Annotated in this window: 60 protein-coding genes and 1 pseudogene (2 of these 61 only partly in view); 19 read left to right on the plus strand and 42 right to left on the minus strand. The window is 70.8% G+C overall.

All coding sequences use genetic code 11. The features are described from left to right. Positions 1-84 carry the 3' end of a Fur family transcriptional regulator gene (locus AC0L5F_RS07685; protein ID WP_473316023.1) on the plus strand. It extends 330 nt beyond the left edge of the window, so only the last 84 of its 414 coding nucleotides appear in the window; the start codon falls outside the window, past its left edge; the stop codon is at positions 82-84. Here the strand turns inward: AC0L5F_RS07685 and AC0L5F_RS07690 are convergent, their stop codons facing one another. From AC0L5F_RS07690 to AC0L5F_RS07715, 6 genes are all read right to left on the minus strand, one after another. Beyond that, positions 85-933, minus strand: coding sequence for a metal ABC transporter permease (locus tag AC0L5F_RS07690; protein WP_473316024.1), 849 nt, complete (start codon positions 931-933; stop codon positions 85-87). Continuing rightward, positions 930-1,751: a metal ABC transporter ATP-binding protein gene (locus AC0L5F_RS07695; RefSeq protein ID WP_473316025.1), complete on the minus strand. Its 822-nt coding sequence runs from the start codon at positions 1,749-1,751 to the stop codon at positions 930-932. Before AC0L5F_RS07695 ends, AC0L5F_RS07690 begins: the two co-directional genes overlap by 4 nt. Next, positions 1,748-2,734, minus strand: a complete 987-nt coding sequence (locus AC0L5F_RS07700; protein ID WP_473316026.1) for a metal ABC transporter solute-binding protein, Zn/Mn family — start codon at positions 2,732-2,734, stop codon at positions 1,748-1,750. The genes AC0L5F_RS07695 and AC0L5F_RS07700 overlap by 4 nt, the downstream gene beginning before the upstream one ends. Before the next feature lie 71 nt (positions 2,735-2,805). After that, a complete protein-coding gene (locus tag AC0L5F_RS07705) occupies positions 2,806-3,924 on the minus strand; it encodes a CobW family GTP-binding protein (protein ID WP_473316027.1) in 1,119 nt (372 codons plus the stop codon). Further along, positions 3,921-4,043: a type B 50S ribosomal protein L36 gene (gene ykgO, locus AC0L5F_RS07710; protein ID WP_473316028.1), complete on the minus strand. Its 123-nt coding sequence runs from the start codon at positions 4,041-4,043 to the stop codon at positions 3,921-3,923. Before ykgO ends, AC0L5F_RS07705 begins: the two co-directional genes overlap by 4 nt. Next, positions 4,040-4,306, minus strand: a complete 267-nt coding sequence (locus AC0L5F_RS07715; protein WP_473316029.1) for a type B 50S ribosomal protein L31 — start codon at positions 4,304-4,306, stop codon at positions 4,040-4,042. The genes ykgO and AC0L5F_RS07715 overlap by 4 nt, the downstream gene beginning before the upstream one ends. A gap of 65 nt (positions 4,307-4,371) precedes the next feature. On the opposite strand from AC0L5F_RS07715, the gene rpmB reads away from it, so the two are divergent. Both rpmB and rpmG read left to right on the plus strand, forming a co-directional pair. Continuing rightward, positions 4,372-4,608 carry a 50S ribosomal protein L28 gene (gene rpmB, locus AC0L5F_RS07720; protein WP_473316030.1) on the plus strand — a complete coding sequence of 79 codons (237 nt, stop codon included), beginning with the start codon at positions 4,372-4,374 and terminating at the stop codon, positions 4,606-4,608. Continuing rightward, positions 4,608-4,778: a 50S ribosomal protein L33 gene (gene rpmG / locus AC0L5F_RS07725; RefSeq protein ID WP_473316031.1), complete on the plus strand. Its 171-nt coding sequence runs from the start codon at positions 4,608-4,610 to the stop codon at positions 4,776-4,778. Before rpmB ends, rpmG begins: the two co-directional genes overlap by 1 nt. An 8-nt stretch (positions 4,779-4,786) precedes the next feature. On the opposite strand, the gene AC0L5F_RS07730 is transcribed toward rpmG, so the two are convergent. Next, entirely contained in the window at positions 4,787-5,338 is a 552-nt protein-coding gene (locus AC0L5F_RS07730) for a helix-turn-helix domain-containing protein (protein WP_473316032.1), read from the minus strand. Between the two features lie 75 nt (positions 5,339-5,413). On the opposite strand from AC0L5F_RS07730, the gene AC0L5F_RS07735 reads away from it, so the two are divergent. Next, positions 5,414-7,009 carry an FAD-dependent oxidoreductase gene (locus AC0L5F_RS07735; protein WP_473316033.1) on the plus strand — a complete coding sequence of 532 codons (1,596 nt, stop codon included), beginning with the start codon at positions 5,414-5,416 and terminating at the stop codon, positions 7,007-7,009. Positions 7,010-7,022: 13 nt separating this feature from the next. Here the strand turns inward: AC0L5F_RS07735 and AC0L5F_RS07740 are convergent, their stop codons facing one another. The 4 genes from AC0L5F_RS07740 to AC0L5F_RS07755 all read right to left on the minus strand — a co-directional run bounded on the left by AC0L5F_RS07740 (position 7,023) and on the right by AC0L5F_RS07755 (position 12,689). After that, entirely contained in the window at positions 7,023-8,540 is a 1,518-nt protein-coding gene (locus tag AC0L5F_RS07740; protein WP_473316034.1) for an aldehyde dehydrogenase family protein, read from the minus strand. Next, a complete protein-coding gene (locus AC0L5F_RS07745) occupies positions 8,537-10,120 on the minus strand; it encodes a GMC family oxidoreductase (RefSeq protein WP_473316035.1) in 1,584 nt (527 codons plus the stop codon). The genes AC0L5F_RS07740 and AC0L5F_RS07745 overlap by 4 nt, the downstream gene beginning before the upstream one ends. A gap of 80 nt (positions 10,121-10,200) precedes the next feature. Next, positions 10,201-11,775 (minus strand): 2-succinyl-5-enolpyruvyl-6-hydroxy-3-cyclohexene-1-carboxylate synthase, encoded by a 1,575-nt coding sequence (gene menD, locus AC0L5F_RS07750; RefSeq protein WP_473316036.1) that lies wholly within the window; start codon positions 11,773-11,775, stop codon positions 10,201-10,203. Then, a complete protein-coding gene (locus AC0L5F_RS07755) occupies positions 11,772-12,689 on the minus strand; it encodes an o-succinylbenzoate synthase (RefSeq protein WP_473316167.1) in 918 nt (305 codons plus the stop codon). Before AC0L5F_RS07755 ends, menD begins: the two co-directional genes overlap by 4 nt. Positions 12,690-12,836: 147 nt before the next feature. Between AC0L5F_RS07755 and AC0L5F_RS07760 the strand changes: the two genes are divergently transcribed. The 3 genes from AC0L5F_RS07760 to AC0L5F_RS07770 are packed head-to-tail and all read left to right on the plus strand — an operon-like array spanning position 12,837 to position 16,393. Next, positions 12,837-13,403, plus strand: a complete 567-nt coding sequence (locus AC0L5F_RS07760; RefSeq protein WP_473316037.1) for a TetR/AcrR family transcriptional regulator — start codon at positions 12,837-12,839, stop codon at positions 13,401-13,403. 40 nt (positions 13,404-13,443) lie between these two features. Further along, positions 13,444-15,696 carry an MMPL family transporter gene (locus AC0L5F_RS07765; protein ID WP_473316038.1) on the plus strand — a complete coding sequence of 751 codons (2,253 nt, stop codon included), beginning with the start codon at positions 13,444-13,446 and terminating at the stop codon, positions 15,694-15,696. A 22-nt stretch (positions 15,697-15,718) separates the two neighbouring features. Then, entirely contained in the window at positions 15,719-16,393 is a 675-nt protein-coding gene (locus AC0L5F_RS07770) for an SDR family oxidoreductase (RefSeq protein WP_473316039.1), read from the plus strand. Here AC0L5F_RS07770 and AC0L5F_RS07775 read toward each other — a convergent pair. Further along, a complete protein-coding gene (locus AC0L5F_RS07775; RefSeq protein WP_473316040.1) occupies positions 16,374-17,420 on the minus strand; it encodes an AMP-binding protein in 1,047 nt (348 codons plus the stop codon). The genes AC0L5F_RS07770 and AC0L5F_RS07775 overlap by 20 nt on opposite strands. Then, on the minus strand, positions 17,417-17,983 hold the full coding sequence (locus AC0L5F_RS07780) for a hypothetical protein (protein ID WP_473316041.1): 567 nt from the start codon (positions 17,981-17,983) through the stop codon (positions 17,417-17,419). Before AC0L5F_RS07780 ends, AC0L5F_RS07775 begins: the two co-directional genes overlap by 4 nt. Positions 17,984-18,031: 48 nt before the next feature. On the opposite strand from AC0L5F_RS07780, the gene AC0L5F_RS07785 reads away from it, so the two are divergent. Next, entirely contained in the window at positions 18,032-18,922 is an 891-nt protein-coding gene (locus tag AC0L5F_RS07785) for a 1,4-dihydroxy-2-naphthoate polyprenyltransferase (RefSeq protein WP_473316042.1), read from the plus strand. 1 nt (position 18,923) lies between these two features. Further along, complete coding sequence (locus tag AC0L5F_RS07790) at positions 18,924-19,421, plus strand: metallophosphoesterase family protein (RefSeq protein ID WP_473316043.1); 498 nt, start codon at positions 18,924-18,926, stop codon at positions 19,419-19,421. Here AC0L5F_RS07790 and AC0L5F_RS07795 read toward each other — a convergent pair. Beyond that, positions 19,411-20,505 carry a PLP-dependent cysteine synthase family protein gene (locus AC0L5F_RS07795; RefSeq protein ID WP_473316044.1) on the minus strand — a complete coding sequence of 365 codons (1,095 nt, stop codon included), beginning with the start codon at positions 20,503-20,505 and terminating at the stop codon, positions 19,411-19,413. The genes AC0L5F_RS07790 and AC0L5F_RS07795 overlap by 11 nt on opposite strands. Further along, positions 20,486-20,752 (minus strand): DUF4229 domain-containing protein, encoded by a 267-nt coding sequence (locus AC0L5F_RS07800; protein ID WP_473316045.1) that lies wholly within the window; start codon positions 20,750-20,752, stop codon positions 20,486-20,488. The genes AC0L5F_RS07795 and AC0L5F_RS07800 overlap by 20 nt, the downstream gene beginning before the upstream one ends. A 37-nt stretch (positions 20,753-20,789) precedes the next feature. Between AC0L5F_RS07800 and AC0L5F_RS07805 the strand changes: the two genes are divergently transcribed. Continuing rightward, a complete protein-coding gene (locus AC0L5F_RS07805) occupies positions 20,790-21,065 on the plus strand; it encodes a PLDc N-terminal domain-containing protein (protein WP_473316046.1) in 276 nt (91 codons plus the stop codon). 21 nt (positions 21,066-21,086) lie between these two features. Here the strand turns inward: AC0L5F_RS07805 and ccsB are convergent, their stop codons facing one another. The 6 genes from ccsB to hemL are packed head-to-tail and all read right to left on the minus strand — an operon-like array spanning position 21,087 to position 26,996. Next, positions 21,087-22,061 carry a c-type cytochrome biogenesis protein CcsB gene (gene ccsB / locus AC0L5F_RS07810; protein WP_473316047.1) on the minus strand — a complete coding sequence of 325 codons (975 nt, stop codon included), beginning with the start codon at positions 22,059-22,061 and terminating at the stop codon, positions 21,087-21,089. Next, entirely contained in the window at positions 22,058-23,635 is a 1,578-nt protein-coding gene (gene resB, locus AC0L5F_RS07815; RefSeq protein WP_473316048.1) for a cytochrome c biogenesis protein ResB, read from the minus strand. Before resB ends, ccsB begins: the two co-directional genes overlap by 4 nt. After that, positions 23,632-24,414, minus strand: a complete 783-nt coding sequence (locus AC0L5F_RS07820) for a cytochrome c biogenesis CcdA family protein (protein WP_473316049.1) — start codon at positions 24,412-24,414, stop codon at positions 23,632-23,634. Before AC0L5F_RS07820 ends, resB begins: the two co-directional genes overlap by 4 nt. 16 nt (positions 24,415-24,430) lie before the next feature. After that, positions 24,431-24,985 carry a TlpA family protein disulfide reductase gene (locus AC0L5F_RS07825; RefSeq protein WP_473316050.1) on the minus strand — a complete coding sequence of 185 codons (555 nt, stop codon included), beginning with the start codon at positions 24,983-24,985 and terminating at the stop codon, positions 24,431-24,433. Between the two features lie 32 nt (positions 24,986-25,017). Further along, complete coding sequence (locus AC0L5F_RS07830; protein ID WP_473316051.1) at positions 25,018-25,671, minus strand: histidine phosphatase family protein; 654 nt, start codon at positions 25,669-25,671, stop codon at positions 25,018-25,020. Then, positions 25,671-26,996, minus strand: coding sequence for a glutamate-1-semialdehyde 2,1-aminomutase (hemL, locus tag AC0L5F_RS07835; RefSeq protein WP_473316052.1), 1,326 nt, complete (start codon positions 26,994-26,996; stop codon positions 25,671-25,673). The genes AC0L5F_RS07830 and hemL overlap by 1 nt, the downstream gene beginning before the upstream one ends. Positions 26,997-27,139: 143 nt before the next feature. Here hemL and AC0L5F_RS07840 point away from each other — a divergent pair, with 143 nt between their 5' ends. After that, positions 27,140-28,336, plus strand: coding sequence for a lytic transglycosylase domain-containing protein (locus AC0L5F_RS07840; protein WP_473316053.1), 1,197 nt, complete (start codon positions 27,140-27,142; stop codon positions 28,334-28,336). 36 nt (positions 28,337-28,372) lie between these two features. On the opposite strand, the gene hemB is transcribed toward AC0L5F_RS07840, so the two are convergent. The 7 genes from hemB to AC0L5F_RS07875 all read right to left on the minus strand — a co-directional run bounded on the left by hemB (position 28,373) and on the right by AC0L5F_RS07875 (position 35,936). Continuing rightward, positions 28,373-29,350, minus strand: a complete 978-nt coding sequence (gene hemB, locus AC0L5F_RS07845) for a porphobilinogen synthase (RefSeq protein ID WP_473316054.1) — start codon at positions 29,348-29,350, stop codon at positions 28,373-28,375. Between the two features lie 2 nt (positions 29,351-29,352). Beyond that, the gene (locus AC0L5F_RS07850) at positions 29,353-30,900 is read right to left on the minus strand and encodes a bifunctional uroporphyrinogen-III C-methyltransferase/uroporphyrinogen-III synthase (protein ID WP_473316055.1); all 1,548 of its coding nucleotides are present in this window, start codon (positions 30,898-30,900) and stop codon (positions 29,353-29,355) included. 184 nt (positions 30,901-31,084) lie between these two features. After that, positions 31,085-31,927 carry a hydroxymethylbilane synthase gene (gene hemC, locus AC0L5F_RS07855; protein ID WP_473316056.1) on the minus strand — a complete coding sequence of 281 codons (843 nt, stop codon included), beginning with the start codon at positions 31,925-31,927 and terminating at the stop codon, positions 31,085-31,087. Further along, positions 31,924-33,210, minus strand: coding sequence for a glutamyl-tRNA reductase (locus AC0L5F_RS07860; RefSeq protein ID WP_473316057.1), 1,287 nt, complete (start codon positions 33,208-33,210; stop codon positions 31,924-31,926). The genes hemC and AC0L5F_RS07860 overlap by 4 nt, the downstream gene beginning before the upstream one ends. Next, complete coding sequence (locus AC0L5F_RS07865; RefSeq protein ID WP_473316058.1) at positions 33,207-33,932, minus strand: redox-sensing transcriptional repressor Rex; 726 nt, start codon at positions 33,930-33,932, stop codon at positions 33,207-33,209. Before AC0L5F_RS07865 ends, AC0L5F_RS07860 begins: the two co-directional genes overlap by 4 nt. A 136-nt stretch (positions 33,933-34,068) precedes the next feature. Continuing rightward, the gene (locus tag AC0L5F_RS07870) at positions 34,069-34,329 is read right to left on the minus strand and encodes a glutaredoxin family protein (protein WP_473316059.1); all 261 of its coding nucleotides are present in this window, start codon (positions 34,327-34,329) and stop codon (positions 34,069-34,071) included. Then, positions 34,326-35,936 carry a class I adenylate-forming enzyme family protein gene (locus AC0L5F_RS07875; RefSeq protein WP_473316060.1) on the minus strand — a complete coding sequence of 537 codons (1,611 nt, stop codon included), beginning with the start codon at positions 35,934-35,936 and terminating at the stop codon, positions 34,326-34,328. Before AC0L5F_RS07875 ends, AC0L5F_RS07870 begins: the two co-directional genes overlap by 4 nt. 52 nt (positions 35,937-35,988) lie before the next feature. Between AC0L5F_RS07875 and AC0L5F_RS07880 the strand changes: the two genes are divergently transcribed. The 3 genes from AC0L5F_RS07880 to AC0L5F_RS07890 all read left to right on the plus strand — a co-directional run bounded on the left by AC0L5F_RS07880 (position 35,989) and on the right by AC0L5F_RS07890 (position 38,843). Next, positions 35,989-36,864: an HAD family hydrolase gene (locus AC0L5F_RS07880; RefSeq protein ID WP_473316062.1), complete on the plus strand. Its 876-nt coding sequence runs from the start codon at positions 35,989-35,991 to the stop codon at positions 36,862-36,864. A gap of 121 nt (positions 36,865-36,985) precedes the next feature. Then, positions 36,986-37,657: a sigma-70 family RNA polymerase sigma factor gene (locus AC0L5F_RS07885; protein ID WP_473316063.1), complete on the plus strand. Its 672-nt coding sequence runs from the start codon at positions 36,986-36,988 to the stop codon at positions 37,655-37,657. A gap of 115 nt (positions 37,658-37,772) precedes the next feature. Next, entirely contained in the window at positions 37,773-38,843 is a 1,071-nt protein-coding gene (locus tag AC0L5F_RS07890) for a DUF5667 domain-containing protein (protein ID WP_473316064.1), read from the plus strand. Positions 38,844-38,926: 83 nt separating this feature from the next. Here the strand turns inward: AC0L5F_RS07890 and AC0L5F_RS07895 are convergent, their stop codons facing one another. From AC0L5F_RS07895 to proC, 7 genes are all read right to left on the minus strand, one after another. After that, entirely contained in the window at positions 38,927-39,349 is a 423-nt protein-coding gene (locus AC0L5F_RS07895) for a lysophospholipid acyltransferase family protein (RefSeq protein WP_473316065.1), read from the minus strand. Continuing rightward, complete coding sequence (locus AC0L5F_RS07900) at positions 39,339-40,217, minus strand: 1-acyl-sn-glycerol-3-phosphate acyltransferase (protein WP_473316066.1); 879 nt, start codon at positions 40,215-40,217, stop codon at positions 39,339-39,341. The genes AC0L5F_RS07895 and AC0L5F_RS07900 overlap by 11 nt, the downstream gene beginning before the upstream one ends. Next, complete coding sequence (locus tag AC0L5F_RS07905) at positions 40,214-41,203, minus strand: NAD-dependent epimerase/dehydratase family protein (RefSeq protein WP_473316067.1); 990 nt, start codon at positions 41,201-41,203, stop codon at positions 40,214-40,216. Before AC0L5F_RS07905 ends, AC0L5F_RS07900 begins: the two co-directional genes overlap by 4 nt. 3 nt (positions 41,204-41,206) lie before the next feature. Beyond that, positions 41,207-41,308: a 30S ribosomal protein bS22 gene (locus AC0L5F_RS07910; protein WP_019143756.1), complete on the minus strand. Its 102-nt coding sequence runs from the start codon at positions 41,306-41,308 to the stop codon at positions 41,207-41,209. A 142-nt stretch (positions 41,309-41,450) separates the two neighbouring features. Beyond that, positions 41,451-41,636 (minus strand): helix-turn-helix domain-containing protein, encoded by a 186-nt coding sequence (locus AC0L5F_RS07915; protein ID WP_423843944.1) that lies wholly within the window; start codon positions 41,634-41,636, stop codon positions 41,451-41,453. Positions 41,637-41,821: 185 nt separating this feature from the next. Then, on the minus strand, positions 41,822-42,997 hold the full coding sequence (locus tag AC0L5F_RS07920; protein WP_473316069.1) for an acetoin utilization protein AcuC: 1,176 nt from the start codon (positions 42,995-42,997) through the stop codon (positions 41,822-41,824). Positions 42,998-43,007: 10 nt separating this feature from the next. Then, positions 43,008-43,817 carry a pyrroline-5-carboxylate reductase gene (gene proC, locus AC0L5F_RS07925; protein WP_473316070.1) on the minus strand — a complete coding sequence of 270 codons (810 nt, stop codon included), beginning with the start codon at positions 43,815-43,817 and terminating at the stop codon, positions 43,008-43,010. 23 nt (positions 43,818-43,840) lie between these two features. Here proC and AC0L5F_RS07930 point away from each other — a divergent pair, with 23 nt between their 5' ends. Then, positions 43,841-44,797 (plus strand): bile acid:sodium symporter family protein, encoded by a 957-nt coding sequence (locus AC0L5F_RS07930; protein WP_473316071.1) that lies wholly within the window; start codon positions 43,841-43,843, stop codon positions 44,795-44,797. On the opposite strand, the gene AC0L5F_RS07935 is transcribed toward AC0L5F_RS07930, so the two are convergent. After that, the gene (locus AC0L5F_RS07935; RefSeq protein ID WP_473316072.1) at positions 44,775-45,551 is read right to left on the minus strand and encodes a sugar phosphate isomerase/epimerase family protein; all 777 of its coding nucleotides are present in this window, start codon (positions 45,549-45,551) and stop codon (positions 44,775-44,777) included. The genes AC0L5F_RS07930 and AC0L5F_RS07935 overlap by 23 nt on opposite strands. Before the next feature lie 229 nt (positions 45,552-45,780). Next, the gene (locus AC0L5F_RS07940) at positions 45,781-46,692 is read right to left on the minus strand and encodes a Ppx/GppA family phosphatase (protein WP_473316073.1); all 912 of its coding nucleotides are present in this window, start codon (positions 46,690-46,692) and stop codon (positions 45,781-45,783) included. A 62-nt stretch (positions 46,693-46,754) separates the two neighbouring features. Here AC0L5F_RS07940 and AC0L5F_RS07945 point away from each other — a divergent pair, with 62 nt between their 5' ends. Then, the gene (locus AC0L5F_RS07945) at positions 46,755-47,357 is read left to right on the plus strand and encodes an acyltransferase (protein ID WP_473316075.1); all 603 of its coding nucleotides are present in this window, start codon (positions 46,755-46,757) and stop codon (positions 47,355-47,357) included. Here AC0L5F_RS07945 and AC0L5F_RS07950 read toward each other — a convergent pair. The 5 genes from AC0L5F_RS07950 to AC0L5F_RS07970 are packed head-to-tail and all read right to left on the minus strand — an operon-like array spanning position 47,349 to position 53,823. Beyond that, complete coding sequence (locus AC0L5F_RS07950; protein WP_473316168.1) at positions 47,349-48,650, minus strand: nucleotide sugar dehydrogenase; 1,302 nt, start codon at positions 48,648-48,650, stop codon at positions 47,349-47,351. The two genes, AC0L5F_RS07945 and AC0L5F_RS07950, sit on opposite strands and share 9 nt — an antisense overlap. Then, entirely contained in the window at positions 48,650-50,227 is a 1,578-nt protein-coding gene (locus AC0L5F_RS07955; protein WP_473316076.1) for a glycosyltransferase family 2 protein, read from the minus strand. The genes AC0L5F_RS07950 and AC0L5F_RS07955 overlap by 1 nt, the downstream gene beginning before the upstream one ends. Before the next feature lie 4 nt (positions 50,228-50,231). Next, on the minus strand, positions 50,232-51,746 hold the full coding sequence (locus tag AC0L5F_RS07960; RefSeq protein WP_473316077.1) for a glycosyltransferase family 4 protein: 1,515 nt from the start codon (positions 51,744-51,746) through the stop codon (positions 50,232-50,234). After that, entirely contained in the window at positions 51,743-52,729 is a 987-nt protein-coding gene (locus AC0L5F_RS07965; protein ID WP_473316078.1) for a Gfo/Idh/MocA family protein, read from the minus strand. The genes AC0L5F_RS07960 and AC0L5F_RS07965 overlap by 4 nt, the downstream gene beginning before the upstream one ends. Next, the gene (locus tag AC0L5F_RS07970; RefSeq protein ID WP_473316079.1) at positions 52,726-53,823 is read right to left on the minus strand and encodes a DegT/DnrJ/EryC1/StrS family aminotransferase; all 1,098 of its coding nucleotides are present in this window, start codon (positions 53,821-53,823) and stop codon (positions 52,726-52,728) included. The genes AC0L5F_RS07965 and AC0L5F_RS07970 overlap by 4 nt, the downstream gene beginning before the upstream one ends. A gap of 70 nt (positions 53,824-53,893) precedes the next feature. On the opposite strand from AC0L5F_RS07970, the gene AC0L5F_RS07975 reads away from it, so the two are divergent. The 3 genes and pseudogenes from AC0L5F_RS07975 to radA all read left to right on the plus strand — a co-directional run. Beyond that, the gene (locus tag AC0L5F_RS07975; RefSeq protein ID WP_473316080.1) at positions 53,894-54,637 is read left to right on the plus strand and encodes a DUF3109 family protein; all 744 of its coding nucleotides are present in this window, start codon (positions 53,894-53,896) and stop codon (positions 54,635-54,637) included. A 41-nt stretch (positions 54,638-54,678) separates the two neighbouring features. Further along, positions 54,679-55,314 (plus strand): annotated as a pseudogene (locus AC0L5F_RS07980) (VOC family protein); the annotation flags it as partial. Positions 55,315-55,346: 32 nt separating this feature from the next. Next, positions 55,347-55,908 carry the 5' portion of a DNA repair protein RadA gene (radA, locus tag AC0L5F_RS07985; RefSeq protein ID WP_473316081.1) on the plus strand. It continues 818 nt past the right edge of the window, so the window shows 562 of its 1,380 coding nt (coding positions 1-562); it begins with the start codon at positions 55,347-55,349; its stop codon lies off the right edge, out of view.

Raw genomic sequence — 55,908 nt, forward strand, 5'->3', positions numbered from 1 at the left:
ACGGCCGCCGACGAGCACGGCTTCACCGACGTCGAGCACGTGGTCGAGCTGTTCGGCCTGTGCGCCGAGTGCTCTGCCGCCTGACTACGCCCGCGCCCCGTCGCGTGCCCGCGCCACCACCCGGCACACCACGTAGGTCAGGAACGAGATCGTCGTGATGTAGGGGCTGATCGGCAACGAGCCGCCGAGCGCCAGCAGGATGCCGCCCACGGCGGCCAGCACCCCGAACGCCGCCGCGAGGGCCGGCGCCACGACCGGTGACGCGGTCAGACGCAGCGCCGACGCGGCCGGCGTCACGAGCAGGGCGAGCACCAGCAGAGCGCCGACGATCTGGACGGCGACCGACACCACCATGCCGAGCACCACCATGAACAGCAGCGACATCACCAGCGGTCGCACGCCGCGGGCCGTGGCGACGTCGGGGTCGAGCGAGTCGAACACCAACGGTCGCCAGATCGCGATCAGCACGGCCAGCGCCACGACGCAGATGCCGATCAGGTAGCCCAGCGACGGACCGTCGACCGAGATGATCTGACCGGTCAGCAGCCCGAACTTGCTCGAGGCGCGTCCGTCGTAGAGCGCCAGGAACAAGATGCCCAGACCCAGGCCGAACGGCATCAGGACCCCGATGGCGGAGTTCCGCTCGCGGGCCCGCGCCCCGAGCAGGCCGATGGCGAGCGCAGCGGCGACGGCTCCGACCAACGAGCCCGCCACGACGCTCGACCCGAGCAGCAGGGCCCCGGCGGCGCCGGCGAACGACATCTCGCTGACCCCGTGCACCGCGAAGGCCATGTCGCGCTGGATCACGAAGACACCGATCACACCGCCCACGACGCCCAGGACGGCGGCAGCGATCAGCGAGTTCTGCACCAGCCCGAGCAGGGCGCCGTAGTCGTCGAAGCGGAAGAGCCGGTCCCACACGTCGCCGTTCACGGGAGCACCTCGAGGTGGTGGTCGTGGTCGTCCGGTGCACCGAGGACCACGATGCGTTCGCCGACCCGCACGACGTCGACCTTGGTGCCATACAGGTCACTGAGCACGTCGGAGCGCAGCACCTCGTCGGGCGTGCCGATGCAGTGGCGGCCGTCCGCGAGATACAGGACCCGGTCGGTCATCGCCAGCACCGGGTTGATGTCGTGGGTCACGAAGACCACGGGGGTGCCGTGGCTGCGACGCCGGGCGTCGATCAGCTCGCTGACGACGCGCTGGTGGTGCAGGTCCAGGCTGGCCAGCGGCTCGTCGCACAGCAGCAGCTCGGGATCGGACGCCAGCACCTGGGCGATGCGCAGCCGCTGCTGCTCGCCACCGGAGAGCTGACCGATGGGACGGTTGGCGAAGGCCTGCCCCTGCACGGTGGCGATGGCGGCGTCGACACGTCGCCGTACCTCGGTCCGGCCGAGCAGCCGCACGCCCAGACGATGGCCGTCGATGCCGAGCGCGACCAGGTCGCGGCCGCGCATCGGGGTGCCTCCGGGAATCAGCCGCTGCTGCGGCACGTAGCCGACGCGACGGTTGCCGCGCGTAGCCGGCTCGCCGAGCACCTCGATGGTCCCGGCGGTGAGGTGCTGCAGGCCGAGTGCCGTCTTCAGCAGCGTCGACTTGCCCGATCCGTTCGACCCGAGCACGGCGAGGAACTCACCGTGGCCGACCGTGAGGTCGAGCTCGGACCACAGTCCGCGCGCGCCGAACGCCAGCGCTGCACCCGTCAGGCGCAGCGCCGGCGTTCGGTCGGATCGATCGTCGGTGCTCACGTGCCGCCGAGACTATCGGCCAGAGCATCGATGTTGCCCTGCATCCACTCGACGTAGCTCTTGCCGTCGGGCAGCGTCTCGGTGAAGTTCACGACCGGGACGTCGGCCGCGGTGGCCGCGGCCTTGACCTGCTCGGTCGTGGCGTCCTCGGCCTGCGGGTTGTAGGCCAGCACCGCGACGTCACGATCGTCGAACAGCCTGAGGGTCTCGGCCAGGACGCGCGGCGGAACGTCGGCCCCCTCCTCGACGGACTCGCTGAACTTCGGGGGCGTGACATTGGTCAGACCGACGGCCTGCAGCAGGTACAGCGGGACGGGCTCGGTGATCGCCGCGTCCTTCCCGTCGGCCGTGGCCTTGAGCGACGTCGCCGAGGTCTCCAACCCCTCGATCTGAGTGGCCAGCTTCTGGTAGTTGGCCCGGTAGGCCGAGGCGTTGGCGGGGTCGAGCTGGGCGAGCTCGGTGCTGATCTGCTCGGCGACGTGGTCCATGGTGTGGAAGTCGTACCAGACGTGCTCGTTGAATCCCTCGACGTGGTCGTGGCCGTCCTCGCCCGCGTGGTCGTGGCCCTCCTCGCCCGCGTGGTCGTGGTCGTCGGCGTGGTCGCCACCGGGCAGCAGGCCCGACACGTCGACGGCGTTGATGACGTGGGGATCGCTGTCGGTGCCCTTGAGCAGGGTGTCGACGAACGGGTCGTAGCCGCCGCCGTTCTCGATCACGATGTCAGCGCGGTCGATAGCGAGGCGGTCCTGTGCCGTGGCCTCGTACTCGTGAGGATCCTGGGTCGAGCTGGTGATGATGCTCGTGACCTTGACGTCGGCGCCGCCCACTGCCTGGGCGATGTTCCCGTACACGTTGGTGGAGGCGACGATCGTGAGGGCGCCGTCCGCCGACGAGCCGGAACCGGAGTCGGAGCTGCCGCAGGCGGACAGCGCGAGCGCAGCCGAGAACGTCACGGCCGCGGCACGCAGCATCGGGGTCTTCATGGTTTCGATGATAGTGGGAATGATTTTCATCCTTTGCGAGGGGTGGGTGGGTCGATGGGTGGGTGGTGGTCTCAGGCGGCTCTGCGGACGGGGCCGAGCCACGGCTCGAAGCCGTCCTCGACGCTCTCCCAGATGCAGCCGCGCTGGGCGATCTCGTCGTCGGTGAGCAGGCAGGCCCGGAACGCCTGCTCGATCTCGTGGCGCTCGTCGTCGACGCCGACGAAGGTGAGGCGGGTCAGCGGCTCGCCTGCTCCCCACGCCTTGGTCGAACCGACGCTCACCTGACCCCCGGCTCCGTCCCAGACGCAGATCTGGTCGGGGCGGGTGGGCAGCCAGAAGCAGCCGCGCGAGCGGCGCGGGCCGCCACCGAGCACGGCGATCATCGACTGGAGTCGCTCGGGGTGGAAGGGGCGCTCGGAGGTCAGGTCCAGGATCCAGGCGCCCCCGACGTCGGATCGGGCGAGCTCCCGCGGGGGAAGCGCGTCGCGGCGCACCTCCGACACCCACGCCTCGGCCAGGTCGTGGCGGTGGACGCCGGACGCGAGCCAGGCAGCGTCCAGCCGGCTGAACGACTCCACCAGCTGGGCGCCGGGACGGCGCAATGCGTCGAGCACGCCCCGTTCGGCGTCGTCGAGCGGGTTGCCGACCACGACGACGTCGGCGTACTCGATCATGGCGCAGGCGACCTCGGCCACGCCCCGCCGGTCGTCCGGCCGGACGCCCTCCAGGTCGCGCTCGCTGACCAGGTCGTCGCCCAGCAGGTCGTCGAGCACCGCGTCGGCCGACAGCGCGATGATGGATGCCGAGATCTCGACGTTCGGCGCCTGCTGCGGCCCCCACGCGATCGTGCGACAGACCTGCGTGGCCTCGGCCGTGATGGGCAGCTGGGCCACGATCGCCCCCCAGCGCCCGTCGGCGGCGAGCCGCTCGAGCGTGGGCACGACGTCCTCGCGGATGGCGCAGCTGACGCAGGCGTGCTCGACGTCGATCTCGGTGCGGTCGAGCAGACCGGTCGCATCGCTGACGATGCGGACCAGCACCTCCCGATCGGCGTCGACCACGTGCTGCACCGCGACCGCGTCGGGAAGGTCCCACTGGACGGCGATGGCCGCCGCAGCCATCGGCTCGGAGGCGACACCGCTGATCAGGATCACCGGCACCCGCGGCCGGTTCGCGCGGATGCGCCTCATCCTTGTCGCGCCTTGAGTCGGGGGTTCTGCCGGTTGATCACGTAGGTGCGCCCGCGGCGACGCACGACCTGCGAGCCGGGCTGGTTCTTCAGCGACCTCAGCGAGCTGCGGACCTTCATCGCTCCTCCTCCTGCCGGGTCCGGCCGAAGCGACGGTTGAAGCGCTCGACACGGCCCTCGGCGTCCATCACGCGGCCGCGACCGGTCCAGAACGGGTGGCTCGCCGACGACACGTCGACGTCGACCACGGGGTAGGTGACGCCGTCGATCTCGATCGTCTCGTCGCTCGCCGCCGTCAGCGTCGACCGGGTGAGGATCTGGTGACCGGCCGATCTGTCCCGGAAGACGACCGGGACGTAGTCGGGGTGAATTCCCTGCTTCACGCGCGCTCCTGTACTCTTGTTGATAACAATTCTCATTCTATCAGACCGCGATCCAGGAGGTCACCGTGTCCCGTGTCTGCCAGGCCACCGGCGCAGCGCCCGGCTTCGGCCACCGCGTCTCGCACTCGCATCGACGCACCAAGCGACGCTTCGACGTGAACATCCACACAAAGAGGTACTGGGTGCCGTCGCTGGGCAGGAGCGTCACGCTGACGCTCAGCGCTCGCGGCATCAAGACGATCGACCAGCGCGGCATCGACGCCGTCGTCGGCGAGATCCTCGCTCGAGGGGGCAAGGTCTGATGGCCGGCCGGAGCAGCGACGTCCGACCGATCATCAAGCTGCGGTCGACGGCCGGCACCGGGTTCACCTACGTGACCCGCAAGAACCGGCGCAACGACCCCGATCGCCTGGTCGTCCGCAAGTACGACCCGGTCGTCCGCCGGCACGTCGACTTCCGCGAGGAGCGGTAGGCGCGGACCTACCGGTGCACGTGCGCGCGCTGCCCCTCGCGGTCGAAGATCGCGATCAGCTCGGCCGGGGAGCCGCCGACGGCACCCATGGCGTGCGGCGTCATGGTGTCGAACTCCGCGGCCTCCCCGCTGGCGACGTCGATCTCGCGGTCGCCCAGCCACAGCCGGACCGTTCCCTCGGTGACGACGAACCAGTCACGACCGGGGTGGACCCGCTGGTCGGGTCGCTCGTCCGTCGGCTCGAGCCGGAACTTCATCGCGACGGTGCGCCCGTCGGGCCGGCTCAGCGCCCACGTGGTGCGTGATCCCGAGCTGTGCTCGGTGGGTCGGATGACGACGTCGTCGTCGCCGGGCACGTCGAACAGCACGTCCAGACTCACCTGGAGGGCGTCCGCCAGCGGCACCAGCACGTCCAGGCTCAGCGATCGCTTGCCCGTCTCGATGCGACTGATGGTCGACGGGCTCAGATGGGACCGCTCGGCCAGCTCGTCGAGCGAGTAGCCGAGGGTCGTGCGCAGGCTGCGGAGCCGCTCACGGGCCAGGATCTCGATCTCGCTCATGGGACCAGCCTGACGCCTTCTTGCGTATTCTGCAAGTGACTTTCCCAAAGCCGCACGGGCTCGTACGCTGGATCCATGACCGACCACCAGCACAGCAGCAGTCATCCACGCACGATGCAGCGGCACACCGACGTCGCCGTCATCGGCGGTTCCGCCGCGGGTCTCGCCGCCGCCCTGCAGATCGCCCGCCAGCGTCGTGGCGTCCTGGTCGTCGACGACGGCACGCCCCGCAACGCGCCGGCCGACCACATGCACGGCTACCTCGGCCGCGAGGGCGCCGCCCCGTCAGAGCTCGTCGCGATCGGCCGCGAGGAGGTCCGCTCCTACGGCGGCGAGATCCTGCAGGGCCGCGTGCTGGACGTCATCCGCCGCGACGACGGCCGGTTCGAGGTGTCCCTGACGGGCGGCCACACGATCGTCGCCAGGCGCGTGCTGGCCGCCACCGGTGTCGCCGACGAGCTGCCCGACATCCCCGGGCTGGCCGACGGCTGGGGTCGATGGGTCGTGCACTGCCCGTTCTGCCACGGCTTTGAGGTGCGGGACCAGGCGCTGGTCCAGATCGTGGTCCATCCGATGGGCCTGCACCCGACGACGATCTTCCGGCACCTGACCTCCCGGCTGACCGTCGTGCTGCACGACGGCGTCGAGGTCGACGAGGCCACGGTGAGCCGTCTCGCGGCAGGCGGGATCACCGTGCTGCGCGACACCGTCACGGGGGTGACCCACGACGGGCACGGCGTCAGCGTCGAGCTGGTCGACGGCCAGACGCTGCGCGCCGACGCCGTCGTCGCCGGCTCCGGCTTCCGGGCGCGAGCCGAGATGCTCGCCGGGGTGGGCGTCACGAGCACGTCGCACCCCACCGGCCTGGGCACCGTCGTCGAGGTCGACCCGATGACCGGCGAGACGTCGGTCCCCGGAGTCTTCGCGGCGGGCAACCTGACCGACCCGAGCCTGCAGGTGCTGCCGTCGGCGGCCCACGGGAGCCGGGTCGGCGCCTTCTGCACCTTCGGCATCGCCGACGAGGACCTCGATGCGGCAGCCCGCCCCGAGGCCACCCGAGCGGACTGGGAGAACCGCTACGCCGGCGATCCGGTCTGGAGCGCCAACCCGAACGGGACGCTGGTGGCCGAGGCCACGGGCCTGACCCCCGGCCGCGCCCTGGACGTCGGCGCCGGCGAGGGAGCCGACTCGATCTGGCTCGCCGAGAACGGCTGGACCGTGACGGCGAGCGAGATCTCCGAGAACGCACTGGCCCGCATCGGCGCCGAGGCCGAGCGTCGCGGCGTGCAGGTCGCGCTGTCGCGCAGCGACATCACCCTCGTGGACCCGTTCGAGGGTCGGACGTACGACCTGGTCTCCCTGCAGTACGGATCGTTCCTGCGCTCCCCCGACCAGCGTGGCCTGCGCAACCTGCTCGATGCCGTGGCGCCCGGCGGGACCCTGATCGCCGTGCACCACGACCTGACACCACTGCGAGAGCCGCACGACGTCGCCGAGCAGACCCGGATGTACGACCCGGAGGCCTACGTGGGCATCGCCGAGATCCGATCGGCACTGGCAGCGTCGACCGACTGGGTCATCGAGGTCGACGAGACCCGCGACCGCCCGCCGGGCGCCGCCAGCACCCACCACGTCAGCGACGTGGTCCTGCGCGCCACTCGCCGGGCCTGAGAGCCGCGGCGCGTCAGCGCAGCGTCTGCTTGCCTCCGTGCATCACGGTGATCAACGAGGCCACCCTGGCGTCGAGCTTGGCGTCGCGCGAGAACGACGTCAGCATCATCAGCGGCTTGAACTTCTGCCGGGTGATGGCGTGCGCGTAGGTGAACTCCTTGAGGCCGTCCGGGCCGTGGATGCGTCCGAAGCCGGACTGCCCCACGCCGCCGAACGGCAGCGACGGGACGCCCGCGAACGCGATGACCGAGTTGACCGAGGTCATGCCGGCGCGGATGCGCCGAGCGATGTCCATGCCGTTCTTGCCCGAGAACACGGCCCCGGCGAGGCCGTACTCCGTGGCGTTGGTCAGGGCGACCGCCTCGTCCATGGACGACACCGGGTTGATGGCCAGGGTCGGCCCGAAGGTCTCCTCGGTGATCGCGGTGGAGTCCTCGGGCACGTGGGTCAGGATCGTGGGCTGCACGAACCGCTCGCCGACCGAGTCTGCACCGCCGACGACAGCGGTCGCGCCCTTGGCGATGGCGTCGTCGATGTGCCGCTTGATGATCTTCAGCTGCGACGGCATGGTGATCGGGCCGATCTTGGCGCCGGAGTCGTCGCCCGCCCGCAGGCCCTGGGCCTGGGCGGTGATCTCGCTGACGAAGGCGTCGAACACCTTCTCGTGCACGTAGACGCGCTCGGTGCCGATGCAGGTCTGCCCCGCGTTCGACATGCCGCCCCACAGCGCCGCCTCGGCCGCCTTGGTCAGGTCGGCGTCCTCGTCGACGATCAGCGAGTCCTTGCCGCCGGCCTCGATGAGCACCGGGGTGAGGTTCTCGGCGCACGCCGCCATGACCTTCTTGCCCGTGGGGCCCGAACCGGTGAACGCCAGCTTGTCGACGTCGGCGACGCACAGCGCGTTGCCGGTCTCGCCGAGGCCCGTGACGACCTGCAGCACCGGTCGGCCGCCGACGACCTCGGTGAGGGTGTCGGCCAGCCACTGGCCCACGCCGGGCGTGTACTCGCTGGGCTTGAACACGACCGTGTTGCCGGCCGCCAACGCGTAGGCGATCGAGCCCATGGGCGTGAAGACCGGGTAGTTCCACGGCCCGATGACGCCGACGACGCCGAGCTGCTTGTACTCGACGGTGGCGGCCTGGTTGGCCATCAGGAGCCCGGAGCTGACCTTCTGCGGACCGAGCACCTTCTTGGCGTTCTTGGCGGCCCACGCGATGTGGTCGATCGCCAGCACGATCTCGAGCTGGGCGTCGCCGTGCGGCTTGCCGGTCTCGCGGTGCGAGAGGTCGGCCAGCTGCGCGATGCGGCGGGTGATGACGCTGCGCCAGGTGAGCAGGTGGTCCTCGCGCTCCTTGAACGACAGCGCACCCCACCAGTCGGCGGCCTCGCGCGCTCGCGCCACCGCCGCGTCGACGTCGGCCTTGCTGGACACGGGGTGGGTGCCCACGACGTCGCCGTTGGCGGGGTTCAGCGAGTCGAACGTGGGGGTGGGAGCCCCGGTCTCGGTGGTGGGTTCGAGGGTGGCGGTCATCGTGACTCCTTGATCAGATCGGCGCACTTCTCGCCGATCATGATGGACGGTGCGTTGGTGTTGCCACGCGGGACGCGCGGCATGACGGAGGCGTCGGCGACCCGCAGGCCCTCGACGCCGTGGACCTTGAGCTCCGGATCGACGACGCTGCCCTCGATCGTGCCCATCGCACAGGTGGACGTGGGGTGGTAGAGCGTCTGCGCGAGCCTGCCGATGGTGGCGATGATGTCGTCGTCGGAGGGATCACGGGTGGCCGGCTCCCACGGTGCGTCGACCAGCTGGGCGAACGGCCCCTGGTGAACGATGTCGAGCGCGCGTCGGTAGCCGACGATCATCGCGTCGAGGTCGGCGCGGTCGTCGAAGTAGCCGGCGTCGATCTCGGGGTGCCAGGTGGGGTCGGCCGAGCGCAGCCGCAGCTGGCCCCGGCTCTGCACGTTGACCAACGTGCCGGCGACCGTGACGCCGCGGCGCACCGGCTCGTGCATGCCGTTGTCGTAGAAGCCCGTGGGCGCCAGGTGGAACTGCATGTCCGGCACGGCGAGGTCGTCGCGGGACTTGAAGAATCCGCCCGCCTCCCCGACGTTGGAGCTCAGCGCGCCCTTGCCCGTGGCCCGCCACTTCAGCAGGTTGCCCAGGCCGAGCTTCTCGGCGAGGTCGGAGGTGTTCTTGGTGTACAGCAGCAGTCCCGAGGCCGGGTGGTCCTGCAGGTTCTGCCCCACCCCGGCGGAGTCGACCACGACGTCGATGCCGTGCTCGCGCAGGTGGGCGCCCGGGCCGATGCCCGACAGCATCAGCAGCTGGGGGCTGTTGATGGCGCCGCCGCTGAGGACGATCTCACGGTCGCAGCGGACCACGGCGTCCTCGCCGTGGCGACGGTAGGCGACGCCGGTGGCACGGGTGCCGTCCAGGACGATCCTGGTGACGAGGGCCTCGGTGCGCACCGTGAGGTTGGAGCGCTCCATGGCGGGCCTGATGTAGGCGTCCGCGACGGACCAGCGGCGGCCCTTCTTGCAGGTGACCTGGTACTGGCCGGCGCCCTCCTGCTCGGCGCCGTTGAAGTCGTCGTTGCGCTTCATGCCCGAGGCCACGGCCGACTCGACGAACGCCGTGCTGAGCTCGTGGGTGTAGACGCGGTCCTCGACGTGCAGCGGCCCGTTGGTGCCGTGGTACTCGTCGGACAGACGCTGGTTGTTCTCGGCCTTCTTGAAGTACGGGAGGACGTCGTCGTGGCCCCAGCCGGTGGCGCCGTAGGCGTCGCGCCACTCGTCGTAGTCGGCGTGGTTGCCGCGGATGTAGATCATGGCGTTCATCGACGAGCAGCCACCGAGGGCCTTCATGCGCGGCCAGTAGGCGCGGCGGCCGGCGAGGTGCTTCTGCGGGGTGGTCTCGTAGTTCCAGTCCCACTTGGTCTTGAACAGCGTCGAGAAGCCGATCGGCAGCTTGATCATCTCGTCGTCGTCCTCGGGGCCCGCCTCCAGCAGCAGGACGCTGACGGTGGGGTCCTCGCTGAGCCGAGCGGCGACCACGCCACCTGCGCTGCCGGATCCGATCACGATGTAGTCGAAGGTCTCGTCTGCCATGGTCTCCTCGATCGCGTAGGTGCACAGGTGGTGACGTGCTTCACAAACCTACTGCGGGTACGTCCATGCCACAACCGCTGTCACGGACGAACGGCGGCCGCGACGGCGGCGCTGATCCGTGCGTCCAGATCGCGTCGACCCGTCCGATCGACAGCCACCTCGACGACCCGCAGCCCGACCACGCCCTCCTCCAGCACGGAGGCCAGATCGCGGGCCCCGACGCGCCGGTGGGCGACGCCGTAGCCGGCGCACAGGGCCGCCACGTCCGCACCGGTCGGCGTCGCGTAGACCCGCTCGAAGGAGTCGGCGTGGTCAGGCGAACCCTGCTCCAGCGTGCTGAAGATGCTGCCGCCGTCGTCGTTGACCACCACGATCGTCAGGTCGGGCCGAGGCTCCTCGGGACCGATCAGCAGTCCGTTGCTGCCGTGCAGGAACGTGAGGTCGCCGACGTAGGCGATCGCGCGGGACGACGTGCGCGCCAGCGCCGAACCGATCGCGGTCGACAGCGTGCCGTCGATGCCGGCCAGACCCCGGTTGGCGATCAGCAGGCGCCGCTCGCCGACCGTGTAGGGGCGGGCGACGAGGTCCAGGTCTCGGATCGGGCTCGACGACCCGATGAACAGCAGGCCCTCGGGCGGCACCGCTGCGTTCACGATCTTCGCGATGTCGTAGCCGGTGGGATCGGCCAGTGCGGATTCGGCGAGGACGGCGTCGATCGCGGCAGTGGCTCGGGCGTCTGCGGCGAGCCAGTCACCCAGCCACGAGTCGTCGTCAGGTGCGGCGGGCCCGACCTCGTCGACGAAACGCACGTTCGGGCCGGCCGGCACCGGGAACGTCGACTGGTCGCCGACGTGCACGATCTCGATGTCGGCACGCGCGAGAAGTCCGTTCACCGGCCGGGACAAGGTGGCGTGGCCGAAGCTGACGACCCGCTCGATCCGGTCGGCCAGCGGCGAGTGCTGCAGGACCAACCGGTGGGCGACGAGCGCCTCGCCGTTGCGCGACCCCGAGCTGGGTTCGGCCAGCAGGGGCCAGCGCGCGTCGCGAGCCAGCACGCGGGCCGGTTGGCGAGCGTCGTCACCGGCCACCACCACCGTGAGCGGCCCGCTCTCCAGCACGTGCGTGGTGGGCGGATCCGTCGCGGGTTCGGGGACGTCGGCGGCCGTGAACGTCCACTCGACGGCCTCGACCAGAGGTTCGTCGAGCTCGAGGTTGAGGTGCTGCGGGCCGTCGCGGAGCACGAGCTCGGCAACCTGCGCGCAGCAGGGGACCCCCGGGAAGATCTGCCTCTGCTCGGTGGTCTGGTTGGCGCCGGTGCCGCGCAGTCGTGCGGGTCGGTCCGCCGTGACGGCCAGCAGCGGCACGCGCGCGTGCCGGGCCTCGAGCATCGCCGGGTGCAGGTTGGCGACGGCCGTGCCGGACGTGGTCACCACCGGCACCACGCGGCGTGACGCCTTGGCCAGCCCGAGGGCGAGAAACGCCGCCTCACGCTCGTCGACCCGCACGTGCAGACGGATCAGTCCCTGTCGGTCCGCGGCCGCGAGTGCCAGTGCCAGCGGCCCCGACCGCGAGCCGGGAGACAGCACGGCATCGGTCACGTGGCGGCCGAGCAGCCACCCCACCCACTCACGCGCCACGTCGGTCGACTCGCTCACGCCATCAGCTCCTCCACCTCGGCGAGACGTCGGCGCCAGCGGGCGTCGGTCTCGGCGTCGGCAGCCACGGCGGCGAAGGCCTGCTCGTCGACGACCTGGCGGCCCACCGGCAGACGTCCGTCCACCGGAACCAGCGGCTCGGAGACGACGTCGCCGGACAGCAGGGAGGTGGTGCCCAACCCACAGGCGTGCGGCAGCTCGGGCAGCGCGGCGGCGAGCGCCAGTCCGGCCGCGAGACCCACGGACGTGTCGACGGCGCTGCTCACCACGACGGGCAGACCGATGCGCTCGGCGATCTCCAGGCAGGCGTGCACTCCCCCGAGCGGCTGGACCTTCAGCACTGCGATGTCGGCGGCCTCGAGCGCCACCACGCGCATCGGGTCCTCGGCCCGGCGGATCGACTCGTCGGCCGCGATGGGCACGCCCACGCGTCGCCGCACCGCTGCCAGGTCCTCGACCGTGGCGCACGGCTGCTCGACGTACTCCAGTCCGTGAGCGGCCAGGTTCAGCGCGGCGATCGCGCTGACGGCGGCGTCGACGTCCCACCCGCCGTTGGCGTCGACGCGCACGTGGCCGCGTGGTCCGATCGCGTCGCGCACGGCCTCGACCCGCTCGAGATCGTCGGCCAGCCGCTGGCCGGGCTCGGCGACCTTGACCTTGGCCGTCGAGCACCCGCTGCGGCGCACGATGTCGGCAGCCGCCTGAGGGTCGACGGCGGGCACGGTGCAGTTGACCTGCACCTCGTCGCGCACCGGCTCCGGCCAGGGCCGGCGGGCCGAGTCGAGGGCGGCGGCGAGCCACGGCACGCACTCACGAGCGTCGTAGTCCAGGAACGGGCTGAACTCCGCCCACCCGGCCGGCCCCTCGATCACCATGCCCTCGCGGCGCGAGATGCCACGGAACCGCACGGGCATGTCGATGGCGAAGGTCCGGTGCTGCACACCCCGACCCTACTGACGGTGACGCAGGTCATGCCGCCCGGAGGCGACAGGTTCGTCTGCATGACCTACGATGTGAACGAAACGGTTTCGTTTCGATAGACCATCGTCCGAGGAGGCTGCGTGACCCGTCTGACTGCCGAGCGCCTGGCCGAGCTGTACGCCGGAACGTTGCAGCTGGTCGCCGAACACGGCTTCGACCGGGTCACGATGGACCGCATCGCCGAGACCACCCACAGCAGCAAGGCGACGCTGTACCGCCAGTGGGGCAGCAAGGCCTCGCTCGTGGCCGACGCCCTGGTGGCGCAGGTCGAGGACGGTCACGCCGACCCCGACACGGGCGCGCTGCGCAGCGACCTGATCGAGATGGTCACGGACCGCACGCCCCAGCAGATCACCGAGGGCGCCCTGGTCGGCGCGCTGATGCAGGCTGCCAAGACCGACGCCGAGCTGGGCCAGGCGCTGCGCGACCAGGTCGTCGCTCTCGGCCGGCAGCGCATCGATGCCGTCATCCAACGAGCCGTCGATCGCGGCGAGGTCGCCCAGGACTGCCCCGGGCTGACGCACGTCGCCCTGCTGATCATCGCCGTCTTCGTGCTGCAACCGGTCATCGACGACCGGATGTGGGACGAGTCCGCCCGCATCTCGTACGTCGACGACGTCCTCCTGCCGGTCCTCGGCATCCACTGACCCACCATCCCCACACCCCCCCCGCACTCAGGAGATCCCCATGGCCTGGCACCTCTACCGCCTCGGCAAGTGGTCGTTCAACCACCGTCGCATCGTCGCCGCCGTCTGGCTCGCGCTGCTCGTCCTCATCGGCACCGGCGCCGCCACGTTGTCGGGCAAGACGTCCGACCAGTTCAGCCTGCCGGGCATCGAGTCGACCCAGGCCTTCGACCTGATCAAGGCACGCACGCCTGACGCCGCACCCGACGGCGCCACGGCACGCATCGTGTTCCAGGCGCCCGAGGGGCAGACCCTCGAGAGCCCCGCCAACCAGAAGGCCGTGCTCGCTGCGATCGAGTCCGTGCGCACCGACCACGTGGTCTCGAGCAGCGACCCGTTCACCACCGGCACCGTCTCCGAGGACGGCTCGGTCGCCTACGCGACGGTCAGCTACGACCGCACCTCGATCGAGCTCGACCAGGCCGACCGCAGCGCCCTGGAGTCAGCCGGCGACTCGCTCGAGGCCCAGGACATCTCGGTCGCCATCGGCGGCGACGCCCTGCAGGAGGTGCCGGAGACCGGCACCACCGAGCTGCTCGGCATCGGCGTCGCGATCGTCGTGCTGGTCCTCACGTTCGGCTCCCTGCTGGTGGCCGGCATGCCGTTGCTGACCGCGCTCATCGGCGTCGGCATCGGCGTGGCCGGCATCACGACCCTCACCGGCTTCGTCGACCTCGGGTCGACCACACCGGTCCTGGCCACCATGCTCGGCCTCGCCGTCGGCATCGACTACGCACTGTTCATCGTGAGTCGCTACCGCCACGAGGCGAGCGAAGGACGTGATCTCGAGGAGGCCGCAGGCCACGCCGTGGGCACCGCCGGATCCGCGGTCATCTTCGCCGGCCTCACCGTCGTCATCGCCCTGGCCGGTCTCTCGATCGTGAACATCAGCTTCCTGACCGAGATGGGCGTGGCCGCCGCGGCCACCGTGACCGTCGCGGTGCTGATCGCGCTGACGCTGCTGCCCGCGCTGTTCGGCTTCGCGGGCCGCCGCGTCACCTCCGGCGGGCTCCGCCTGTTCCGCCCCAAGGACGAGACCAGCGGCAAGCGCACCAACGGTCGCCGCTGGGCCGACCTGGTGACCCAGCACAAGACGGTCACGTTCGTCGGTGGCCTGCTCGTCGCCGCCGTCGTCGCCCTGCCGGTCGCCTCCATGCAGCTGGCCCTGCCCGATGACGGCACCGCCCCGGCCGGCAGCGGCGCGCGCGTCGCCTACGACACCATCGCCAAGAACTTCGGCGCCGGCACCAACGGCCCGCTGCTCGTCGTGGTGGACACCAAGAACGCATCGGACCCCCAGCGCGCGGTCGACGCCGTGACCACTGCCGTCGAGGGCATCAAGACCGACATCGCCGCCGTCGTGCCGCCGATCACCGCCGACAGCCCGCCCGAGGCGGTCAGGGCCTACGACGAGCAGCTCAGCAAGGCCGAGTACGCCATCGTGACCGTCATCCCCAAGAGCGGACCGTCCGACGCCGACACCCAGCGACTGGTCGACGACATCCGATCGGCCGTGGACGGCGCCGAGGCGCAGACCGGTGCGAACGTCCTGGTCACCGGACAGACCGCGCTCGGGGTGGACATCTCGGAGTCGCTGGCGAAGGCGTTCCCGCGCTACCTGCTGGTGGTGGTCGGACTCGCGTTCGTGCTGCTCGCGATCGTCTTCCGATCCATCCTCGTCCCACTCAAGGCCGTCATCGGATTCCTGCTGTCGGTCGGAGTCGCCCTCGGCGCGACGGTCGCGGTGTTCCAGTGGGGCTGGTTCGCCGATCTCGTCGGCATCGACAAGTCCGGTCCCGTGCTGTTCCTGCTCCCCCTGCTGCTGACCGGGATCCTGTTCGGTCTCGCGATGGACTACGAGGTCTTCCTGGTGTCGCGCATGCGCGAGGAGTACACCCACGGCGCCGAGGCGGTGCCGGCGGTCGTGCACGGCTTCCAGCACGGCGCTCGGGTCGTGACGGCGGCCGCGGCGATCATGATCGGCGTCTTCGGCAGCTTCGCGCTGGGCGACGACGTGATCATCAAGTCCATCGGCTTCGGCCTGGCCGTCGGCGTGCTCGCGGACGCGTTCCTCGTGCGCATGACGCTGGTCCCGGCCTTCATGGCCCTGGTCGGCGACCGCATGTGGTGGCTGCCGCGCTGGCTGGATCGCCTGCTGCCCAATCTGGACATCGAGGGCGAGTCGCTCCGGGCGCACACGACGCCGGCCGTCGACCCGGACGAGGACCGCGTCCCCGCGACCAGCGGGGTGTGACCTCCCGACCTACGGTGGAGGCATGACTCGTCCGACCCCGTCCAGAATCGCCATCGTGGGAGGCCACGGACAGATCGCCCGGCTGCTGATCGGCGAGCTGGTCGAACGTGGCCACCAACCGGTCGCCCTGATCCGCAAGCCCGAGCAGCAGGCGGAGCTGGAGGCGATGGGGGCCGAGACCGCCCTGCTCGACATCGAGCAGGACTCCGGCGAGAGGTTCGGCGAGGTCCTCCAGGGCATGGACGCCGTGGTCTTCGCGGCGGGCGGCGGGGGCGACGGCAACATCGAGCGCAAGCGCACGGTCGACCTCGGCGGATCGCTGAAGTCGATCGCCGGGGCCGGCGTGGCAGGCGTCCGGCGCTTCGTGCAGATCTCCGCGATCGGCGTGGACGCCGAGCTGCCCGACGACACCGCGGACGTGTGGCGGGCCTACGTCGAGGCCAAGCGCGACGCCGACGCCGCGCTGCGCGACAGCGATCTGGACTGGACCATCATCCGGCCCGGCGGACTGACCGACGATCCCGCCACGGGCAAGGTCGCGCTCGCGCCCGAGCTCGACCGCGGCGAGGTGAGCCGCGCCGACGTCGCCCGGGTCCTCGCCGCCGTGCTGGACGACGACCGGACCATCGGCCAGCAGTGGACCCTCACCGAGGGAAGCACGCCGATCGACGAGGCGATCACTCGAGCAATCGGCTGATCAGCGCCTGACGGTCGATCTTGCCCCCGGGCAGCAGCGGAAGCGCGTCGAGCAGCACGACCTCTCGGGGGGCCCACGCGCGGGGCACGCCGGCGGCCTCGACGTGGTCGCGCACGGCGTCCAGGCGCAGACCGTCGAGGCAGACGGCGTCGTCCGGAACCAGGTACGCCACGATCCGGCGGCCCCACTCGGGATCGGGCACGCCGACCGCGGCGCCGTCCGACACCCCGTCGATCGTCAGCAGCGCGGCCGTGACCGCGGGCAGGGCCACGTTGACGCCGCCGCTCTGCACCACGTCGTCGACGCGGCCGGTGACAGTGAGCCGACCGGCGTCGTCGATGCTGCCGAGATCGGCCGTGGCGAACCAGCCATCACGCAGCACCGCGGCGGTGGCAGCCGGGTCTGCATATCGGTCGAACAGCACGTCGCCGGCCACCAGGACCTGACCGCCGTCGTCGATGCGCAACCGCACGCCGTCGAGCGGACGACCGTCGTACACGCAGCCGCCACAGGTCTCGGACATCCCGTAGGTGCGCACGATCGTGATGCCGGCACCCTCGGCCGCTGCACGCAGCTCGGGCGACATCGCGGCGCCCCCGATCAGCACGGCGTCGAAGTCCGCCAGCATCGCTGCCTGGCCGTCGCGCAGCAGTCGGTGCAGCTGCGTCGGCACGAGCGAGGTGAAGCGCCGCGGGCCGTCGACGGCCGAGACCGCCTCGGCGAGCGAGCCGTGCTCGTCGGCCAGCACGGGATCGGTGCCCGACAGCACCGACCGCACCAGCACCTGGAGTCCGCCGACCGCGGTCACCGGGAGCGCCGACAACCATGCCCCGGCCCCGCCGAGCCGGTCGAGGGAGGCTGCGGCAGACGCGGTCACGGCGGCGTGGGACAGCACCACGTCCTTGGGGGCGCCGGTGCTTCCCGAGGTGCGCATCACGATCGGAGGGCCGCCGCCGAGGATCCACGGGCGCACCAGGTCCAGCACCTCACGCGGCGCGCCGGCGACCGGCCGCAGCGAGGCGGTCACTCGCCGCTCTCGGCCGGCAGGTCCGTGGCCCGCTTGAAGTACACCCACGGAAACCACATCGACCCGATGCGTTCCCACTCCGGCGAGCGCTCGAGATCGCGGGCGGCCCGTCCCCCGACGACGGCCCGGCGGTGCTCCCACTGCACCTCGGTCTTGACGACGTCGTGGAACATCGGCCCGAAGCCGACCGAGCACCAGCCGCGTCGGCCCCAGTCGTTGAGCGTGTCCATCTCGCTGACGGCGGTGAGGCCCACCAGCCGCTGGCCCTCGCTCGGGTCGGGCGGCGCCGAGTGGCCGAAGCGCTGCTGGGCGGCTTGCCGCGACATGTTCAACGAGGAGCCGATCGCCTCCCAGCTCCATCCCGCGGCGCGCGCCGAGGTGACCGCTGAACGGAGCAGATCGCTGATCTCGTCCTGGGCGCGCCGGGTCAGCACCACGAGGTCCAGGTGGGCCTGGCGGTCGTGGTCCAGCCGCTGCTCGAGTCCTGGTTCGATTCCGGCGATGGCCTCGGCCACCGCGTGTCGGAACGCGCGGCTGCAGTCGTCGTCCTCAGATGCCGTCACGTCGTCAACGCTACCTTGACGCCCAAGCGCGAATGGCACACTACGCAGGTGACCGACCAGCCCACGCTCAGCCCTGTCCGCCTCTGGATCGCCGGGGCGCGACCGCGCACCCTGCCGGCGGCCGTGGCGCCCGTCGTGGCCGGCACCGGGGCGGCGGCGTTCGCTGACTCCGTCATCTGGTGGAAGGCCCTGCTGGCGCTCGGGGTCTCCCTGGCGCTGCAGGTCGGGGTCAACTACGCCAACGACTACTCCGACGGCATCAAGGGGACCGACGACGACCGGGTGGGACCACTGCGCCTGGTCGGCTCAGGGCTCGTGCCGGCCCGCTCGGTCAAGGTGGCCGCGCTCGCCTTCCTCGGACTCGGCGGACTGTTCGGCCTGGCCCTCGCTGCCACGACCACCTGGTGGCTGCTGCTGGTCGGCGTGGCCGCCATCGGTGCCGCCTGGACCTACACCGGCGGCCCGAGCCCGTACGGCTACAAGGCGCTCGGAGAGGTCAGCGTCTTCGTCTTCTTCGGGCTCGTCGCCGTGGTCGGCACGGCCTACGTGCAGATCGAGCAGGTGACCGGTCCGGCGCTCGCCGCCGGCGTGGGCGTGGGCGCCCTCGCGTGCGCGATCCTGGTGGCCAACAACCTGCGCGACATCCCGACCGACACCACGTCCGGCAAGCGCACCGTCGCGGTGCTGCTCGGTGATCAGAACACCCGCCGATTCTTCACCCTGCTGGTGGTGGTCGCGGTCCTCGCGCTGGTGTGGGCGTCGACCTTCACGACGTGGGCCCTGCTCGGACTGCTCATGACCCCGTTAATCGTGCGGGCCCGCCAGACCGTGGCGTCCGGAGCGCTCGGACCGGGGCTCATCCCCGTGCTGCGCGACACCGGCCTGGCCGAGCTCGCCTACGCGATCGGCCTGGCAGTCGGACTCGCCATCGGCGGCTGAGGTGCTCCACGTCGCGGTCATCTCCGACACGCACGCGCCGCGGTTCTGGAAGGCCATGCCCGCAGCGGTCGCCGCACGGCTCGAGGGAGTCGACGTCATCCTGCACGCCGGCGACGTGTGCGTGCCGTCGGTGCTCGACGATCTGTCGACCTTCGCACCCGTGCACGTGGTGCAGGGGAACAACGACGGACCGGACGTCGCGGCGTGGGGTGCCCCGCCGACGCTGGAGCTGGTGCTCGAGGGCGTCCGCGTGGCGATGATCCACGACTCCGGCAGCAAGCAGGGGCGAGCTCGCCGCATGCGCGCACAGTTCCCCGACGCCGACCTGGTCGTCTTCGGGCACTCCCACATCCCGTGGGACACCACCGACGACGGTCAGCGGCTGTTCAATCCCGGCTCCCCCACCGACAAGCGACGTCAGCCGCGCGGCACGATCGGCCTGCTCGCGGTCGACGCCGGCCAGATCGTGTCCGCCGAGATCGTCCCGGTCACCGGGTAGCCGCGACCTGCGGCAGGACGCCGGTGGCCGAGAACTCCGCGAGGGCCGCGCCGTAGGGCGCGATGTCGATCCCCTGCCGGTCGAGCCAGGCGTCGTCGAAGTACGTGTTGACGTACCGCTCGCCACCGTCGCACAGCAAGGTGACGATGCTGCCCCTCTCCCCCGCCTCGCGCATCGCGCTGGCGTACTGCAGGACCGCCCAGAGGTTGGTGCCGGTGGACCCGCCGACGGGGCGACCCAGCAGGTCCGAGACCCACCGGGCCGTGGCGATCGAGGCGGCGTCGGGCACCACGACCATGTCGTCGACCACTCCCCCGACGAACGACGGCTCGATCCGCATCCGACCGATGCCCTCAATGCGCGAGGGGGTGGAGGTGGTGACGTCCGACCGGTCCTGTTCCCAGCCGTCGTGGAACGCCGAGTTCTCCGGGTCCGCGACCGCGATGCGGGTGTCGAACCGCCGGTACCGCACGTAGCGACCGATGGTGGCCGACGTGCCACCGGTGCCGGCCCCCACCACGATCCAGGTGGGACACGGATGCGGCTCCGCTGACATCTGGTCGAAGATCGACTCCGCGATGTTGTTGTTGCCTCGCCAATCCGTGGCCCGTTCGGCGTAGGTGAACTGGTCCATGTAGTGCCCGCCGGTCTCGGTCTCGAGCCGGCGCGCCTCGGCGTACACGGTGCTGGGGTCGTCGACCAGGTGGCACGTGGCGCCGTAGAACTCGATCAGGGCGATCTTCTCGGGACTGGTCGTGGCCGGCATGACGGCGATGAAGGGCACGCCGATCAGCCGCGCGAAGTACGCCTCGCTGACCGCCGTGGAGCCGCTGGAGGCCTCGATGATGGTGGTCTCGGGGCACACCCACCCGTTGCACAGGGCGTACAGGAACAGCGAGCGGGCGAGCCGGTGCTTGAGGCTGCCGGTGGGATGCACCGACTCGTCCTTGAGGTAGATGTCGATGCCGTCGAGCGGGGTGGGCAGCACGTGCAGGTGAGTGTCGGCGCTGCGGTTGGCGTCCGCGTCGACCCGACGGATCGCCTCGGCGATCCAGGCCCGGTCCTCAGTCGACGTCTTCGGCACGGCGTGACTCCTCGAGCCGCTCGGTCATGCGGGCGGCTCGCTGCTCGATGTTGCGGGCGAGGTCGTCGCGCAGGCCGGCGAGCACGAAGGCCGAGATGACCGCGGACAGCAGCATGGCCGCCATCAGGATCACCAGATTGCTCAAGGGCGACATCTCCAGGACGAACCATCCGATGCCCCACAAGACGGCCCAGCACACCGCGAACACGAGGAAGCGGGCCAGCGTGTACGTCCAGAATGCCTTCACCACTTCACCTTAGTTCCCCGCCGGTACCGTAGGAGCCATGGGCAAGTTCTTCCTGGCGGTCTTGGCAATCACGCTGTTCGTCTACGCCCTGTTCGACCTGATCGCCACCCCGCGCGACCAGATCCGCGGCAAGCTGCCCAAGGTCGTCTGGTTCGTCATCTTGGTGCCGCCGGTGATCGGACCGCTGCTGTGGCTCACCGTGGGGCACCGCCGCACCTGGAATCCGCCGAACGGTGGCCGCAAGGGACCTCGTCCCGGCCCACGACCGCCGTTCGGTCCCGACGACGACCCCGACTACCTCCGGGGCCTGTAGGCCGCGGGGCCGGGCAAGCCGCTACTTGGCGTAGGCGTGCAGTCCGCCGAAGAGCAGGTTGACGCCGTAGAAGCTGAACAGGAAGGTCGCGAAGCCGAACAGCGCGACGGTGGCGGCACGCTTGCCCTTCCAGCCGGCGGTGTAGCGGGCGTGCAGGTAGCCGGCGTAGACGATCCACGTGATCAGCGCCCAGACCTCCTTGGGGTCCCAGCCCCAGTAGCGGCTCCACGCGCTGTAGGCCCAGATGGGCCCGGCGATGAGTGCGCCGAAGGTCCAGATCGGGAAGGCGACGGCGTGCACGCGGTAGGCCACCCGGTCCATGACCGCCGAGGTGGGGATCCGCGCCATCAGCGGGCCCTCGGTGCCACGCGACTCGGCGCGCTCCTTGAGCAGGTACAGCACCGACGCAGCAGCACCCACGAGGAACAGGGCGCCGGCGATCATGACGGCCGCCACGTGGATGACCAGCCAGTACGACTGCAGCGCCGGCACGGTCGGTCCGGCCGGAACGTAGACGCTGAAGCCGATGCCGAGCAGCACCAGGGAGAAGCCGGTGACGAAGACGCCGAGCCACTCGACCTGCCAGGTGCGGACGAGGACGAGGTAGACCGCCAGTGCGATCAGCGACCCGGTGACGGCGAACTCGTACATGTTGCTCCACGGCACCCGCTCGGCGGCCAGGCCGCGGGTCAGGGTGCCGACGAGCAGCAGGGCCGTCGACAGCGTGGTCAGCGAGACGCCGATGGACGCCAGCACCGTGCTGATGTCGGGGCGGGAGTCGGCGTCGCCGTCGGGTCCTGCGTCGGACCCGCTGGTGTCACCGCCGGCCTCACCCTCGACGATCTGCGAGCCGTCGGCCGCCACGGCCACCGGGGCGGCGGCCGTGCGCGTGGCGAAGCCCCACTCGGCCAGGTGCGCCAGGAAGGCCAACGCCACCACGATGGTGCCGGAGGCGACGCTGTAGTTGGACAGCTGCGCGTAGGTGGCGAGGTTCATGGGCGCTCCTTCTGATCAGGTGTCTGCACCTGCAGGCGTTCGAGGAGGGGATCGAGCTTCCCCGGCATCGCGTCGCGCACCACGCGATCGAGCACGGCGACATCGACCACGGTACGCGACCCCTCGCGACGCGCGCGGATCCAGGTTCTGCGGGGCTGCACGAACAGGGAGGCGAGCAGGCCGAGAACGGCGGCGACGATACCGATCAGCGGGAGCTGCACCAACGGCGTGGCGGCGATCTGGAACCGCGCGAACTGGCGCAGCTCGACGAACTCGATCGTTCCGCCGTCCGGGAGGTCCTGGGTCTGACCGGGCTGCAGGCTGACCCGGTATCCCTTGTCGCCGTTCATGTACTGCGTCATCTTGCTCTTGTCGAGGACGTACACCGACTGGGGGACGCCGTCGTCCAGGCCGAGGTCGCCGTGCCAGACGAACAGGCCGAGGATGGGTCGCAGCGGAGCGGGGAAGACCGACTTGGTCGCGCCGTCGGTGCCCGTGACGTAGGTGGGCAGGAAGAACCCCTGGAAGCCGAGCTGCTCGGGCTCTGCCTCGGCGACCTTGACCACGCCGTTGGAGGTGTAGGTGGAGTCGGCGGGCAGGAACGGGACGGGCTCGTCGAACACGACCTCGCCGTCGGCGTTCGTGACCTTGATGACCGGTGCGTAGCCCTGGCCGACGAGGAACACCGAGGTGCCGTCGACGCTGAGGGGGTGGTTGACCCGGATGCTGAACGGCGTGTCAGTGCTGCTGGTGCCACGGCTGACGGTGCCGGTCGCCTCGAACGACACCGGGGCACCGGCCTGCGGCCCGGAGCCCTGGAACCGGGCATCGAACTCGTCGAGCTTGAACGAGAACGGCGGGAGGGAGTCGCGGTTGAACAGTGCGCCCGAGGTGAACTCGTCGTACTGCGTCAGCACGTTGCTGAAGCGGTCGCCCTCGGTCACGATCGCTGCTCCGCGATAGCCCAGCAGGTTGCTGACGGCGACGCCGATCAGCACCACCACGACGCTGACGTGGAACAGCAGGTTGCCGGCCTCGCGCAGGTAGCCCTTCTCGGCCGACAGCTCGTGCACGCCGTCACGCTCGACGACGTCGATGCGGGCGCGTCGCAGCGCGCGGCGTCCCAGCGCCATGACCTCGGCCGGCTCGGCGTCGGTGGTGAACGTCGCCGACGTCGGCAGCCGGTCCAGCCGGCGCGGCGCGGCGGGCGGGCGCGCCCGGAGGGCCGCGAGGTACACCCGGGTGCGCGGCACGATGCACCCGACCAGCGACACCATGAGCAGCAGGTAGATCCCGCTGAACCACGGGGAGGTGAACACGCTGAACATGCCCAGCTTCTCGTAGATGGGGCCGAGCGTGGGGTGGGCCGCCTTGTACGCCTCGACCGCCCGCGGGCTGACGCCTCGCTGCGGGATGAACGACCCGGGAACCGCCGCGATGGCCAGCAGCAGGAGCAACGACAGCGCGGTGCGCATCGAGGTCAGCTGTCGCCAGATCCACCGGGCGAAGGCCCACGTGTTCAGCGGCGGCGCCTGCTGCGGCTGGAAGTCGCGCGAGGAGCTGGGGGTGCTCACAGCAACGTCTCCGATCCGCCGAGCCAGTTCTGCAGGTCGATGACGAGGCTGTCCCAGACCCCACTGACGAGCAGGACGCCGACCACGACGAGCAGGGCTCCCCCGAACACCGAGACGGCACGCTGGTGTCGGCGCAGCCACCCGATGGAACGGGAGAACCGTTCGAACCCCAGAGCCGCCAGGACGAACGGCACACCGAGACCCAGGCAGTACACGAACGCCAGCAGCGCGCCACGCGCCGCGGTCGCGTCGTCGGTGGCGAGGCTCAGGCCGAGCACGGCGCTGAGCGTCGGGCCGATGCACGGCGCCCAGCCCACGGCGAAGAACACGCCGAGCACCGGCGCCATCGCCAGCCCAACAGCGGGCACCGCGTGCACCCGGACGTCTCGCTGCAGCAGGGGCAGCAGCCCGATGAAGGCCAGCCCGACGACGATGACCAGGATGCCCGTGGCGATCGACAGCGGACGCTGGTACGCGCGCAGCTCGGTGCCGATGGAGCCGAACAGCGCACCGCCGAGCACGAAGACCGTCGAGAAGCCCAGCACGAACAGGATCGACCCGGTGAGCAGTCGACTGCGGCGACGCAGCCGCAGGTTCCCGGGCTCGGATCGGTCGGCGTCGAGATCCTGGACCGCGACGCCGGAGACGTACGACAGGTAGCCCGGCAGCAACGGCACCACGCACGGCGAGAAGAACGAGACGAGACCGGCCACCAGGGCGACCGGCAGCGCGAGCACGAGGGTGCCCGAGGAGACGGTCTGGGTCAGCCAGTCGTTCACACCGGCTCCGAACGCATCACGCGGCGCCGACCGACGACTTCACGTCGTCGATCAGCCCGGCGAGCGTGGAGGCGGTGAGCCCGTCGACGGCGATCCGCACCGCCACCTTGCCCTTCGGGTCGATGATCCAGGTGGTGGGAACCGCCACGGTCGGCAGGCTGTCGTTGAACTTGAGCTCGAGCCGGCCGCCCTGGTCGGCGAACGTCGGGTACGTGACGCCGATCTTCTGGTTGAAGGCGAGCGCGGTGTCGGACTTGGAGCGGTTCAGCACGCCCACGAACTTCACGTCCTTGTCGGCGTACTGCTCCGACACCTCCTTGAGCGCGGGCATCTCCTTGCGGCACGGCGGGCACCACGGGCCCCAGACGTTGATCACGATGGTCTGCCCCGCCCAGTCGGCCGTGGTGAGCGGCTTGCCCTCGAGGTCCTCGCCGGACAGCACCGGCGCCTCCTTGCGGTCCGCCACCGGGACGACGGTGATCTCGCCGGCGCCCGACACGTAGCCGGAGGTGTCGGCCGAACCGTTCGCTCCCGAGCACCCCGCGAGCAGCGCGATCGATGCCAGGGCCACGAGGGCGACCCTCACCCGGCCCGCACGGATTCTCATGCTCCACCCGAGAACGTGTTGCCCTTGAGCGCGTCGGGCAGCAGGTCACCGGCCGGCTCGCTGTAGACGAAGCCGGTGTAGTCGTCGTCCTCGAAGGTCAGGGACGTGAGGCTCGCGAGCGTGCACTGCCGCTTGCGGGGGTCGTGCGCGAATCGTCTCTGCTCGTACATGAGGCGCGAGGTCCACACGGGCAGCTGGTGCGACACGATCACGGCCTCGCTGCCGCGGGCTGCCTCGCGGGCGTCGTCGATGGCCGCGCGCATGCGAGCGGCGATCTCGAGGTACGGCTCGCCCCACGACGGGCGCGCCGGGTTGCGCAGCAGCCACCACCGGTCGGGCCGCAGGAACGCCTTGGGTCCGACGCCGACGCTCTTGCCCTCGAACTTGTTGCCGGCCTCGATGACGCGCTCGTCGGTGGTGATCGGCACCGACAGGATCTGCGACAGAGGGGCGGCGGTCTCCTGCGCCCGTTCCAGCGGAGAGGCCACCAGGTGGGTGATCGGGTGGTCCTTCAGTGCCTCGGCCACCTGCGCGGCCATCTCGTGCCCGAGGTCGGACAGGTGATAGCCGGCGATGCGGCCGTAGAGGACGCCGAGCGGGTTGTGCACCTCGCCGTGCCGCATGAGGTGGACGATCGTGCGCGTGGTCATCAGGTTCCTCGGTGGTCGGGCTGGGCGGCCGCCGCTGCGGCAGCCGCTCTCGGGAGTGCCTCCCCGATTCTAGCGAGTGCCTCCTCGTCGTGGGACGCCGAGACGAACCACGACTCGAAGGCGCTCGGCGGCAGGTACACCCCGGCCTCGAGCATCGCGTGGAAGAACGGGCTGTAGCGCCACGCCTCCTGGGCCTGGGCGCCGGCGAAGTCGACCACCGGCTGGTCGACGCCCCAGAAGACGCTGAACATGGAGCCGCTGTTCTGGATGCGGTGCACGACTCCGGCGGTGGTGAGCGCGTCGGCCACCATCGCCTGCAGACGAGACGACGCGACGCCGAGCCGCTCGTAGGCCGCGTCGTCGGCGGCGCGCAGCGTGGCGAGGCCGGCCGTCGTGGCGATGGGATTCCCCGACAGGGTCCCGGCCTGGTACACCGGGCCGGACGGAGCCAGCTGAGCCATGATCTCGGCCCGACCGCCGAAGGCGGCTGCCGGGAAGCCTCCGCCCATCACCTTGCCGAAGGTGAGCAGGTCGGGTCGCCAGCCCTCGACGGCACCGTCGAGACCCCACTGTCCCGAGCGGGTGACGCGGAAGCCGGTCATGACCTCGTCGCTGATCAGCAGGGCCCCGTGGCGGGACGTGATCTCGGACAGGAACTGGTTGAAGCCCGGCTCGGGCGGCACCAGGCCCATGTTGCCGGCAGCAGCCTCGGTGATGACGCACGCAATCTGGTCGCCGAGCTGGTCGAAGGCCGCCTCGACCCCGGCGCGGTCGTTGTAGGTGAGCACGACGGTGTCGGCGGTGACGTGCGCCGGGACTCCCGGCGTCCCCGGGATGCCCAGGGTGACGACGCCCGACCCCGCCTCGGCGAGCAGCGCGTCGACGTGTCCGTGGTAGCAGCCGGCGAACTTGACGATCGTGTCGCGACCGGTGAAGGCGCGGGCCAGGCGGACCGCTGACATCGTGGCCTCGGTTCCGGACGACACCATGCGCACCAGCTCGACCGGGGTGCGAGCGACGATCTCCTCGGCCAGCTCGACCTCGGGCGCGCTCGGGGTGCCGAACGACGTGCCGCGGGCGACGGCCGCTCCGACGGCCTCGAGCACGGCCGGATGGGCGTGCCCGAGCAGCATCGGTCCCCACGAGCCGACCAGGTCGACGTAGCGGTTGCCGTCGACGTCGGTGAGCCACGCGCCCCGGCCCTCCGCCATGAACACCGGGGAGCCCCCGACGGCGCGAAACGCTCGTACCGGCGAGTTGACTCCACCGGGAGCGACGGCCTGCGCCCGGGAGAACAGCTCATGGGACGTCTGGTTCTGGGTCACCGTTCCAGTGTCCCCCGAGTTCACGTAGCCGTAACTCGCGGCCCCACCTATCGTTATCTATGTCACTGTCCGACCGACGTGAGTCGAACGGACAGGTCCGTCGTTCACCACGGCCGGACCTCGTTGGAGGGGAAAGCACTTTCATGGCACGTCGTTCGTTGTCTCGCTGGCAGAAGGCCGGGGCTCTGGTCCCCATGGCCGTCCTCGTGGCCGCGTGGGGTGCCGCGCTCACCAACACGGGCCTCGCGAACGCGTCCGACAGCGCCGATCCCGGCGCGATCCCCGCCGTCCCGGGCACCGCCTTCGACCAGCCCGCCAGCGTCCAGAAGGCGCCCACCGGCATCGATCCGCGCGCCGGTGCCGACATGGCGGTCTCCACCCTGTCCGCCAACGGCATCCCGGAAGCGGCGCTCTTCGCGTACCGCCGCGCTGCGAACCTGCTCGACAAGGCCGACCCCACGTGCAACCTGCCGTGGAACCTCGTCGCCGCCATCGGCCGCGTCGAGTCCAACCACGGCCGCACCAACAACAACCGGCTCGGTGCCGACGGCGTCGCCACCCCCGGCATCTACGGCGTCGCCCTCGACGGCAGCAACGGCACCGCTCGGATCACCGACACCGACGGCGGCAAGCTCGACAAGGACACCACCTTCGACCGCGCGGTCGGACCCATGCAGTTCATCCCCGGCACCTGGGCAGCAGTGGGCGTCGACGGCGACGGTGACGGCACCAAGAACCCGCAGGACATCGACGACGCGGCCACCGCGGCCGGTGTCTACCTGTGCGCCGGACCCGGCGACCTGTCTAAGCAGGCCGACGCCGCCGACGCGGTGCGCCGCTACAACAACTCCGCCTCCTACGTCGACCTCGTGCTGGCCATCTCCGAGCGCTACGCGGCCGGTGACTTCTCCCAGTCGCCGAACCTCTACACGACCTCGCCGATGCTGACCAACCGCTCGTCGGACCAGACCCTGACGCCCAGCCAGCGCAAGAAGGCCGCACAGGCGGAGAAGGACTCCAACTCCAAGCCCAAGGACGACAACGGCTCCACCGGATCGACCGGATCGACCGGTGGCACCGGAACCGGATCGACGGGTGGCACCGGAGGAACGGGCTCGACCGGCGGCACCTCCGGACAGGGCAGCACGCTCGGCAGTGGCCTCCAGGGCACCATCGAGAACACCCCGCTCAAGCCGCTCGCCCCGGTCACCGAGCCGGTCACCGGCCTGCTCACCACCGTCGAGGCGAACCTGCGTTGTCTGGTCGAGGTCGCCCTGCTGCCGGGCAGCACCTACAAGGCCCGCTTCCAGACCTGCATGACGAAGTACACCAAGGGCTGAACCTGCTTCACCGAGCAGGCGAGTCCATCACGGGCGTCAGCGAGACAGGCGCGCCGCGATCTCTGCGGCCCAGTAGGTGAGCACGATGTCGGCTCCGGCGCGGCGGATCGACAGGACCACCTCGTCGATGGCGCGCTCGCGCTCGATCCAGCCGTTGGCGGCGGCGGCCTCGACCATCGCCATCTCACCGGAGATGTTGTAGGCGGCCACCGGCACGTCGACGGCGTCGCGCACCTGACGGATCACGTCGAGATAGCTCAGGGCCGGCTTGACCATGACGATGTCGGCGCCCTCGGCGATGTCCAGCATCACCTCGCGCAGCGCCTCGCGGGCGTTGGCCGGGTCCTGCTGGTACGTCTTGCGGTCTCCGGTCAGCGACGAGTCGACGGCCTCGCGGAAGGGTCCGTAGAAGGCCGACGAGTACTTGGCGGCGTAGGCCAGGATCACCGTGTCGTCGTGACCAGCGGCGTCGAGCGCCGAGCGGATGGCGCCGACCTGGCCGTCCATCATGCCGCTGGGGCCGACGACGTGGGCGCCTGACGCGGCCTGCACCACGCCCATCTGCGCGTAGATGTCCACGGTGGCGTCGTTGTCGACCCGGCCCCGGTCGTCGAGCACACCGCAGTGGCCGTGGTCGGTGAACTCGTCGAGGCACAGGTCCGACATGACCAGGAGGTCGTCGCCGACCTCGGCGCGGGCGTCGCGCAGGGCGACGTTGAGGATGCCCTCGGGGTCCAGAGCACCCGACCCCGTGGCGTCCTTGTGCTCGGGCACACCGAACAGCATGACGCCGCCCAGGCCGAGGCGCGCCGCCTCGGCGTACACCTCACGCGCGGAATCACGCGTGTGCTGCACGACCCCGGGCATCGAGGTGATCGGGCGCGGCTCGGTCAGTCCCTCGGCCACGAACATCGGCAGGACCAGCTGACTGGGCTGCACGTGCGTCTCCGCCACCAACCGCCTCACCGCCGGCGACGAGCGCAGGCGGCGAGGACGATCGGACGGGAACGACACGACTACGCCTTGGAGCGGCGCGACGTGGGGCGCTTCTGCGACGGGCGCAGCACCGGCTCCCCGGCGTCGACGAACTCGAGGCGACGAGCGGCACCGAACTCGGCGAGCGCGTCGGCCAGCAGCTCGACCGACGGCTGCTCGGCCATCACGTCGACCCGCAGGCCGTGCTCCTCGGCGGTCTTGGCCGTGGCCGGTCCGATGCAGGCGATGATCGTCTGCGCGTGCGGCTTGCCGGCGATGCCCACGAGGTTGCGGACCGTGGACGACGACGTGAACAGCACGGCGTCGAACTTGCCCGACTTGATCGCTTCACGGACCGGTGCCGGCGGCGGCGACGCGCGCACCGTGCGGTACGCCGTGACGTCGTCGACCTCCCAGCCCAGGTCGATCAGGCCCGCGACGAGCGTCTCGGTGGCGATGTCGGCCCGCGGCATGAAGACCCGGTTGATCGGGTCGAGCACGTCGTCGAACGGCGGCCAGTCCTCGAGCAACCCACGCGCCGACTGCTCGCCGCTGGGCACCAGGTCCGGACGGATGCCCCAGGTGGCGATGGCCTCGGCGGTCTTGTCGCCGACCGCAGCGATCTTCAGGCCCGAGAAGGCGCGGGCGTCGAGCCCGTACTCCTCGAACTTCTCGCGCACGGCCTTGACCGCGTTGACGCTGGTGAAGGCGATCCACTCGTAGCGCCCCTCGACCAGGCCGCGCACCGCCTTGTCCATCTGCTGCGGGTTGCGCGGCGGCTCGACCGAGATGGTCGGGACCTCCTCGGAGACCGCACCGTAGCCGCGCAGGCGGCGGGCCAGACCGGCCGACTGCTCCTTGGTGCGCGGCACCAGGACGCGCCAGCCGTACAGCGGCTTGGTCTCGAACCACGAGAGCGCCTCACGCATGCCCACCACGGCACCGACGACGGTGATGGCCGGCGACGTCATGCCGGCGGCCGCCGCGTCGGCGGCGATGTCGGCCAGCGTCGACACGACGGTGGACTGCTCGGTGGTGGTGCCGACGCGGGTCATCGCGACGGGGGTGTCAGCATCGCGGCCGGCCTCGATCAGACCGGTCGCCGCCTCCTCGATGCGGCTCACGGCAGCGAGCAGCACCAAGGTGTCCTGGCCCGCGTGGTCGGCCCAGGTGATCTTGGCGTCGCCCACGTTCACCACCGAGAACTCGCGGTGCGTGCGGTTCGTCAACGGCACTCCGGCGTAGGCCGGGACCGCCGACACCGACGAGATGCCGGGCACGATCTCGAAGCCGATGCCGGCCTTGGTGCAGGCGGCGGCCTCCTCGGGGGCGGTGGCGTAGGTGAACGGGTCGCCGGCCACCAGGCGCACGACCTGCGCACCGGTCTTGGCGTGCTTGACCACGATGCGAGCGCGGGCGGCGTGGGTGAGCGTCTCGCCGTCTTCGCTGGTGCCACCGTCGACGATCTCGGCGCCGTTGGTGACGAGCGCGGCCTGCTCGGGCTGTTCGATGATCACGACGTCGGCCAGCGCGAGCAGCTCGGCGGCGCGCACCGTGAGCAGGCTCTCGTCGCCCGGGCCGGCACCCACGAAGCTCGACGTGTCCCAGCTTCTTGCCGGGAATGGGTGTGGTCGGGACCGTGCTGGTCATCTCTGCAGTCACTGCGTGTCCTTTTCTCGTGCTGCCGTCGATCACGAGGTCACCGACACGAGCGTGTCGGCCCCTTCGGCGAGCATCTCGGCAGCGAGACGTTCGCCGACCGCGGCGGCCTGCTCAGGCAGGCCGGTCGCGGACAGTCGGATGGTGGGCGCGCCGGAGAGGTCTCCGACCACGGCTCGTAGCCACAGCTCGTCGCCGTCGTCGCCCCAGGCGATCTCGGCAAGAGCCGACCGGAGCGCTGCAGCCTGCCTCCAAGGTGGCGAGGAGGCTGCGTTCGGCGGTGACGGCCGCGCGGGTGTCGCGGTCGTCGAGGACGCCGAGCAGGCGAGCGGTCGCGTCATCGTCGACGCGGCACTCGCAAGCCAGCGCACCCTGCCCGGGGGCAGGGAGCATCTGGATGGGATCGATGGTCTCGGTGATCTCGTCGAGACGACCGAGACGGGCCAGGCCAGCACGTGCGAGCAGCACGGCATCGACCTCGCCGGAGGTGACCTTGGCGATGCGGGTGTCGACGTTGCCGCGGACACCCACGATCTCGACGCCGAGGCCGAGCGCGTTCAGCTGGCTCTCGCGCCGCGGCGAGCCGGTGCCGACGCGTGCGCCCTGGGGCAGCTCGCCGAGGGTGAGGCCGTCGCGAGCCACGACGCAGTCGCGCGGGTCCTCGCGCACCGGAACGGCCGCGAGCAGCAGATCGGGGTGGGCGGCCGTGGGCAGGTCCTTGAGCGAGTGCACGGCCACGTCGATGCGTCCGTCGAGCAACGCGTCGCGCAGGGCGCCGACGAACACGCCCTGACCGCCGAACTCGGTGAGCGGCGCCGTCGAGCGGTCGCCCTCCGTGCTGATCGTGACGATCTCCACCGTCGCGCCCGCCTCGGCGACGAGTCGATCGGCGATCTGCCGGGTCTGAGTGGTGGCGAGGGCCGAGGCCCGCGTCCCGATGCGAAGAGGAGCGCTCATGCGTCATCACCGGTGATCCGCGTGACGGCGCCCGGGTCCAGGGCGAACAGATCGGCGAGCGCGTCGGCGTAGGTGAGCCCGGCGGGGTCCTCGACCAGCTGCTGCACGCGCACCGTGGGGGCGTGGATGAGCTTGTCCGCCACGCGGTGCAGCGCCTGACGCACCGCGGCCTGCTGGTCGTCGGGGAGGTCGCTGATGCGCGGCTCGAGCCGGGCGAGCTCGGCGGCGACGACGTCGGTGGCCATGGTCCGCAGCGCCACGACGGTCGGGGTGACACGCGAGGCGGCCTTGGCCGCGAGGAAGGACCGCACCTCGTCCTCGACGATCGAGCGGACCTGCTGCACGTCGGACGACAGCGAGGAGTCGGCGCCGAGCTCGGCGAGCATGGAGATGTCGACCAGCCGCACGCCGGGCAGGTCGGCGACCGCCGGGTCGACGTCACGCGGCAGGGCCAGATCGATCAGCGTCAGCGACCGGCCGGCCGCGGCGCGCTCGATGCGCTCCTTGTCGAACACCGTGCCGCTGGCGCCCGTGCAGCTGACGACGACGTCGGCCGCCGCGAGCTCGACGTCCATGGCCTCCCACCGCACGGCGCTGACGCCGTGGGTGGCCACGAGGGTGAAGGCGCTCTGGTAGGTGCGATTCGCGACCATGATGTGGTGCGGGGCCACCCCGCGGGAGATCAGCGTGCGCACGGCGAGGTTGGCCATGGTGCCCGCGCCGGCGACCAGGAACCGGGTGTCGGGCTCGTCGACGACGTCGCCGGCGACGGCGAGGCCGGCGGTGACGATCGAGGGGGCCAGCCGGTCGATGCCGGTCTCGCTGTGACCGCGCTTGCCGATGCGCAACGCCTGCTGGAACAGCGCGTTCAGCGCCGAACCGACGGTGGACTCGGCCTGCGCGGCGTGGAGGGCGTCGCGAACCTGCCCGAGGATCTGGCTCTCGCCGAGGATCATCGAGTCGAGGCCGGAGGCGACGCCGAACAGGTGGGCCACGGCGGCGTCGTCGTAGTGCACGTAGACGTGCTGCACGAGCTCGTCACGGTCGAGACCGGCCTGCTCGGCCAGCAGCCGCGAGACCTCGTCGACCGACCCGTGGAACCGGTCGGCCTCGACGTAGACCTCGACGCGGTTGCAGGTGGAGATGACGACGGACTCGGTGACCGCCGGGTTGTCGAGCACCTGGTGCGACAGCTTCACGGCCGCGTCGGTGTCGAGTGCAGCGCGCTCGAGCACCTCGATCGGTGCGGACTTGTGGGACATGCCCACCATCAACACGCTCATGCGGTGACCTCCGTGACCGGTTCAACGGTGACCGGCTCCACGCCGGCAGCGGATCCGGGCGTGCCCTTGCGCTGCTCGTGGTAGGCCAGGATCTGCAGCTCGATGGACAGGTCGACCTTGCGCAGGTCGACGCCGTCGGGCACCTGCACGACGGCGGGCGCGAAGTTCAGGATGCTGGTGATGCCGGCCGCCACGAGGCGGTCGGCCACCGGCTGGGCCGCGGGGCCCGGCGTGGCGATGATGCCGATCGAGACGCCGCGTTCGGCCACCACGGCGTCGAGATCGTCCAGCGAGGTGACGGTGATGCCCGACACGACGGTGCCGATGCGATCGGGATCGGCGTCCACGAGGGCGGCCACGCGGATGCCGCGCGAGCTGAAGCCCTGGTAGGCCGACAGCGCCGTGCCGAGGTTGCCCACGCCGACGATGACGACGTCCCAGTCCTGGGTCTGGCCGATCTCGCGCGCGATCTGGTAGCGCAGGTACTCGACCTCGTACCCGACGCCACGCGTGCCGTACGACCCGAGGTAGGACAGGTCCTTGCGCAGCTTCGCCGGGTTGACCCCCGCCTCGTCGGCGAGCTCGTTGGACGAGCACGTGACGGTGCCCTGCTCGATCAACGTCGTGAGAGCACGCAGGTAGATCGGGAGTCGCGCCACGGTGGCATCGGGGATACCGCGATCGTGGTGGTCGGCGAACGGGGTGGGGCGCAGAATCGTCACAAGTCTCCATGGCTGCGACGCCGGGGATTTCCTGCGTGAGGAGAGCGTCGAGCGCACACTTACTTTACGAGTTTGTGAACTCGTTAACAAAATCGAGGCGGCCTCGGGTGGCGTAGGTCACACCACGACGCGCGGTTCAGTGGCGGCCGAGGGCCTGGCGCAGGCGTAGAGGATCCACGCGCCAGAAGTCGTGCTGGTGGCCGTCGACGAAGGTCACGGGCACCTGGTCGGTGAACCGACGCGCCAGCTCCGGGTCGGTGTCGATGTCCACGCGGACCCACGACACATCGGCTGACGTGCAGACGTCGGCGACGGTGGACTCGGCGACCTGGCACAGGTGGCAACCCTCGCGCGAGTAGACGACCACCGTCGCGTCGCCGGCGTGCGGAATGGTCATGGGCTGTCGAGACCGAGCGCTTCGGAGCGGGCCAGCGCACGCAGTCGGCCCTTCTCGATCTTGCCGGTGGCCGACCGGGGCAGGCCCGACACGACCGAGATCCGGCTGGGCTGCTTGAACCGTGCGAGCCGGGTGCGGCACTGGGCCTGCACCGCCTCGACCACCACGGCGGCATCGGCGCCCGGGAGCGTCTCGACGAACGCCACCACGGCCTCGCCGGTCTGCTCGTGGGGCTGACCGACGACCGCCACCTGACCGACGCCGTCGACCTCGGCGATGACGTCCTCGACCTCCGACGGGTACACGTTGAAGCCCGAGACGATCACCAGCTCCCGTAGCCGGTCGACGATCATCAGGTCTCCGTCGGGGTCGACCAGCCCGATGTCGCCGGTGGCGTACCAACCGTTCTCGTCAGGACCGTCCGAGCCGTCCGGCCAGTAACCGGAGAAGAGGTTGTCCCCGCGGATCCACAGCTGCGCCGGATCGTCGGGCCCGGCAGCGAGCTCACCCGGACCGCCCGGACCGCGATCGTCCGGGCCCTGCCCCGTCTCGATGATGCGGACCTCCAGGCCGGGCAGGGGGCGGCCCACGGAGCCGGCCTTCGGCGGCTGGGTGCGTGGGCGGTCCGAGGCCAACGTGACGGCCACGACCGGCGCGGCCTCGGTGAGCCCGTAGCCCTCCTCCACGAACAGGCCCGACGACTCGGTGAACGCCGCACCCAGGTCCGGATCGAGACTCGACGCGCCGGACAGCACGGTGCGCACCCCGGCGAGCTTCTCGCGCAGGTCGGGTCGACCCGCCCAGGCGGCGACGACCGGCGGGGCGAGCGGGAGGTTGGTGATCCCCTCGGCGGCGACCAGGTCGAGCAGGCCGTCGGGATCGAAGCGGTCGACCAGCACGATCGTGGCACCCTGCCGCGCAGCCTGACCGAGGACCGCGTTCAGTCCGTAGACGTGGAACATCGGCAGCAGCCCGAGCCCGATGTCGTCGGCAGCCATCGGCGGATTCTGCAGCGATGCGACCTGCTCGATGTTGGCCAGCAGCGCTCGGTGCGTGAGCATCGCGCCACGCGGCTTGCCGCTGCTGCCGGACGTGTACAGGATCACCGCGAGCGTCTCGGCGTCCGGAGGTGCCGCGGGAGCCGTTCCGGTGGCGCCGGACAAGAAGGCCTCGAACGTCGTCTCGTCGCCCTCGGCCGGGGTGCCGTCGACGACGACCGACGGCACGTGATCGAGTCCCGACGCCACCGCTTGACGCACCTGGGGCGCACCGGTCTCGTCGCAGAGCACCACCCTCGTGGTGGAGTCGCCGAGCATGCGTGCGATCTCCGAGGTGGTCGATCTCGGGTTGATCGGCACCGCCACCATGCCGCCGCGCAGGATGCCGAAGTACGCGATCGGCAGGTCGATCCGGTTGGCCATCACGACGGCCACCCGATGGCCCGCGACCAGGCCGCGCGCCGACAGCCCGCGGGCGACGGCGTCGGCCGCCTCGTCCAGCTCGCGCCAGGTGATCGCCCGTCGATCCGGGCGAAACTCGACCAGTGCCAAGCCGTCCGGGTCACGTTCGGCTGCCTGCTGGACCAGGTCACTGACGTTGACGATCACGACTCCGAGTCAACCACACCCTCGGTATGTCGATCCCGGCTAATGTCGGGGCATGGCCCGCGACGGATCGCCCCCCGAACCGCGCAACCTGCGTTCGCGCTCCGTGCTCGCCGGGCAGGCCGCGGCGGCCGCCGCCGAGGTCGAGCACGCCCTGGACGTCGACCAGGACCAGCACGGCGCTGCCTTCTTCGACGTCGACAACACGATCATGCAGGGCGCATCGATCTTCCATCTCGCGCGCGGGCTGCACCGCCGCAAGTTCTTCACCACCTCCGACATCGCCAAGGCTGCGTGGCAGCAGCTGTACTTCCGCGTGCTCGGCGTCGAGGATCCCGAGCACATCGAGAAGGCGCGCTCATCGGCGCTCGCGTTCATCGCGGGTCACCGCGTCAGCGAGCTGGAGCAGATCGGGGAGGAGATCTTCGACGAGAACATGGCCGACAAGATCTGGCCCGGCACCCGAGCGATCGCCCAGTGGCACCTCGATCGTGGCCAGCGGGTCTGGCTGATCACGGCCGCTCCCGTCGAGATCGCCGCGGTCATCGCCCGTCGGCTCGGCCTCACCGGCGCACTCGGCACCGTCGCCGAGCACGTCGACGGCGTCTACACCGGCCGCCTCGTCGGCGAGATGCTGCACGGCGAGGGCAAGGCCGTCGCCGTCCGCGAGATCGCCGAACGGGAAGGGCTGCTGCTCGACGAGTGCTACGCCTACTCCGACTCCAGCAACGACCTGCCGATGCTGTCCCTCGTCGGTCATCCGTGCGCCATCAATCCCGACAGCGGCCTGCGTGCCCACGCCCGCTCCAACGGGTGGCGCATCCGCGACTACCGCACCGGTCGCAAGGTCATGATGGCCAGCGGCAAGGCCGCCGTCGCGGGCGCTGCAGCGGGCGGCGCCTGGCGGGTCCTGCGCAATCGCAGGTCCTGACTCCCCGGCCCAAGGTCACCTTTCATCGAAATCACATGACGGCGGGACCGAAGTCCCATAGACTGCCGGGGATCAGGGAGGGCCTGTGAGATTTCGGACGTCTGCGATGGGCGCGGCTGCGATGCCCTCTGTCGCGATCTCTCACCCCGGGCTGTCCGCCCTGCTGATGGCGATCGCCGAGCAGACCAACGCCTACTCCCCGCACTTCGACCCCGGCGGCGACGACGACCACGACTCGGACCCGGAGGCGACCCGCCTGCGCGCGCTCGTGGACCTCGCCAAGGACGGCGACAGCGAAGCGTTCGGGCAGCTCTACGACCACTACGTCACCGGGATCTTCCGCTTCATCTACTACCGCGTCGGCTCCAAGCAGCTCGCCGAGGACCTCACCAGCGAGACCTTCGTGCGTGGCCTGCGGTCGATCCAGCGGTTCAGCTGGCAGGGCAAGGACTTCGGCGCCTGGCTGACCACGATCGCGCGCAACCTGATCACCGATCACTACAAGTCGAGCCGATCGCGCCTCGAGCTCACGACCGACTCGGTGCCCGAGGGTCGCACCACGGCCGACAGCCCCGAGGCGGAGGTGCTGTCGCTGATCACCAACGAGATGCTCCTCGAGGCGGTCAGCGGTCTGCCACCCGAGCAGCGCGACTGCATCCTGATGCGCTTCATCCAGGGCCTGTCGATCGCCCAGACCGCGGCCGCCATCGGCCGCAGCGAGGGCGCCATCAAACAGCTTCAGCTACGGGCTGTCCGCAGCCTCGCCGGAGCCATGCCGGCGGACATCCGATGATCCGTTGCCGCCGCGAAATGATCCCGTCGATCTCCCGTAACTTCAGCCCACATCGATTCGTTGTTCGAGAAGAGAAAACCCCCGGTCCCACCACCACCCAGCTGAGAAGAGAACCATGATCCGCCGCCGACGCTCCGACGACGCGCAGTCGTTCGACGACGCGTGGACCAGTGGCGTCACCTCGGGCACCTCTGCCGAGGTCGCCGAGCTGATCCGCACGGCCGAGGCGCTGTGCCGCACCGCCGTGGCACAGCCGGATCCTGAGTTCCGCAGCGCGCTGCGGTCGCAGCTGATGACCGAGGCCGCCACCGTCCTGGTCGACTCGCCTGCGCCGGCCCTCGCCGAGGCCCCGGCACCGAAGGTGACCACCCGTCCCGTCCGTCGACGCGTCATCGGCCTGACCGCGGCCGCGGTGGCAGCCGTCGGCTCGGTGGGCATGATCTCCTCCAGCGCCACCGCCGTTCCGGGCGACGTCCTGTACCCGGTCAAGCGTGGCGTCGAGTCGGTCCAGCTGGCGCTGCACCGCGACGACGCCTCCCGCGGCGAGTTCCAGCTCGACCAGGCCCGTGAACGTCTCGCCGAGGCATGGTGGCTGGACTCGCACGACAAGGACGATCGAGTCGCGCGTGCGCTGGAGGACTTCTCCGACCAGGCGTCGAGCGGCTCGAGCAGCCTGTTCCTGGCCTACGGAGACGCCCGCAGCACCAAGACGATCGACACCGTCAACGACTTCGCCGCGTCCGCCACGGTCACCCTCGCGAACATGAGCGACGACCTGCCGGACGACGCCCGGGCTGCCCTCGATCTCGCCGCCGACACCATCTCGGGCCTGGCGTCCCAGGCGTCGGCACTGTGCACGTCCTGCGCGCCGGCCGACCTCAGCTCGCTGGTCAAGGCCGTCGACGGCGTCTCGCGTCAGACGCCGGCCAACACCGAGCCGGCGCCCGGCTACGGCTCGGGCAACGACACCGCCACCGCCCCCTCGACGAGCCAGCCCGGATCGTCCCCGACCGGCCAGGCCAGCAAGCCCGCGGCACCGTCCGGCGGTAGCACCCCGATTCCCACCCCCACACCGCTGCTCAGCGGCATCACCGACCCGCTCCTCGGCGGACTGCTCGGCGACGAGGAGCAGGAGGGTCTGGTCCCCGGACTGCTCGGCGGCCTGCTCGGCGGCAAGAACAGCTAGCGCGCACGCCACGTCGGCGTTCCGAGACGCACGGGCCCAGACACGAACAGGCCCAGACACTCGGGCGCTGCGCGCCCTCGGTCTCAGAAGAAGGCGTTGCCGCGGTCGACGAGCAGCCGGTAGAGGGTCTGCTGGATGGTCTCGCGCACCTGGTCGGTCACGTTGAACAACAGCATCGGGTCGTCGGCCGCCTCCGGCTCGTACGCGTCGGTGCGGATCGGCTCACCGAACTCGATGATCCACTTGCTCGGCAGCGGCACCATGCCCAGCGGCCCCAGCAACGGGAAGAACGGCGTGATCGGCAGGTACGGAACCCCCAGCAGCCGCGCCAACGACGGCACGTTGCCGATCAGCGGGTAGATCTCCTCGGCCCCGACGATCGACACCGGGACGATGGGGACCTGCGCCCGCATGGCCGACGAGACGAATCCACCGCGGCCGAAGCGCTGCAGCTTGTACCGCTCGGCGAACGGCTTGCCGATGCCCTTGAAGCCCTCAGGCCACACGCCGGCGAGCTTCTCCGGTGGACAACAACCGCTCGGCGTCCTCGGTGCAGGCCAAGGTGGCTCCCACCTTGCGGGCCAGCTGGCCGACGAAGGGCAGGACGAACACGAGATCCGCGCCGAGCGGACGCAGGTGGCGACCGCTGTACTTGTGCACCGCGTAGCCGGTGATCAGGCCGTCGATCGGCACCGTGCCGGAGTGGTTGGCCACCAGGAGCGCACCCCCGTCCGCGGGGATGTTCTCGATGCCGCGCACCTCGAGCCGGAACCAACCCTCGGCGAGCGGCTCCATGGCTGCGGTGAGGACCTCGGTGATCTGCGGGTCGAAGCCGAACTCGTCGACCTCGTAGTCGCCGCTGAGCCGGCGCCGGATCGTGGCCAGGAGCGTGGCGATCCGGGCGTCCCAGTCGCTGCCGAACACCCGCTGCGCGCCCTGGATCACGGCGGCGACGATGTCGTCGAGCGGGATGCCAGCCGACAGCGGCGCAGCGCCCGCGGTGCGGGTCTCGCGTTCGGCCTCCTCGGCGGCGCGGGCCGCCGCTGCTGCGGCGTCCTCGTCGGTGACCGCACGCAGGCGGGGCCGCTCGGTGGGCGGCGGACCGGACTGCCCGGCTGCCCCCTCCTTCGTGGCCGTGGGCGGCTTCTTGTCCGCGGGCGCCTTCTTGCCCGTGGGCGGCTTCTTGGCGGACGCAGCCTTCTTGGCGGTCGCGGCCTTCTGCGACGTCGCGGTGGAGGTGGACTCGGCCTTCTTCCTCACCGGCGCCGTGCGCGGGGCGGCGCCTGCGCCCGCCAGGCTGCGGGCTGCGGCCGACGGCGAGGTCTTGCCGCCTCGTCCGGGACGTCCACCCGAGCCGATCGTCTTGTCACTCATGCGGCGCCTCCCCCGAGCGCCGACAGGATGCCAGGGCGCACGTGCTGACGGAACTGCTCGAACACCTCGGCCGACGTGTACTGCGGGTCGTAGCCGAAGATGCTGCGCAGGGCCGAGTTGTCGAGCACCCGCCCGTAGGTGAGCAGCCGGTGCAGATCCGGCGGGACGTCGGCTCCGGTGGTGCGCACGACTCGTCGCGCGGCGAAGGCGAAGCCCAGCGGCGGCAGCGGGATGACCGGCTTGGCGAGACGTCGGGCGGCCTGGCTGAGCAGCACCACGCCGTCGGACGAGACGTTGAACGTGCCGGGCCGGTCCTCGAGCACCGCCTCGGTGAAGACGTTGAGGGCGTCGTCGAGGTGGAGGAACTGCAGGCGAGGGTCGAAGCCCATGGAGGCCGGCAGCACCGTGCCCGCGAAGTAGTCGCTCAACGGAGAGTGCATGGCGACGTCGAGGATCTGCGAGGCCCGCAACGTGGTGATGATGACGTCGGGACGTCGGCGTGCGAATCCGCGCACGTACGACTCGACCTCGACGATGTCCTTGGGAAATCCGCTGCGCACGCCTCCGCGGGCCGACATGCTCTCGGTCCACATCGCAGGATCGCGCGGCGAGGTGCCGTAGACGGCCGCCGAGGAGCCGAGCACGAACTTGGTGACGGTGCTCGACCGCTGGGCGGCGGCCAGCAGCTGCATCGTGCCGATGACGTTGAGCTCCTTGGAGCCGCCACCACCGGCACGGTGTCGATGGGGGTTGACGTCGAGGTGAACCACGGTGTCGACGTCCTCGACCGCGATCACCTTGGCGACGACCGGGGTGCGGATGTCGGCGCGGACGAACTTGGTGCCGCCGAGGTCACCCGCCGGCAGGACCGTGTCGATGCCGATGACGCGCGAGACCCCGCCGGCCTCGCCGACGTCGGCGAGCCGGCGCGCCGCCACGGATGCGAACGGATTCGCAACGCCCGTGACCAGGACGACCCGGCTCATGACCTACTTGCCCAGACGGCGGCGCTGCACGCGCGTGCGCTTCAGCATCTTGCGGTGCTTCTTCTTCGACATCCGCTTGCGACGCTTCTTGATGACTGAACCCACGAGACACACTTTCCTGAACGGCCAGAGCGACGGCTCGGCCACCATACGCGAGAGGGGTCGGCCGACGGCCGACCGAGATCCTCGTCAGCCTACACGCAGACTGCGGCCACCCGTCGGGCGACCGCAGCTGCGAAGGTCGGCGTCAGCCGGCCTGGAAGAACGACTTGCCGAGGAACTCCTCGACTGCCTCCTCGGGAACCCGGAAGGACCGCCCAACGCGGACGGCCTCGAGCTCTCCGGAGTGAACGAGCCGGTAGACCGTCATCTTCGAGACGCGCATCTGTGCCGCGACTTCTGCAACCGTCAAGAACGTCTGTCCGGCTGTCATGTAGCACCTGCTTCCTGAGCGGCACGCGCGCTCTCTGGCTTCCCCACCAGAGATACTGCGCGCGTGCCTGAATGAAGGATAGTGCCTCGCGGGACGCGAGGGACAGGGGTTACCCAGATTAGGGAACAAATACCTGAATCGGGCGATTCGGTGCACTGCGCGCCCGCAGTTTCGGTAGTGCGACCTCAGTACGACGGGTCGAGTCCGTGGAGCGGGAACACCGCTTCGCGAGTGGCGTGGATGGAGCGATCCAGCCAGCTGGCCGGGTCGTAGCCCTGCTCCCAGGCGCGGTAGCCGGGGACGCGACCATCGGTCATCGTCGTGCGGGCTGCCGACCCACGTATCGCCGCCACCCGCTCGCGCCAGTGCTGCGGCGTCTCGCGGCTCGGATCGAGCGGATGGCCCGACACGATGGAGATCAGGTGCGCCCACGCGCGCGGCACCACGTCCATGACCGCGTAGCCCCCGCCACCGGTGGCGACCCACTTGCCGCCGCACACCTCCTCGGCCAGGTCGCGCAGCGCCAGGTAGGACGCACGCTGCCCGTCGACCGACAGCATGAGGTTGGTCAACGGGTCGTCCATGTGGGAGTCGCACCCGTGCTGCGTCACCAGGACGTCCGGCGCGAACTCGCGCACCAGCGGCGGGACGACCGCATGGAAGGCGCGCAGCCAGCCGGCGTCCGACGTGCCCGGAGGCAGCGGCACGTTGACCGCGGAGCCCTCGGCGCCCTCTCCCCCGACCTCCGTGGAGAAGCCGGTGCCCGGGAACAGGGTCTGGGGCCCTTCGTGGATGGAGACGGTGAGAACCCGCGGGTCGTCCCAGAACATCTTCTGCACGCCGTCGCCGTGGTGGGCGTCGACGTCGACGTACGCCACCTTCTGCGCACCGTTGTCGAGCAACCAGCGGATGGCCAGCGCGATGTCGTTGTAGATGCAGAAGCCGCTGGCGTTGCCCGGCATGGCGTGGTGCAGACCTCCGGACACGTTGACGGCACGGGGCGCCTGACCGGTCCAGACCCGACGGGCGGCCTCCACGCTGGCGCCGGCCACCAGGGCGCTGGCCTCGTGCATGTGGCCGAAGACCGGGTTGTCGTCGCTGCCCAGCCCGACCGAGAGGTCGATCTGGCTCGGATGGGCACTGAGGTTCTGGACCGTCTCGATGTACTGCGCGGAGTGCACGAGGGCCAGGTCGTCCTCGGTGGCCGCCGCGGCTCCGACGACGTCGAGGTGCTCGAGCACGCCGAGCTCGCGCGCCAACGCCATCGTGAGGTCGATCCGCACTGGAGCCATGGGGTGCGACGGTCCGAAGTCGTAGGAGGTCAGCTGCTCGTCGAAGACGACGCAGGCGCGGTCGGACATGCTCGCCACCCTACGAGGCCGGTCCGGAGAGCTCGGCCGACCGTGCCGCCGCAGCCGCGATCGCGGCCCGCACGCCGTCGCCGACGCCGCGGTCGTCGAGCGTCGTGATGGCTGCGTGGGTCGTGCCGTTGGGCGAGGTGACGCGATGCCGCAACGCCTCGGCGCTGTCGTCGGAGCCGGCGAGGAGTCGGGCGGCGCCGAGCACGGTCTGCGTCGCCAGCACGCGCGCGGTGTCGGGATCGAGACCGGCGTCGACGCCGCCGGCGATCATGGCCTCGGCCAGGTAGAAGACGTAGGCGGGGCCGGAACCGGAGACCGCGGTGACGGCGTCCTGCAGACCCTCGTCGACCACGACCACCTTGCCGCCCGCACCCAGCACCGCGACCACGGCCTCGAGCTGGTCGTCTGTTACCTCAGGCCCGGGAGAGACGCCGAACATGCCCTCGCCGATCAGTGCCGGCGTGTTGGGCATGGCCCGCACGACCGCGACACCGGGCCCCAACGCGTCGGCCATCGTCGCCAGCGTGATGCCGGCGGCCAGGGACACGACCGTGGCGCCGGGGCGCACCGCCGGACCGATCTCCGCCAGGAGGTCGGGCACGTCCTGCGGCTTGACCACCAGCAGCACGAGGTCCGCCCCGGCACAGGCCGTCGCGTTGTCGGCGACCTCGACACCGTGGGCGTCGCGCAGCTCGGCGGCCCGGTCGGCGCGCTTCTCGCTGATGACCAGGTCGCTGGTGGGGTGGCCGGAGGACAGGATCGCCGAGAGCAACGTCTCGCCCATCACGCCGGCACCGAGGATCGCGATGCGCTGACTCATGCGCTCCACACTAGTGTCGGGCCGTGCGCTGGCGACCTGACCCGTTGATCGTGGCCCTGGTGGCCGCCGCGCTGCTCGGGTCGTTCGTGCCCGCGACCGGCGTCGGTCTCGACGCGCTCAAGCAGGTCGGAGCCGTGGTGATCGGCGGTCTGTTCTTCCTCTACGGCGCTCGGCTGTCGACGTCGGACACCCTGGCCGGCCTCGGACACTGGCGCCTGCAGCTGACGGTGCTGGCCACCACGTTCGTCGTGTTCCCCGCTCTGGGGCTGGCCACCCAGCTGCTCTCGGGCAACCTGCTGACGCCCGGGCTGGCCAGCGGGGTGCTCCTGCTGTGCCTGGTGCCGTCGACGGTGCAGTCGTGCGTGGTCTACACCCGGGTGGCCGGTGGCAACGTGGCCGCCGCCGTGGTGGCCGCATCGCTCTCGAGCCTCCTCGGGGTGTTCCTGACCCCCGCACTCGTCGCGCTGCTGATGACCGCCGACGCGCGGGTCGACGCCGGATCGATCGTGCGCATCGTGCTGCAAGTGCTGGTCCCGTTCGTGCTCGGCCAGCTGCTCCGGCCGGTCATCGGCGCGTGGGTGGAGCGCCACGACGCGGGACTGAAGCTGTACGACCGGGGCAGCATCGTCCTCGTGGTGTTCGTGGCCTTCAGCGAGGGCGCCGAGGCGAAGATCTGGTCCAACCAGAGCGTGTGGTCGGTGCTCGCGGTCGCGCTGGTCTGCGCTTCCGTGCTGGCGGTCGTGCTGGCCTGGACGGCACTGGTGGGCCGCATCGGCCGGTTCGCCCGGCCCGACCGGGTGACCATCGTGTTCTGCGGGTCCAACAAGAGCCTGGCGAGCGGACTGCCGATCGCCACGGTGCTGTTCGCGGGCAGCGACGTCGCCCTCATCGTGCTGCCACTGATGCTCTACCACCAGCTGCAGCTGATCACCGGCGCCGTCCTCGCCCCCCGTCTGGTCAGCCGAGGTGACGACGAGTGAAGTCGAGCGCCTCGATGAGATCGCGCTCGCGCTCGGTCTGATCCTTGGCCTTGCGGGTGTTGATCTCGACGACGACCTCACCGGCGAAGTCCGACGCCCCCACGTGCGCGAGGAACTCCGCGCACGGCTGGTTGCCCCGACCGGGGATCAGGTGCTCGTCCTTGGGCGAGCCCGACCCGTCGGCGATGTGCACGTGGGCCAACCGGTTCCCGAGCGCACGTGCCAGCTGCAGCGGGTCCTGACCCGCCGTCGAGCTGTGCGACAGATCGACCGTCACGTGGGCATAGTCCTCGTCGAGCGGGTTCCAGCCGGGCGTGTACGCCTGGAACTCGCGCTTGCCGGTGCGCCACGGGTACATGTTCTCGACGCCGTAGACGATGTCGTTGGTCTTCTCGCGGGCCGCGATCCCCTCGACGAAGTCGCGGGCGTAGTCACGCTGCCACCGAAACGGCGGATGCACCACGACCAGCTCAGCACCCACCTCGTGCGCCATCTCGGCGCTGCGGTCGAGCTTGCCCCACGGGTCGCTGCCCCACACCCGCTGGGTGACCAGCAGACACGGGGCGTGCACCGACACCACCGGGATGTCGTGGAACGAGCTCAGCGCCCGGATCGCGGTGACGTCAGCACTCACGTCGTCGATCCCGACCATGACCTCGACCCCGTCGTAGCCGAGCCGGGCCGCGAGCTCGAATCCGCTGGCGGTCGACCCCGGGTACACCGACGACGTCGACAGCGAGACACGGGGGGACACACCGTCAGCCTAGGACGGCCCCACCAATACCGGCGCCCAACCCTGAGACCGACTCACAACTGCCCCCACCGACTCACATCTGGTCGAGGTGCTGCAGGAGCACGCCCTCACGCAGTGCCCCCGCTGCTGGCCGGTCGCGCTCCCCACCGACTCACATCTGGTCGAGGTGCTGCAGGAGCACGCCCTCACGCAGTACCCCCGCTGCTAGCCGGTCGCGCTCCCCACCGACTCACATCTGGTCGAGGTGCTGCAGGAGCACGCCCTCACGCAGGGCCCACGGGCAGACCTCGAGCTCGTCGAGCTCGAACAGGTCCATGGTCGCCTCGGCGACGACGGCGCCGGCGCGCATCTGGTGGGCCCGGTCCGAGGAGACGCCCGGCAGCTGGGCGATCTCGTCGGTCGTCAGGTCGCCGAGGCGGTCGACCAGCGGCGCCAGGTCCTTGCGCGAGATGCTGCGGGTCACGTACTGGCCCTCGCTGGACGGCGGAGCGCCCAGCATCCGCGCCAACGACCGGAACGTCTTGCTCGTGGCGACCGATCGATCGAAGGCGCCCCCGCGCAGGATCGGGCCCGCCTCGTCGGCGATGGCAGCGCGCACGTACGACCGCAGCTCAGCGGCGGACTTGCCGGCGTCGAGCCACTCGCGGGTGAGCCGACCCGCGCCCAGCGGCACCGAGGTGGCCACGTCCGGCGTCTCGTCGGACCCGACGGCCAGCTCCAGGGAACCACCGCCGATGTCGAACACCCCGAGCCGACCGGCCGACCACCCGAACCAGCGCCGCACCGCGAGGAAGGTCAACCGCGCCTCGTCCGCACCGGCCAGCACCTGCAGGTCCACCCCGCTGGCGGCGTTGACCCGCTCGATCACGTCGTCGGCGTTGACGGCGTCACGCACGGCCGACGTGGCGAAGGCGAGGATCGTCGAACATCCCTTGTCCTCGGCCGCCGCCCTGGCCGACGACACGTAGTCGACGAGTCGACCGATCCCCTTCTCGGTGACCGCGTTGTCCTCGTCCAGCTGCTCGGCGAGTCGCAACGGCTCCTTCAGCGAGAAGGCCGGAAGCGGTGGGCCTCCTCGGAATCCGTCGACCACCAGCAGGTGGCCGGTGTTGGAACCGATGTCGAGCACGCCCATGCGCATGCCCACCATCCTCTCACCGTTGCCCCTCGATACAGTGACCGCACCGACGAGAGGGAGCATCGATGGGCACCGTCAAGGACACCGCACAGGTCGACGATCGCGCGTCCCTCGGGGACGGCACGACCGTCTGGGAGCTGGCCCAGGTGCGCGAGGGCGCCGTCCTCGGCGACCAGTGCATCGTGGGCCGCGGCGCCTACATCGGCAGCGGGGTGCAGATCGGGCACCGGGTCAAGATCCAGAACCACGCCTTGGTGTACGAGCCCGCGGTCGTCGCCGACGGCGTCTTCATCGGCCCCGCCGCCGTGCTGACCAACGACGAGTTCCCGCGCGCGGTCGCCCCGGACGGATCACTGAAGAGCGCCCACGACTGGACCGCCGTCGGGGTCACCATCGAGACCGGCGCCTCGATCGGCGCCCGCGCGGTGTGCGTCGCTCCCGTGACCATCGGCGCCTGGGCACTCGTGGCCGCCGGCGCCGTCGTCACCCAGGACGTCCCCGCCCACGCTCTGGTGGTGGGAGTCCCCGCACGCCGCATCGGCTGGGTCGGCCGAGCCGGCCACCCCCTGACCGACGCAGGCGACGGCACCTGGACGTGCCCGCGCACCGACGAGGTGTACCGCCTCGACGGAGACTCGTTGGTGCTGGTCGAGCAGACCTCAGGCTGAGGACGGCTCCGGCGCGCCGATGACGATGCGCCGCACGCCCTCGAACCGCGCCGGGTCGGTGATCCGACGCCCGTCGACGAGCACCGTGGCGTCCGGGAAGTCCGTGGCGGCGAGATCGCGGTACTCCGCGTGGTCGGCCTGGACGACCAGCGCCGAGACCGACTCGCCGCGGTGGGCCGGCAGCCCGAGGGCCTCCAGCTCCTCGACGGTGTACATCGGGTCGGACACGTACGGCGTGGCACCGCGCGCCCGCAGCTGCTCCACGGTGGGGAACACACCCGAGAAGGCCGTCTCCTTGACCCCACCACGGTAGGCGGCGCCGAGCACCAGCACGGCCGTCCCGGTCAGGTCGCCGGTGGCCGCGGCCAGCAGGTCGACCGCGTGGGCCGGCATCTGGGCGTTGGCCTCGCGAGCCGCGCGCACGACGGTGGCGTCGGGGTCGTTCCAGAGGTACAGCCGCGGGTACACCGGGATGCAGTGGCCGCCCACCGCGATGCCCGGCTGGTGGATGTGGCTGAACGGCTGGCTGTTGCAGGCCTCGATGACCTTGAGCACGTCGATGCCGTTGACCCCGGCGTACAGCGCGAACTGGTTGGCCAGCCCGATGTTGACGTCGCGGTAGGTGGTCTCGGCGAGCTTGGCCATCTCGGCGGCCTCCGCGGTGCCCATGTCCCAGACGCCGTTCGGACGCGGCAGGTCGGGCCGGTCGTCGAAGTCCAGCGCTGCCTCGTAGAACTCGACGGCCTTGCGGGTGGAGGTCTCGTCGATGCCACCGACCAGCTTCGGGTACTTGCGCAGGTCGGCGAAGACCCGGCCGGTGAGGACGCGCTCGGGGCTGAACACCAGCGAGAAGTCCGTGCCGGCCGAGAGCCCGGAACCCTCCTCCAGCATCGGAGCCCACCGCTGGCGGGTGGTGCCGACCGGCAGCGTCGTCTCGTAGATCACGGTCGTGCCGGCGGTGAGGCCCCGCGCGATGTCGCGGGTCGCGGCGTCCATCCAGCCGAAGTCCGGGACGCTGTCCTGGTCGACGAACAGCGGGACGACGACCACGACGTAGTCGGACTCGGCGACGGCCGCGGCGGTGTCCGTGGTGGCGCGGAGCAGGCCCGCATCGACGGCGGTGCGCATGGTGACACCGAGGTCGGCCTCGCCCGGGAACGGCTCCGTGCCGGCATTGACCAGCGCGACGACGTCGGCATTGACGTCGGCACCGATGACCTGGTGTCCCTTGCTGGCGAACTGGACCGCCAGGGGCAGTCCGATCTTGCCGAGGGCGACGACGCAGACCCGCATCATGAGGCTCCTGTTCCTGCTGAGATGGATGTGCTCGACGTCGCGCGCTTCAGCAGCAGGCGTCCGGCGTCGTCGGAGGTGGAGAGGACGTGGTGGCGACGCCACCCCTGTCGCCACTGGTGCACCGCGGCGGTGCCGTCGGGCGACATGATCGTGAAGTCGTACTCATAGTCTCCCAGCACGACGCGCAGGCGCGGCGCGGCGGTGCCGGTGCGGGGCAGGCGACGCGCGGGGACGTGGACGTCGCAGACCACGAACCGGTCGCGGGGGCGCACGTCGACGCGCAGGTTCGGCGGCGGCGCGAACGCCCCGGCACTGGTGCGCCGACCTCGACTCGGACGCACCGCCGTGTCGACCGGCACGAGCACGGCCGACACCTGGTCGGCGCGCAGCCCCTCGATCGCCAGACCGAGACGGATGACGAGGCCGCCCCCCGGCGCCAGCTCGACTCCCTCGCTGCTCATGGTCAACCGCGTGCGGCGCAGCAGTCGGTCGAAGGACTCGAAGGCGTCGTCGGGCAGTGTGCCCTCGCGGAACCCGGGGAGCGCCAGGAACACGTGCGCACCATCGGCCACGACCGGTATCGCCGTGCCGCCGTCGGCCGCGGCCAGCGCGTCGACCACTCGGCGGAGGCCGTCGAGGTCGCCGTGCCGGGCCATCAGGATCGGGACGCGTGCCTCGATCGGCAGCCGCCGGGTGAGGTGCGCGGTCAGGAAGCGGTCGGCCAGATCGGCGATCGTGGCCAGCACGGATCGCTGCACCTCGACCGGATGGGTGAACAGCTCATGGTCCAGGACCCGGGCGATGCTCATGTCGAACTGCCGCTTCATGACGTGGTCGCGCCGATCACCGGGCTCCACGAGGTCGGCGATCGTCTCCATGACGATCTCGGTGGAGCGCAGCGACTCGTCGTAGTCGGCGGTGTAGGTGACGTTGCTGCGATCGGGTCGGGCGTAGGCGAAGTAGTAGTCGCCGTCGACGAGCATCGAGGTCTTGCGGGCATGCACGACAGCCGTCAGGGTGAACGGCTGGTCGCACCGCTGCCGCATGTCCTCGCGGTACCGCAGCCCGAGCGACTCGATCAGCGACCGCCGGAACAGCTTGGAGTTCGACAACGCGTAGGGCAGCGCCGACGTGAACAGGTCGAGGTCCTCGGTGGTCCCCTGCCGGTAGACCCGGGTGGCGACGCCGTGGCCGTCGAGTCCCACGATGGTGCCGAAGACGACGTCGGAGTCCCAGGTGTCGGCAGCGGTGAGCATCCGCTCGATCGCCTCGGTCCAGAGGTGGTCGTCGGACCCGAGGAAGAACACGAATCGGCCGGTCGCCAGCTCGAGGCCGCGGTTGAACGGCGCGGCCGGGCCGCCGGAGTTCGACTGGTGCAGCACCCGCACGGGGCCCGGGTAGGACGCCGCGAACGCGTCGATCACCTCGGCGCTGCCGTCGGTCGACCCGTCGTCGACCAGCACCAGCTCGATGCGGTCGGCACCGAGGGTCTGGTCCTGCACCGACTGCAGGGTGCGGGGCAGCAGGTCGGCGGTGTTGTACACCGCGACGATCACCGAGACATCAGGTTGCACGTCGTCAGTCCTCGGCCAGGACCTCGGTGTACACCCGATCGAGGATCTCGGCCTGGCTCTCCCAGGTCCACGACTCCATCAGCTCGGCGTCGTCGTAGGCCCGGCGGTAGCGCGGCAGGTCGGCGAGCACGCGCGAGACGGCCTCGACGTACGAGGCGGTGTCCTGGGCGGTGAAGACCTCGCCCTGTCCGGTGGCGTGCACCATGTCGGCCATCGCCTTCAGGTCGCTGACCACGATGGGCAGACCTGCGTGCGCGTACTCGAAGAACTTCGTGGCCAGCGAGATCTCGTGGTTGATCCACTTGTGCGCCGGCATCACCCCGATGGTCGCGGTGCGCAGGAACGGCACGATGTCGTCGACGTCGACGTAGGGCAGCAGGTGCAGCCGGTCGACCACCCCGAGCTCCTGGGCTCGGCGCACCAGCTCGCGCGTGCTCTTGCTCGGCGGGAACGCGATCAGCAGGCCGACATGGGTGTCCGGCAGGCTGACCAGGCCCTCGATCATGGTGTCGAGGCCGCGCTGCGGCGCCACCGCCCCGCTGTAGACCAGCAGGGGCACGTCGTCGGCGAGCCCGCACGCGGCGCGGATGTCGATCAGGTGCGGGTTCTCCTCCAGCCCGACGACCGGCGTGTTCATGACGACCGTCGGCGAGGTCGCGAGGTCGTGCTCGGCCACGAGCAGCTCGGCCAACGGCTCGGTGACCGTGATGACGGTGTCGGCATGGGCGGCGAACTGGCGCTCGTGCAGCATCTGCGCCTTGCGCCACCGCGGGTTCAGGTCCCACGGACGGATGCCGGGGAGGAACTCGTGCGCGTCCCACACCAGCTTGACCCGGCGGCCCTGACCGATCGCCCGGGTCTTGGCGCGGGCGCCCACACCCAGCATGCGGAAGTCGTTGGCGTGGATGAGGTCCGGCTCCAGCTGGTCGATCGCCTTGCCGTAGGTGACCTCGAAGGCGCTGAGCGACGGATCGAGCTTGCGCCATGCGGTGGCGCCACCGGTCACGGTCCAGAACCACGTGGTCACCTGGTCGAGCCATCCGCTGAGGTCGCGGCGGGTGGCGCCGAGGGCGCGCGTGCGCCGGATCCGGAACCGCACCCAGCGACCCTCGACCTTGTTCGCCAGCAGTCGAGCCCTGAGCCAGGCCCGGGTGATCGTCGCGCCCAGGCCGTCACGACCTGCAGCCGCCACCAGCTCGGTCTCGATGAAGGACCGGTTGGCCTTGATCTGGATCCGGCGGTAGGCGGCGAACGGACCAGGGCGATACGCCAGCGGTGAGCGCAGCGGAGCGCGGCGGTGCACGTGGCGGCGGCGGTCCATGCCCTCGTCGTAGGGCAGCAGCGTGACCGTGGCGTCCCCCATCATCCAGGTGGAGCGCTCCTTGGACTTGCGGTCACGCCCGAGCAGATGCACGTCCCAGCCCCGCTCGGCCATCGACCGGGCCTGCTTCTGGACGCGTGAGTCACCGATGACGCCGTTGTCGACGAGCATGACGACACGGCGGCCGGCCTGCGTCACTGCTGATCCACCTCGACGGTCTGGCCGGAAGCGGCAGCTCGCAGGATCGCATCGGCCACCCGCACCGTGCGCAGCCCCTGCTCGAGCGTGACGATCTCGGCGGTCCTGCCGAGCACCGCGTCGCGGAACTGCTCGTGCTCGACGAGCAGCGGCTCTCGGCGGCTGATGGCGAAACGCGTCATGTCTCCCTCGGTGACGCCGCGGAACGGGCTCATGGCCTCCCAGTCGCTGGTGATCTCGCCGTTGGCGAAGAACGTGAGGTCCGCGGTGAGGGTGTCGGCCACGAAGCATCCCTTCTCGCCCGTCACCACCGTGGAGCGCTCCTTGAGCGGGCTGAGCCAGTTGACCAGGTGATTGGCCATCGTGCCGCCGCTGAGGTCGGCGATGGCCGTGACCATGTCCTCGTGGGGGCGCCCGCTCTTGGTGACCGTGCGCGCGCTGACCGACACGTAGGACTGGCCCGTGACCCAAGCCGTGAGATCGATGTCGTGCGTGGCGAGGTCCTTGACCACGCCGACGTCGGCGATGCGCCCCGGGAAAGGGCCCTGGCGCCTGGTGAGCACCTGGTAGACGTCACCGAGCTCGCCGGCCTCGAGACGTGCGCGCAGGTTCTGCAGCGAGGGGTTGTAGCGCTCGATGTGCCCGACGCCGCCCACCAGGCCCTTGGCTGCGTATGTGGAGGCCAGTGCCTCGGCACCGGCGACGTCCGAGGCCAGTGGCTTCTCGATCAGCGCGTGGATCCCGGCCTCGGCGAGCTGCAGGCCCACCGGCTCGTGCAGCGCCGTGGGGCAGGCGACCACGGCGTAGTCGATGCCGAGCGCGATCAGGTCCTCGGGAGTCGCGACGACGGGAGCACCGAAGAGCTCACCGCTGAGTCCGGGGTCGGCCACGCCGACGAGGTCCACGCCCTCGAGCCCGGACAGGACGCGGGCGTGGTTGCGTCCCATGGCGCCGGCGCCGATCAGGCCGGCACGCAGCGTCATGCGCCAGCCTTCTCGACCGCGGCGACGATGCGAGTGACGTCGTCGTCGGACAGGCTCGGGTGCACCGGGATGGACACGACCTCGGCCGCGGCCTGCTCGGTGACCGGCAGGTCCCATCGCGGATCGGGCACGCCGTCGGGCGTCAGGTACGGCTTGAGCCGGTGGATCGGTGTGGGGTAGTACACGGCGTTGCCGATGCCGGCGTCGGTCAGTCGAGCCTGGAACCCGTCGCGATCCTCCTGCACGCGCACCGTGTACTGGTGGTAGACGTGGCGGGCGCCCTCGGCCACCGGCGGCACGACGACCGACGTGATCTCGCGGTCGAAGCGGGCCGCGATCTCGCGCCGGCGCTCGGTCCACTGGTGCAGGCGGGTGAGCTGCGTGCGGCCGATGGCGGCTGCGACATCGGTGAGGCGCATGTTGGCGCCCACGATCTCGTTGGCGTACCGCTGCTCCATGCCCTGGTTGCGGAGCAGGCGAAGCGTGCGGGCCAGCTCGGCGTCGCCGGTCGAGACCATGCCGCCCTCGAGCGAGTGCATGTTCTTGGTCGGGTAGAAGCTGAAGCAACCGGTGGCGCCGAAGCTGCCGACCGGGGTGCCGTCGATCGCAGCACCGTGCGCCTGGGCGGCGTCCTCGATGATCGCCAGACCCTTCTCCTCGGCCAGCGCGGTGAGCGCGGCCATGTCGGCCGGATGGCCGTACAGGTGCACCGGCATGAGCGCGACGGTGCGCGGCCCGATGGCGGCTCGTGCCGCGGCCGGGTCCATGGCGAACGAACCGGCCTCGATGTCGACGAACACCGGCTCGGCGCCGGCGAGGCGCACGGCGTTCGCCGACGCGGCGAACGAGAAGGACGGCACGATGACCTCGTCGCCCGGCCCGACGCCCATCGCGAGGAGGGCGAGGTGGAGCGCGGAGGTCCCGGAGTTGACGGCGACGCAGTGGTCGGTGCCGGACACCTCGGAGAACTCCTCCTCGAAGGCCTTGACCTCCGGGCCCTGGACCACCATGCCGCTGCGGAGCACCCGCACCGCGGCCTCGATGTCGACCTCGTCGATGACGGGTTTGGCAGGAGGAATGAACGACTGAGTCATGATGGCTCGATCGTAACGGCTCGCCCCACGGCTTGAAGAATGCCCTGCAGCGGCCATCTACAGTGACGGCGTGCCTGAAGTCGATCTCGGATTCCCCCGGACATTCGTGGAGTTCACCAACCCGGCGGACGCCGACGAGGTGTTCCGCTGCGACCTCACCTGGCTGACCTCTCGGTGGACCTGCATCTTCGGCCAGGGGTGTCCCGGCATCTACGAGTCGAGCCCCGAGGCCGGGTGCTGCACCCTCGGCGCCCACTTCGCCGACGACGAGGACCACCAGCGGGTCGCCGCGGTGGTCGAGCAGCTGACACCTGCGGACTGGCAACGCCACGAGGCCGGTCACGCCGAGGGCTGGACCGAGACCGACGACGACGGGGACCTCAAGACCCGTGCGGTCGACGGAGCCTGCATCTTCCACAACTCACGCGAGTTCGAGGGCGGGTACGGCTGCGCCCTCCACGCGCACGCCCTGCGCACGGGCACCAAGCCGCACGCCACCAAGCCGGACGTGTGCTGGCAGCTGCCGCTGCGGCGGCAGTTCCGCGACGTCGACCGCGGCGACGGCACCACGTACAGCGAGACCTCGATCGGCGAGTACACGCGAGCCGGCTGGGGTCCCGGCGGCGCCGATCTGGACTGGTACTGCTCGTCGAACACCGAGGCGCACGTGGGCACCGAACCGGTGTACCTGGCCAACCGTGACGAGCTGGTCGAGCTGATGGGCGAGGCGGGCTACGAGCTGCTCGCGCGGCGGTGCGAGGAGTACGAACGAGGCGGTCCCCATACTCCGCACCTCGCCGACCCCGCACGCTGACCCCCCGGATCGGGCCGGAGCGCGGCCGGTAACAATGGCATATGCATCTCGACCACATCTCGTTCGCCGCAGGCCCAGGAGGCCTCGCCGCGACGACCGATGAGCTCGGCAGCGCACTGGGGGCGACGTTCCTCGACGGGGGTGTGCACCCTCGCTTCGGGACCCGCAACATGATCCTGCCCCTGGCGAACCGGCAGTACCTCGAAGTCGTGGAGGTCCTCGACCACCCCGCGTCGGACAAGGCCGCGTTCGGCCAGTTCGTGCGGGAGCGGTCAGAAGCCGGCGGCGGCTGGATGGCGTGGTGCGTCACGGTCGACGACATGACCGAGGTCGAGCACCGGATCGGTCGGCACGCGGTTCCCGGCAACCGTCGACGACCCGACGGGTTCAACCTGGAGTGGCGTCAGATCGGCACCAGCAGCACCAAGGCCGACCCACAGCTTCCCTACGTGACGTGCTGGGACATCGACCCGTCCGAGCACCCGTCGCAGATGGCCCCGTCCGACATCACGCTCACCGCGCTCGACATCGCCGGGTCGCCCGACCGGCTCTCGGACTGGCTCGGCGAGCCGGCCATCGACGCGCTGGGCGACATCGAGGTCAACTGGGCCGCGCCCAACGGACTGCCCGGCATCCTCGCGGCCACGTTCTCCACACCCGACGGCACCGTTCGCCTCTCGCTGTCGGACCATCGGCCTAGGCTGACGCCATGGCTGCCACGAAGACCGCACGACCGGCCTACGTCTGCGCCGACTGCGGCTGGACCACCCCCAAGTGGGTCGGTCGCTGCGGCGAGTGCCAGGCGTGGGGCACCGTCGATCTCGCCGGGGCGACGCGCACCGCCGGACGCACCCAGGCCGCTCCCGTCGCGTCGGCCGCCGTGCCGATCACCGAGGTCCGGGTCGAGTCCGCGCGAGCCACCGGCTCCGGCATCACCGAGCTCGACCGCGTCCTCGGCGGGGGCGTCGTGCCGGGCGCGGTGCTCCTGCTCGCCGGAGAGCCCGGCGTCGGCAAGTCCACCCTGCTGCTGGAGGTGGCGGCCCGCTGGGCCCGCTCGGGCCGGCGCACCCTGTACGTCACCGGCGAGGAGTCGGCCGCCCAGGTCCGGCTGCGGGCCGAGCGCACCGGCGCCCTCGACGCCAACCTGTACCTCGCTGCCGAGACCGACCTCGGCGGCGTCCTCACCCACGTCGACACGGTGCAGCCGTCGCTGCTGATCGTCGACTCGGTCCAGACCATCGGCTCGTCCGACGTCGACGGCGTGCCCGGCG

It is taken from the genome of Aeromicrobium sp. 10G20-16 (assembly GCF_055809665.1).

Coding starts and splice junctions, on each gene's coding strand:
- AC0L5F_RS07905 (WP_473316067.1), bottom strand. CDS start 41,203: ATGAGCCGGGTCGTCCTGGTCACGGGCGTTGCGAATCCGTTCGCATCC.
- AC0L5F_RS07885 (WP_473316063.1), top strand. CDS start 36,986: ATGCCCTCTGTCGCGATCTCTCACCCCGGGCTGTCCGCCCTGCTGATG.
- AC0L5F_RS07915 (WP_423843944.1), bottom strand. CDS start 41,636: ATGACAGCCGGACAGACGTTCTTGACGGTTGCAGAAGTCGCGGCACAG.
- AC0L5F_RS07700 (WP_473316026.1), bottom strand. CDS start 2,734: ATGAAGACCCCGATGCTGCGTGCCGCGGCCGTGACGTTCTCGGCTGCG.
- AC0L5F_RS07870 (WP_473316059.1), bottom strand. CDS start 34,329: ATGACCATTCCGCACGCCGGCGACGCGACGGTGGTCGTCTACTCGCGC.
- AC0L5F_RS07735 (WP_473316033.1), top strand. CDS start 5,414: ATGACCGACCACCAGCACAGCAGCAGTCATCCACGCACGATGCAGCGG.
- AC0L5F_RS07920 (WP_473316069.1), bottom strand. CDS start 42,997: ATGTCCGACCGCGCCTGCGTCGTCTTCGACGAGCAGCTGACCTCCTAC.
- AC0L5F_RS07965 (WP_473316078.1), bottom strand. CDS start 52,729: ATGACGCTGCGTGCCGGCCTGATCGGCGCCGGCGCCATGGGACGCAAC.
- AC0L5F_RS07945 (WP_473316075.1), top strand. CDS start 46,755: ATGGGCACCGTCAAGGACACCGCACAGGTCGACGATCGCGCGTCCCTC.
- AC0L5F_RS07745 (WP_473316035.1), bottom strand. CDS start 10,120: ATGGCAGACGAGACCTTCGACTACATCGTGATCGGATCCGGCAGCGCA.
- AC0L5F_RS07880 (WP_473316062.1), top strand. CDS start 35,989: ATGGCCCGCGACGGATCGCCCCCCGAACCGCGCAACCTGCGTTCGCGC.
- AC0L5F_RS07705 (WP_473316027.1), bottom strand. CDS start 3,924: ATGAGGCGCATCCGCGCGAACCGGCCGCGGGTGCCGGTGATCCTGATC.
- proC (WP_473316070.1), bottom strand. CDS start 43,817: ATGAGTCAGCGCATCGCGATCCTCGGTGCCGGCGTGATGGGCGAGACG.
- AC0L5F_RS07730 (WP_473316032.1), bottom strand. CDS start 5,338: ATGAGCGAGATCGAGATCCTGGCCCGTGAGCGGCTCCGCAGCCTGCGC.
- AC0L5F_RS07770 (WP_473316039.1), top strand. CDS start 15,719: ATGACTCGTCCGACCCCGTCCAGAATCGCCATCGTGGGAGGCCACGGA.
- AC0L5F_RS07970 (WP_473316079.1), bottom strand. CDS start 53,823: ATGACTCAGTCGTTCATTCCTCCTGCCAAACCCGTCATCGACGAGGTC.
- AC0L5F_RS07890 (WP_473316064.1), top strand. CDS start 37,773: ATGATCCGCCGCCGACGCTCCGACGACGCGCAGTCGTTCGACGACGCG.
- AC0L5F_RS07840 (WP_473316053.1), top strand. CDS start 27,140: ATGGCACGTCGTTCGTTGTCTCGCTGGCAGAAGGCCGGGGCTCTGGTC.
- AC0L5F_RS07830 (WP_473316051.1), bottom strand. CDS start 25,671: ATGACCACGCGCACGATCGTCCACCTCATGCGGCACGGCGAGGTGCAC.
- ykgO (WP_473316028.1), bottom strand. CDS start 4,043: ATGAAGGTCCGCAGCTCGCTGAGGTCGCTGAAGAACCAGCCCGGCTCG.
- hemC (WP_473316056.1), bottom strand. CDS start 31,927: ATGAGCGCTCCTCTTCGCATCGGGACGCGGGCCTCGGCCCTCGCCACC.
- AC0L5F_RS07740 (WP_473316034.1), bottom strand. CDS start 8,540: ATGACCGCCACCCTCGAACCCACCACCGAGACCGGGGCTCCCACCCCC.
- AC0L5F_RS07940 (WP_473316073.1), bottom strand. CDS start 46,692: ATGCGCATGGGCGTGCTCGACATCGGTTCCAACACCGGCCACCTGCTG.
- ccsB (WP_473316047.1), bottom strand. CDS start 22,061: ATGAACCTCGCCACCTACGCGCAGCTGTCCAACTACAGCGTCGCCTCC.
- AC0L5F_RS07860 (WP_473316057.1), bottom strand. CDS start 33,210: ATGAGCGTGTTGATGGTGGGCATGTCCCACAAGTCCGCACCGATCGAG.
- AC0L5F_RS07755 (WP_473316167.1), bottom strand. CDS start 12,689: ATGCCCGTGCGGTTCCGTGGCATCTCGCGCCGCGAGGGCATGGTGATC.
- AC0L5F_RS07805 (WP_473316046.1), top strand. CDS start 20,790: ATGGGCAAGTTCTTCCTGGCGGTCTTGGCAATCACGCTGTTCGTCTAC.
- AC0L5F_RS07765 (WP_473316038.1), top strand. CDS start 13,444: ATGGCCTGGCACCTCTACCGCCTCGGCAAGTGGTCGTTCAACCACCGT.
- AC0L5F_RS07950 (WP_473316168.1), bottom strand. CDS start 48,650: ATGCGGGTCTGCGTCGTCGCCCTCGGCAAGATCGGACTGCCCCTGGCG.
- rpmG (WP_473316031.1), top strand. CDS start 4,608: ATGGCCGGCCGGAGCAGCGACGTCCGACCGATCATCAAGCTGCGGTCG.
- AC0L5F_RS07900 (WP_473316066.1), bottom strand. CDS start 40,217: ATGAGTGACAAGACGATCGGCTCGGGTGGACGTCCCGGACGAGGCGGC.